51 protein-coding genes and 1 pseudogene are annotated in these 56,768 nt (G+C 67.8%); 28 read left to right on the top strand and 24 right to left on the bottom strand.

The annotated features are described in order from the left end of the window. Window positions 1-313 precede the first annotated feature (313 nt). Window positions 314-1,243, bottom strand: coding sequence for an SDR family NAD(P)-dependent oxidoreductase (locus WI697_RS25080; RefSeq protein WP_345960361.1), 930 nt, complete (start codon window positions 1,241-1,243; stop codon window positions 314-316). Between the two features lie 78 nt (window positions 1,244-1,321). Between WI697_RS25080 and WI697_RS25075 the strand changes: the two genes are divergently transcribed. The 3 genes from WI697_RS25075 to WI697_RS25065 all read left to right on the top strand — a co-directional run bounded on the left by WI697_RS25075 (window position 1,322) and on the right by WI697_RS25065 (window position 4,041). Continuing rightward, on the top strand, window positions 1,322-1,903 hold the full coding sequence (locus tag WI697_RS25075) for a TetR/AcrR family transcriptional regulator (RefSeq protein ID WP_345960360.1): 582 nt from the start codon (window positions 1,322-1,324) through the stop codon (window positions 1,901-1,903). A gap of 583 nt (window positions 1,904-2,486) precedes the next feature. Further along, entirely contained in the window at window positions 2,487-3,062 is a 576-nt protein-coding gene (locus WI697_RS25070) for a TetR/AcrR family transcriptional regulator (protein WP_062767874.1), read from the top strand. Window positions 3,063-3,066: 4 nt separating this feature from the next. After that, window positions 3,067-4,041: an NAD-dependent epimerase/dehydratase family protein gene (locus tag WI697_RS25065; RefSeq protein WP_345960359.1), complete on the top strand. Its 975-nt coding sequence runs from the start codon at window positions 3,067-3,069 to the stop codon at window positions 4,039-4,041. A 43-nt stretch (window positions 4,042-4,084) separates the two neighbouring features. Here the strand turns inward: WI697_RS25065 and WI697_RS25060 are convergent, their stop codons facing one another. From WI697_RS25060 to WI697_RS25025, 8 genes are all read right to left on the bottom strand, one after another. Next, window positions 4,085-5,263 (bottom strand): helix-turn-helix domain-containing protein, encoded by a 1,179-nt coding sequence (locus WI697_RS25060; RefSeq protein ID WP_345960358.1) that lies wholly within the window; start codon window positions 5,261-5,263, stop codon window positions 4,085-4,087. A 72-nt stretch (window positions 5,264-5,335) separates the two neighbouring features. Continuing rightward, window positions 5,336-7,132 carry an autotransporter domain-containing protein gene (locus WI697_RS25055; RefSeq protein WP_345960357.1) on the bottom strand — a complete coding sequence of 599 codons (1,797 nt, stop codon included), beginning with the start codon at window positions 7,130-7,132 and terminating at the stop codon, window positions 5,336-5,338. A gap of 128 nt (window positions 7,133-7,260) precedes the next feature. Then, entirely contained in the window at window positions 7,261-10,128 is a 2,868-nt protein-coding gene (locus WI697_RS25050; protein WP_345960356.1) for an ATP-binding cassette domain-containing protein, read from the bottom strand. A gap of 5 nt (window positions 10,129-10,133) precedes the next feature. Continuing rightward, entirely contained in the window at window positions 10,134-12,284 is a 2,151-nt protein-coding gene (locus tag WI697_RS25045; protein ID WP_345960355.1) for a cysteine peptidase family C39 domain-containing protein, read from the bottom strand. Further along, window positions 12,285-13,574 carry an NHLP bacteriocin system secretion protein gene (locus WI697_RS25040; protein ID WP_345960354.1) on the bottom strand — a complete coding sequence of 430 codons (1,290 nt, stop codon included), beginning with the start codon at window positions 13,572-13,574 and terminating at the stop codon, window positions 12,285-12,287. Between the two features lie 44 nt (window positions 13,575-13,618). Continuing rightward, on the bottom strand, window positions 13,619-14,197 hold the full coding sequence (locus WI697_RS25035; RefSeq protein WP_345960353.1) for a hypothetical protein: 579 nt from the start codon (window positions 14,195-14,197) through the stop codon (window positions 13,619-13,621). Window positions 14,198-14,442: 245 nt separating this feature from the next. Beyond that, entirely contained in the window at window positions 14,443-16,656 is a 2,214-nt protein-coding gene (locus tag WI697_RS25030) for a copper-transporting P-type ATPase (RefSeq protein WP_345960352.1), read from the bottom strand. Window positions 16,657-16,742: 86 nt separating this feature from the next. Further along, a complete protein-coding gene (locus tag WI697_RS25025) occupies window positions 16,743-17,102 on the bottom strand; it encodes a hypothetical protein (RefSeq protein WP_345960351.1) in 360 nt (119 codons plus the stop codon). A gap of 207 nt (window positions 17,103-17,309) precedes the next feature. Between WI697_RS25025 and WI697_RS25020 the strand changes: the two genes are divergently transcribed. Next, entirely contained in the window at window positions 17,310-18,161 is an 852-nt protein-coding gene (locus WI697_RS25020) for an isocitrate lyase/PEP mutase family protein (RefSeq protein WP_062767854.1), read from the top strand. A 13-nt stretch (window positions 18,162-18,174) separates the two neighbouring features. On the opposite strand, the gene WI697_RS25015 is transcribed toward WI697_RS25020, so the two are convergent. Both WI697_RS25015 and WI697_RS25010 read right to left on the bottom strand, forming a co-directional pair. Next, entirely contained in the window at window positions 18,175-18,642 is a 468-nt protein-coding gene (locus tag WI697_RS25015; protein ID WP_345960350.1) for a YbhB/YbcL family Raf kinase inhibitor-like protein, read from the bottom strand. A gap of 105 nt (window positions 18,643-18,747) precedes the next feature. Then, on the bottom strand, window positions 18,748-19,515 hold the full coding sequence (locus WI697_RS25010; RefSeq protein WP_296712073.1) for an AraC family transcriptional regulator: 768 nt from the start codon (window positions 19,513-19,515) through the stop codon (window positions 18,748-18,750). A gap of 121 nt (window positions 19,516-19,636) precedes the next feature. On the opposite strand from WI697_RS25010, the gene WI697_RS25005 reads away from it, so the two are divergent. From WI697_RS25005 to WI697_RS24990, 4 genes are all read left to right on the top strand, one after another. Further along, the gene (locus WI697_RS25005) at window positions 19,637-20,428 is read left to right on the top strand and encodes a sulfite exporter TauE/SafE family protein (RefSeq protein ID WP_345960349.1); all 792 of its coding nucleotides are present in this window, start codon (window positions 19,637-19,639) and stop codon (window positions 20,426-20,428) included. A gap of 107 nt (window positions 20,429-20,535) precedes the next feature. After that, window positions 20,536-21,759 carry a Tm-1-like ATP-binding domain-containing protein gene (locus WI697_RS25000; protein WP_345960348.1) on the top strand — a complete coding sequence of 408 codons (1,224 nt, stop codon included), beginning with the start codon at window positions 20,536-20,538 and terminating at the stop codon, window positions 21,757-21,759. A 2-nt stretch (window positions 21,760-21,761) separates the two neighbouring features. Further along, window positions 21,762-22,592 (top strand): phosphoenolpyruvate hydrolase family protein, encoded by an 831-nt coding sequence (locus WI697_RS24995; RefSeq protein ID WP_062767846.1) that lies wholly within the window; start codon window positions 21,762-21,764, stop codon window positions 22,590-22,592. Between the two features lie 12 nt (window positions 22,593-22,604). Further along, window positions 22,605-23,342 carry a DUF4336 domain-containing protein gene (locus WI697_RS24990; RefSeq protein WP_345960347.1) on the top strand — a complete coding sequence of 246 codons (738 nt, stop codon included), beginning with the start codon at window positions 22,605-22,607 and terminating at the stop codon, window positions 23,340-23,342. An 11-nt stretch (window positions 23,343-23,353) separates the two neighbouring features. Here the strand turns inward: WI697_RS24990 and WI697_RS24985 are convergent, their stop codons facing one another. After that, window positions 23,354-24,049 (bottom strand): TetR/AcrR family transcriptional regulator, encoded by a 696-nt coding sequence (locus WI697_RS24985; protein WP_385997503.1) that lies wholly within the window; start codon window positions 24,047-24,049, stop codon window positions 23,354-23,356. A gap of 132 nt (window positions 24,050-24,181) precedes the next feature. On the opposite strand from WI697_RS24985, the gene WI697_RS24980 reads away from it, so the two are divergent. Beyond that, window positions 24,182-25,414, top strand: a complete 1,233-nt coding sequence (locus WI697_RS24980; RefSeq protein WP_345960346.1) for a glycosyltransferase — start codon at window positions 24,182-24,184, stop codon at window positions 25,412-25,414. Between the two features lie 13 nt (window positions 25,415-25,427). On the opposite strand, the gene WI697_RS24975 is transcribed toward WI697_RS24980, so the two are convergent. After that, complete coding sequence (locus tag WI697_RS24975; RefSeq protein WP_345960345.1) at window positions 25,428-26,162, bottom strand: DUF4396 domain-containing protein; 735 nt, start codon at window positions 26,160-26,162, stop codon at window positions 25,428-25,430. Window positions 26,163-26,648: 486 nt separating this feature from the next. On the opposite strand from WI697_RS24975, the pseudogene WI697_RS27505 reads away from it, so the two are divergent. Next, window positions 26,649-28,750 (top strand): annotated as a pseudogene (locus WI697_RS27505) (membrane-bound PQQ-dependent dehydrogenase, glucose/quinate/shikimate family). On the opposite strand, the gene WI697_RS24960 reads toward WI697_RS27505, so the two are convergent. Further along, window positions 28,717-30,021 (bottom strand): cation:proton antiporter, encoded by a 1,305-nt coding sequence (locus WI697_RS24960; RefSeq protein ID WP_345960343.1) that lies wholly within the window; start codon window positions 30,019-30,021, stop codon window positions 28,717-28,719. The pseudogene WI697_RS27505 and the gene WI697_RS24960 sit on opposite strands and share 34 nt — an antisense overlap. Before the next feature lie 175 nt (window positions 30,022-30,196). Here WI697_RS24960 and WI697_RS24955 point away from each other — a divergent pair, with 175 nt between their 5' ends. Genes WI697_RS24955 through WI697_RS24900 form a run of 12 tightly spaced genes read left to right on the top strand, consistent with a single transcriptional unit; the run spans window position 30,197 to window position 42,245 of the window. Next, entirely contained in the window at window positions 30,197-30,865 is a 669-nt protein-coding gene (locus tag WI697_RS24955) for a cytochrome c3 family protein (RefSeq protein WP_062767832.1), read from the top strand. After that, a complete protein-coding gene (locus WI697_RS24950) occupies window positions 30,849-33,935 on the top strand; it encodes a TAT-variant-translocated molybdopterin oxidoreductase (protein WP_345960342.1) in 3,087 nt (1,028 codons plus the stop codon). The genes WI697_RS24955 and WI697_RS24950 overlap by 17 nt, the downstream gene beginning before the upstream one ends. Further along, entirely contained in the window at window positions 33,932-35,281 is a 1,350-nt protein-coding gene (gene nrfD / locus WI697_RS24945; RefSeq protein ID WP_345960341.1) for an NrfD/PsrC family molybdoenzyme membrane anchor subunit, read from the top strand. The genes WI697_RS24950 and nrfD overlap by 4 nt, the downstream gene beginning before the upstream one ends. Further along, on the top strand, window positions 35,274-35,834 hold the full coding sequence (locus tag WI697_RS24940) for a DUF3341 domain-containing protein (protein WP_345960340.1): 561 nt from the start codon (window positions 35,274-35,276) through the stop codon (window positions 35,832-35,834). Before nrfD ends, WI697_RS24940 begins: the two co-directional genes overlap by 8 nt. Then, the gene (locus tag WI697_RS24935) at window positions 35,831-36,364 is read left to right on the top strand and encodes a c-type cytochrome (RefSeq protein WP_345960339.1); all 534 of its coding nucleotides are present in this window, start codon (window positions 35,831-35,833) and stop codon (window positions 36,362-36,364) included. Before WI697_RS24940 ends, WI697_RS24935 begins: the two co-directional genes overlap by 4 nt. Then, window positions 36,361-37,524, top strand: a complete 1,164-nt coding sequence (locus WI697_RS24930; RefSeq protein ID WP_345960338.1) for a hypothetical protein — start codon at window positions 36,361-36,363, stop codon at window positions 37,522-37,524. The genes WI697_RS24935 and WI697_RS24930 overlap by 4 nt, the downstream gene beginning before the upstream one ends. Further along, complete coding sequence (locus tag WI697_RS24925) at window positions 37,521-37,970, top strand: hypothetical protein (protein WP_345960337.1); 450 nt, start codon at window positions 37,521-37,523, stop codon at window positions 37,968-37,970. The genes WI697_RS24930 and WI697_RS24925 overlap by 4 nt, the downstream gene beginning before the upstream one ends. Beyond that, a complete protein-coding gene (locus WI697_RS24920) occupies window positions 37,967-38,770 on the top strand; it encodes an SCO family protein (protein WP_062767820.1) in 804 nt (267 codons plus the stop codon). The genes WI697_RS24925 and WI697_RS24920 overlap by 4 nt, the downstream gene beginning before the upstream one ends. Then, on the top strand, window positions 38,767-39,717 hold the full coding sequence (gene coxB, locus WI697_RS24915) for a cytochrome c oxidase subunit II (protein WP_062767818.1): 951 nt from the start codon (window positions 38,767-38,769) through the stop codon (window positions 39,715-39,717). Before WI697_RS24920 ends, coxB begins: the two co-directional genes overlap by 4 nt. Then, entirely contained in the window at window positions 39,714-41,339 is a 1,626-nt protein-coding gene (locus tag WI697_RS24910) for a cytochrome c oxidase subunit I (RefSeq protein ID WP_062767816.1), read from the top strand. Before coxB ends, WI697_RS24910 begins: the two co-directional genes overlap by 4 nt. Further along, window positions 41,332-41,967 (top strand): cytochrome c oxidase subunit 3, encoded by a 636-nt coding sequence (locus tag WI697_RS24905; protein ID WP_062767814.1) that lies wholly within the window; start codon window positions 41,332-41,334, stop codon window positions 41,965-41,967. The genes WI697_RS24910 and WI697_RS24905 overlap by 8 nt, the downstream gene beginning before the upstream one ends. A gap of 2 nt (window positions 41,968-41,969) precedes the next feature. Continuing rightward, on the top strand, window positions 41,970-42,245 hold the full coding sequence (locus WI697_RS24900) for a cytochrome C oxidase subunit IV family protein (protein ID WP_345960336.1): 276 nt from the start codon (window positions 41,970-41,972) through the stop codon (window positions 42,243-42,245). A 4-nt stretch (window positions 42,246-42,249) separates the two neighbouring features. Here WI697_RS24900 and WI697_RS24895 read toward each other — a convergent pair whose 3' ends face one another. From WI697_RS24895 to WI697_RS24875, 5 genes are all read right to left on the bottom strand, one after another. Further along, window positions 42,250-43,941, bottom strand: coding sequence for a TIGR01244 family sulfur transferase (locus tag WI697_RS24895; RefSeq protein WP_345960335.1), 1,692 nt, complete (start codon window positions 43,939-43,941; stop codon window positions 42,250-42,252). A 239-nt stretch (window positions 43,942-44,180) separates the two neighbouring features. Beyond that, window positions 44,181-44,966 carry a sulfite exporter TauE/SafE family protein gene (locus tag WI697_RS24890; protein WP_345960334.1) on the bottom strand — a complete coding sequence of 262 codons (786 nt, stop codon included), beginning with the start codon at window positions 44,964-44,966 and terminating at the stop codon, window positions 44,181-44,183. 100 nt (window positions 44,967-45,066) lie between these two features. Continuing rightward, on the bottom strand, window positions 45,067-45,477 hold the full coding sequence (locus tag WI697_RS24885) for an ArsR/SmtB family transcription factor (protein ID WP_345960333.1): 411 nt from the start codon (window positions 45,475-45,477) through the stop codon (window positions 45,067-45,069). Next, window positions 45,474-46,142, bottom strand: coding sequence for a peroxiredoxin (locus WI697_RS24880; RefSeq protein ID WP_062767808.1), 669 nt, complete (start codon window positions 46,140-46,142; stop codon window positions 45,474-45,476). Before WI697_RS24880 ends, WI697_RS24885 begins: the two co-directional genes overlap by 4 nt. Window positions 46,143-46,249: 107 nt before the next feature. After that, window positions 46,250-46,717 (bottom strand): Lrp/AsnC family transcriptional regulator, encoded by a 468-nt coding sequence (locus tag WI697_RS24875; RefSeq protein WP_014745004.1) that lies wholly within the window; start codon window positions 46,715-46,717, stop codon window positions 46,250-46,252. 118 nt (window positions 46,718-46,835) lie between these two features. On the opposite strand from WI697_RS24875, the gene WI697_RS24870 reads away from it, so the two are divergent. The 3 genes from WI697_RS24870 to WI697_RS24860 all read left to right on the top strand — a co-directional run bounded on the left by WI697_RS24870 (window position 46,836) and on the right by WI697_RS24860 (window position 50,108). After that, complete coding sequence (locus tag WI697_RS24870) at window positions 46,836-47,483, top strand: LysE family translocator (RefSeq protein WP_345960332.1); 648 nt, start codon at window positions 46,836-46,838, stop codon at window positions 47,481-47,483. A gap of 112 nt (window positions 47,484-47,595) precedes the next feature. Beyond that, on the top strand, window positions 47,596-48,927 hold the full coding sequence (locus WI697_RS24865; protein WP_345960331.1) for an HdeD family acid-resistance protein: 1,332 nt from the start codon (window positions 47,596-47,598) through the stop codon (window positions 48,925-48,927). After that, complete coding sequence (locus tag WI697_RS24860) at window positions 48,924-50,108, top strand: MFS transporter (RefSeq protein ID WP_345960330.1); 1,185 nt, start codon at window positions 48,924-48,926, stop codon at window positions 50,106-50,108. The genes WI697_RS24865 and WI697_RS24860 overlap by 4 nt, the downstream gene beginning before the upstream one ends. 13 nt (window positions 50,109-50,121) lie before the next feature. Here the strand turns inward: WI697_RS24860 and WI697_RS24855 are convergent, their stop codons facing one another. Then, window positions 50,122-50,502 (bottom strand): ACT domain-containing protein, encoded by a 381-nt coding sequence (locus WI697_RS24855; protein WP_345960329.1) that lies wholly within the window; start codon window positions 50,500-50,502, stop codon window positions 50,122-50,124. A gap of 592 nt (window positions 50,503-51,094) precedes the next feature. Here WI697_RS24855 and WI697_RS24850 point away from each other — a divergent pair. Then, window positions 51,095-51,517: a hypothetical protein gene (locus WI697_RS24850; RefSeq protein WP_345960328.1), complete on the top strand. Its 423-nt coding sequence runs from the start codon at window positions 51,095-51,097 to the stop codon at window positions 51,515-51,517. Further along, complete coding sequence (locus tag WI697_RS24845) at window positions 51,517-53,016, top strand: hypothetical protein (protein WP_345960327.1); 1,500 nt, start codon at window positions 51,517-51,519, stop codon at window positions 53,014-53,016. The genes WI697_RS24850 and WI697_RS24845 overlap by 1 nt, the downstream gene beginning before the upstream one ends. 142 nt (window positions 53,017-53,158) lie before the next feature. Here the strand turns inward: WI697_RS24845 and WI697_RS24840 are convergent, their stop codons facing one another. Genes WI697_RS24840 through WI697_RS24825 form a run of 4 tightly spaced genes read right to left on the bottom strand, consistent with a single transcriptional unit; the run spans window position 53,159 to window position 56,451 of the window. Continuing rightward, window positions 53,159-53,743, bottom strand: a complete 585-nt coding sequence (locus WI697_RS24840; RefSeq protein WP_298644849.1) for a peroxidase-related enzyme — start codon at window positions 53,741-53,743, stop codon at window positions 53,159-53,161. 53 nt (window positions 53,744-53,796) lie between these two features. After that, a complete protein-coding gene (acuI, locus tag WI697_RS24835) occupies window positions 53,797-54,789 on the bottom strand; it encodes an acrylyl-CoA reductase (NADPH) (RefSeq protein WP_345960326.1) in 993 nt (330 codons plus the stop codon). Between the two features lie 28 nt (window positions 54,790-54,817). Beyond that, window positions 54,818-55,498 carry an acrylate utilization transcriptional regulator AcuR gene (acuR, locus tag WI697_RS24830; protein WP_345960325.1) on the bottom strand — a complete coding sequence of 227 codons (681 nt, stop codon included), beginning with the start codon at window positions 55,496-55,498 and terminating at the stop codon, window positions 54,818-54,820. Window positions 55,499-55,539: 41 nt separating this feature from the next. Continuing rightward, the gene (locus WI697_RS24825) at window positions 55,540-56,451 is read right to left on the bottom strand and encodes a LysR family transcriptional regulator (RefSeq protein ID WP_345960324.1); all 912 of its coding nucleotides are present in this window, start codon (window positions 56,449-56,451) and stop codon (window positions 55,540-55,542) included. A gap of 166 nt (window positions 56,452-56,617) precedes the next feature. Between WI697_RS24825 and WI697_RS24820 the strand changes: the two genes are divergently transcribed. Then, the coding region (locus tag WI697_RS24820; RefSeq protein WP_345959914.1) for a transposase family protein at window positions 56,618-56,768 on the top strand (151 nt) is incomplete at its 3' end.

Raw genomic sequence — 56,768 nt, 5'->3', positions numbered from 1 at the left:
GCAGGTCGACGGAAAGAGCTTTCGCCATACAGGCTGGCCTCCTTCTCCAGCCTCTATCTTGAATCACAACTGACGGCTGAGGGGAATCCCCTGATTCCTATGCTGGGTAATTTGCTCTAAATCGTACTGCCTTGCGGGATCGCTCTGCGAGCACTTTGAGGATGAAGCAGCATCCAAGCATCTTACCCTACTCGGCCCTCAAGTTTAGATTATTCCTGAGAGCGGATATGAGGAGTTCTTGGCAGATCCAAGTTCTAAAATCTCCTTTTTACTTTCTTATTTGGTACATAGAGTTGCGCATGCCAAGACATATCTAATCTGTAACTTCTACGGGCAAGCCGGTCATTTTGGCGCTGGTGATCCAAAGTTCGCGGGCCTTGCCCTCATCATAGGAAGCATCTGACGAACGTACGGCCTTCCCGTTGGAGAAATAGCGTCCGCCCGGACTGGCATCGGGTCCGATCGTGATCTCAGCAACGCGCCTGGCCGACGTCTCGGGCAGATGAACGTTGCTGTTCACCAGTCGTAGAAACGGCAGCACATTGCGAGAGACCCATCGAAGCGGCCCGGGCCAGGATCGCGCCAATCCTGTCGCCGGCATCAGGCCGGGATCGATGACGTTGACCTTGATCGAAGACAGGCGAGGATCGTCTGACGCAGCGAGCCGGCGCGAAAGCTCATAGGTACAGTAGATGTTGCAGAGCTTGGAGGTCGTGTAGCGCCGCAAGCCTGCGTTCATGGACTTCTCGAAATCGTGCGCGACCCTTTCCGCGTTCTCATAAACGGGCTCGGGCATTCCGCTCCGTTCCTTGGGATCATGCGTCCCGCTTGAGACCAAGGTGATCCGGCTATCCTGCACCATGTCGGCAAGCAGAAGACGTGTCAGCAGATAGTGCCCGAGATGATTGACCGCGAAGGTCATCTCGTATCCTTCCACGGATTTGGTTGGCGCAGCGACATTTTGCATGCCCGCGTTGCAGACGAGGGATTTGAGGGGTGGGAGGCCCGCATTGTGCCAGGCCTCGACAAATTCCCGGATCGACCGCTGGCTCGCCAGATCGAGCGGCAAGAACGCGGCGTGAGCACCGAGCGCCGTCAAGCGGGCGACGGCTTCCTGTCCAGACTGCGGATTGCGACAGGCGACCACGACCATCACGGTCTCGTCGTTTGCGAAGACCTTGGCGGTCTCGAATCCGAGGCCGGCGTTGCCACCGGTGATAATGATGGAATGTGTGGGTGGCATCGGATACCTCTGCGCAAACTGTCAAGATGTACAACGTATATCTTTGCGCTCCGGCCGTCAAGGTGTACATTGAAAACCATGGCCTATCCCAGCAAAATCGATTCCCAGACCATCATGGACGCAGCGCTCGCACTGCTTGAGAGCGAGGGCGAGGATGCGCTGACCTTGCGGCGCTTGGCCAAGGAGGTCGGGGTTACCGCGAATGCCCTCTACCGATATTTCAGCAGCCGCGATGTGCTGATCGCGGCGGCAGCCGACGCCGTCGCGCAACGGCTCTATCTTGCGATCGAAGATGGGTTAGCCGAACTGCCAGACGATGCGGACGGCGAGACCGGCGTGCGCAAGCTGCTGAGGATCTATTCCAATTTTGCCGAGGCCAATCCGATCCTTTACCGGACCTTTCTAGGCGCCAAACGCGAGGCCGCTTCACAGCTGCCCCATCCGCGATACCATGAGTTGTTGTGGCCGAGGGTTGTTTCGATCATCGAGCCCCTTACCGGCGCCGACCATGCACCGGCCGCCGCCGTTACCCTTTGGGGACTGCTTCACGGAATTTGGTCTTTAAGACAAGCCGACGTGCTTGGCGGTAAAAAGCCATCCGAAATTGATGACTACGCTTTCGATGCGCTCATCATCGGCTTGAAAAGGCAAGCAGTATAATTCCAGAGAAAGGAGCGTTGTAGGATTGTTTTCATGGAATAAGCCTGCTCCAGCAGACCATGCAAGGCAAGAAATCAAGCTCTGCTTCCTACATATCGGCCGTTCGTGTAGGTGCCGGGTCATGCCAACGCTGACGGTACTTTTGGCTGTGATCCGGGTCCGTGGGGCGGAACAGGACCAGCGCGCAAAGAGCCGATAGTAGTCGATAGATGTCTTGCGGAGATTGGCCAAAATTCCTCAACGATATCAGAAATGTAGGCTTCTGACGGATACTGGGTCGGTAGTATTTGAGTAGAAAATATTTCTACAATAATTTCAGATATTTGGTATGGCCCCGAACACTCGAGTGGGAGTGAGGGGCCGCGGCCTCTGCCAGGAATCACGGCCCTCAGAACAACCTGCTCCTGAGTTTCGACCCGTTCCACCAGGGTGTGATCGTCGGCTTCATCGGGCCCACAGGCGAACGACCGTCGTCGCCGCTCTGTGCCAGCAAAGCCGCTCCCAAGGCCGATATAGCACTGCTATAGACTCGATCCTATAGCGGTGCTATAGTCCGAAAACGGTCAGGAGGGCGGCACCCGATATGGATACGAAGACGGCACTGGTGGCGGCGGCCCTGACGCTGATCGAGAAGGAGGGCGCGGCGGCTTTCTCGACGCGGGCGGTCTGCGACATCGCGAAGGTGACGGCGCCCACCCTTTATCATCATTTCCGGAGCGCCGACGGTCTGTTGAGCGCGGCGATCGCCGAAGCGTTCGAACAGTTCCTGTCATCGAAGAGGGCGGCCATCCGGTCGACGGATCCGGTTGCGGCGCTGATCGAAGGCTGGGACAACTATGTCGGATTCGCCGCGGCGCGCCCGCGCCTTTACGCGGCGATGATGGCGCGGTTCCTCTCGGGCGCCGATCTGCCGGCGGCGCGGGAAGGGCAGGCCATGCTGCGCCAGCGTATCGCGCAGATCGAGGCTGCCGGCCGGCTGGCGATCGCGCCCGAGGCGGCCGTTCAGGTCATCTGGGCCTCGGCGAATTCCGCCGCGCTGCTGTTCCTTGGCACCACGCTTCAGCCCGGCGTCGATATGGGCACCCCCGATCCCGTCACCATCGCCCGGCTGCGCGATGGCGCCGTGCAGGCGATCTGCACCCCGGCTCTCCCGGAGTAGACGCATGAAAATCTTTGTGACCGGCGGGTCCGGCTTTCTCGGCGCGCGCCTTATCCCCAGGCTGATGGCGGAAGGCCATGAGGTGCTGGCCATGGCCCGCTCTCCATCGGCCGATGGCAAGCTGCGGGCGCTTGGGGCGGTGCCGGTTCGCGGCGACATGAACAATCCCGGCGACATGGCGATGCCGGCGGTCGATGCGGTCATTCATCTGGCGGCTCACTTCCGCTTCGCCGGTCCGCGCGCGCCATATCTTCGCGTCAATGTGGACGGCACGAAAGCGCTGTTGAAGGCCGCACGGGCAGCGGGGGCGTCATCCTTCATCTATCTGACGGCGGCGGCCGTCATCATGGACGATCATGGCTCGCCGATCCGCAATGCCGACGAGCGGGCGCCGACCTTTCCGAAGAGTTTCTCCCCCTACATCGCCAGCAAGGCGACCAGCGAAGCCGGCGTTCTTGCCGCCAGCGGCTCGGGTCTGCGCACCATCGCCATTCGCCCGCCGGGCATCTGGGGGCCGGGCGACGCCTTCAGCCGAAACATCCCGCACGCGATCAGGTCGGGCCGGTTCGCTTTCATCGCGCGCGGCGACTATCCCTATTCCACCTGCCATGTCGACAATGTCGTCGAAGCGCTGATCTGCGCGCTCGACCGGGGCGAGGGCGGCCGGGCCTATTTCATCCGCGATCCCGAGAACACGACCTTCCGCGCCTTCATCGACGGGTTGGCGAAGCTGCAGGGGCTGTCGATCGACACGCTTCGTTCGGTTCCCTATGGGGCGGCCTTCTTCATGGGGCGCATGATGGAACTGGGCGCCCGCGTCAGGCGCTCGGATCAGGATCCCCCGCTGAGCCGAACGATGGTGCGCCTGATCGGCAGCCCGTTCACGATCGACGACAGCGCCGCGCGGCGGGATCTGGGCTATGTCGGCCGGGTCTCGCGTCTGGAGGGGCTGGCCTCTTACGGGGCGGGCCGGCCGTAGATGCCGATGTGGAAATCCGGCTCCGACGGGCGAACGACTGCGGTCAGCTGCCCGGCGGCGGCGCGTCCGACGGCTGCCTGACGGATGCGCGATAGGCCGATGGGGTCATCCCGGTTTCGCGCTTGAAGGCGGCATTGAAGACGGATTTGGAATTGAAACCGGCTTCGAGAAGCACATCCATCAGGCTGTCCTGCCGCGCCGGATCGCGCAGGATTTCCTGGGCCGCGGCCACGCGCAGGCGCGCGACGTAGTCGTGATAGCCGATGCCGAAGGCGGTGTTCAGGGTCTGGCTGACGTCGTTCGGGCTGGCGCCCACCGCTTCGGCGAGCCGCGAAAGGTTGAGCAGAGGGTCGCGATAGAGCCGGTCCTGCTCCATCACCCGGGTGATGGCGGCGGCGAGTTCCGACCGGTCGGCCTCGGGCAGGGCGGCGCGGCCGTATTTGGGGCGGGTGGGGGCCAGGATCGCCGCCAGCATCTCGCCCGGCGGCGGCAGCATGCGGTCGGGTTGTGCGAGGCCGAGCAGACCGAGGGCGTAGAGGGCCGCAACCTGCACCACCCCGGCCAGGGCGTCGAAGGGGGCGGTGTCGATGCCCGGCATCAGCCCCGCGACCAGGCTGCAGAGATAGGCGAGCCAGGACACACCGATCAGGACGAGCAGGCCGCGCAGCCAGACGAGCCGGCCGGCGAGCGGATCGCCCGGGCGGAGATCCCGGCTGCGGAACCTGACCTCGCGCAGGCTGAGGACCAGGGCGGCCGCGATCAGCATCGCCGACAGAAGATGCACCGTCACAAGCGACAGTGCGGCCGTAACGACCCCCGGATCCGACGCCCCGGCCCGGTCGCTCAGAATGGCGAGCCGGGTGGGGGCGGGCTGGATCAGGAACAGGAGGGCGGTAAGGCCGGCCGTGACGGTGGCTGTGATCCAGGGCCAGTCCCGCTGCTGCAGCCGCCAGGCAGGGTTGAAGATCGCCGCCACATGGCCCCTGAGACAGGGGCCGATGAGTGGAATGAGCAGCAGGCCGGCCCCGGCCAGGGCCGGCGCCTGATCCAGCCAGCCGAACCGCAGGGCGGCATCCTCCAGCCCCGACAGGGTGACGGCGCCGATCAGCGTGGCCAGAAACAGGGTCGATGCGCGGCGCAGATCACGGCGCACCACCAGCAGCCCGGCCAGGAGCAGCCCCTGGCCGAGCCCGATCAGAAGAAGAGCGGCAACGAGATCCAACCAGCGCCTCGACCTCAGGAGAGAGAGGCGGAGCGTTCCAGAAAACCCCCGATGCCGCAAGAGACCACCTCTTCAGAAGCGCCAGGCGACCCGCGCATAGGCGCTCCGGTCCTGGTCGGTGGTTGCACCCGCCGCGAGACGCAGCGTCGCGTTGGGGCCGAGGCCGATATCGACGCCTGCGCGAAGCTCGCCCGTTCCCTCGGGGCGGGCGAGCGGCCTGGCGATGTCTCTGGCCGAATTGTCGACCAGCCGGCCCCGGATATCCCCGTCGAAGCCGGAGAGCCTGTCTTCCCAGGCGAGACTCGCCCAGGGGGTAAGCCAGCCGGTGGCGACATAGCGCAGGTTGAGCCCGGCGCCGCCGAGAAGGCCCGAGGTCGAGACCTCGTCGAAGGCCATTTCAAGCCCTGTGCGGCCGTGTTCGGTGAAGGCGCCGATGCGGCTGTCGGACCAGCGCAGCCAGGCCGCCGGCTGAAGGGTGAGGGCACCTGCGGTGACGACATAGCCGGCCGAGATTTCGGCGAAGCGGCTGTCGATATCGGCCTTGTGATCGGCCCGCATCAGCGCCACCGGCATGGTGCGGAACCCCTTTGCCCGTCCGGTCAGCGTGCCGAGGCTTGCGCCCAGGCGAAACCGCCCGAGACGACGCTCGCCGGAGGCGACCACCGACCAGCCGCCGACATCCGAGGATCCGGGGCTGTCGGCAAGCCTGCCGTCATGGCGGGCGACATCCAGGCGCACGGTCCAGCCAGGACCGTCGGACCAGCCGAGGCCGAGTGCCGCCAGCCCGGCATCGTCGGTGCCCGCACCGCCATCGGCCGAAACGCTGAAGCCCGGGGCGGGTGCCGGGTCGGCCCAGGCGGCAAAGCGCTCGTCACGGGCCCTGGCTGCGATCTGGTCACCGGCGGTGCGGGCGAAGCTCGTCATCGATTGGGGAAGGGCGTGGGCGGTACCGGCCAGCTGGCCCAGAAGTGCCCGATAATAGTCGGCCTGCAGGCGCTGTCCCGCCTCGGTCAGATGCAGGCCGTCGAAGAACAGATAGGTGTTCTGAACCGCGCGATCGGTCGAGCAGAGGCTGCCCGATGCCTCGTCGTAGCACCCCTCGGTGACGTTGGTGAAGCCGAGGGCGGCGGCGTGGGCCAGCACATGGTCGAACAGGCGGCTGACCCTGACCGTGACGATGTCGGGCGCCCCCGGCCGGGCGCTCTGGTCGCTGAGGGCGGCCAGCTGATCGGCGCGGTGGCCGTCCAGCACGCCGTGCATGATCGCGTTGAACCGCTCCTGATCCTCGGGCGGGACCAGCCCGGCGAAGGCCGGGGCCAGATGAAAATCGGGCACGTCCTCGACCAGGATGCGGCGGGCCCCCAGATCGGCGAGCCGGTCGAGACCGGCCCCGATATTGCCGATCACCTCGGCCGAGGTCTCGGTGAGGTCGCGGCTGCCCAGATCGCGGATGAAATCATTGGTGCCGATGGCGACCACGAACAGATCGCCGGGCCGGCCCCGCAGGCCACGCCCGGCAAAGGCGTCGATCTGGGCGCCGAAGCCGGTGCCGGTGACCGGACCTGCAATGTTGTCGTCGCCCGATGTGGCACCGGAAAAGGCGAAGTTCACCTCTCGCGACCCGGCCGCCGCACCGGCCGAGGGCGCGATCCCCGGCACAAGATGCTCGATCCACACCGGACCGTTCGATTCGCGGCTGAAGCCGTCGGGGGCGTAATAGGGCGATCCGGTGCGGTCGAAGCCCGGCAGCACGTAGAGATTGCCCTGTTCGACCGAGCTGTCGCCGAAGACGAAGCTGCCGGCCAGGGCGGGCCCGGCCAGAAAAAGGGAGAGAAGGCCGGCTGCGGCCGGCAGGGATGAGGCAGGCATGGCAGGTTCCCGAGTGGCGCCACCCGATGCGGTGGCTGCCCCTCTTCCTGCCCGAGCCGCCCGGAAACCGTCGTCCGGGCGGGCAAAACCGGACGTCCTGTCTGTCAGACCGGACGTCGCACGCGGCCTCAGCCGCCCATCAGCGCCGCAAACCGCCCCTTGCGCTTCACCAGCTCGTCATGCGTGCCGGCCTCGACGATCCGCCCGCCCTCCAGCACCAGGATCAGCCCGGCCCGGCGGATGGTCGACAGGCGATGGGCGATCACGATGCGGGTGGCGGGCAGGGCCTGGATGGTCTGCATCACCCGCGCCTGGGTGGGGCCGTCGAGGGCGCTGGTCGGTTCGTCCAGCACCAGGACCGGCGGCCGCTGGACCAGGGCACGCGCCAGCGCCAGGCGCTGAAGCTGCCCGCCCGAGAGCATGCGGGTCGCATCAGGCAGCATGGTGTGGAGCCCCATGGGCATGGCCGCGACATCCTGGTCCAGGGCGGCGGCGGCCAGGGCGGCCCGCACCTCGTCGGGGCCGGCGTCGCTGATGCCGCGGACGATGTCGAGGATGGACCCCGGAGGCAGGGCCTCGTCCTGGAGCACCGTGCCGATCTGGCGCCTGAGGGCGGTGGGATGCAGGGTGCAGAGATCGTGGCCGTCGACATAGATCGCCCCCGCCCCGGGGGCCTCCAGCCCCAGCAGCAGCCGGACCAGGGTGGATTTGCCGCTGCCGGAGGGGCCGACGATCGCGACCATCTGCCCGGGGGTAACCCGGAACGAGATGTCGGACAGCACCGGCGGCCCGTTTTCATAGGCAAAACCCACGGCGGCGAAGCTGATCTCGCCCGAAAGCGGCCCCGGATCGGTCAGGCCCGTCGAGGGCGGCGGCACCCGTTCCAGCAGCGGGCGGGCGAACTGCCAGCCGGGCAGCATCATCCAGGCACCCAGCAGCGCCCGCAGGAATTGCGACAGCCCGCCCGCCATCAGGCCGAAGGCGGTGGCGATGGCGGCAATGGCGGCGATGGACAGGGCCGGCGCGCCCTCGGTCGTCTCGGCCAGCCCCTGCATCACCGCGAACAGCGCCGCCGTGGCGAGGATCGGGAAGGCCGCCTGCCAGCTTTCGAACAGATTGCCGATCCGTCGCGCCCGGACCGAGCGGTCGCGCATGGCGGCAAAACGATCGGCCCAGCGCAGCACGGCCCGGTCTTCCGCCGCGGCGCTGCGCAGCTTGACCATGGCGTTGATCATCTGCAGCAGCTGGGCGTCCGCGGTGCCGATCAACTCCTCGCCATTGCGATAGGCACGCGCCTGGGCATGGCCGGCGACAAGGCCGATCAGAAGGTGCACCCCCGCCAGACCGGCGGCGAGCCCGGCCAGAAGCGGGCTGTGCCAGGCGATGACGGCGAGCGACGAGATCAGCATGCCGAGTGTGCTGCCGCTCAGATAGAGCATCTGCCGGAAGCCCGAAATGCTGCCGAGCCCTGCCCCGAGCTGGGCCGCGAGGAAGGCGGCCGGGCGCGATCTCAGGAATGGCAGGGGCAGGGCGATGATCCGCGCCCAGGCACGATCGAACAGCCCGGCATCGCCGCGCATGGCGACCCGTTCCCGCGCCGCCTCGGTGGCGACCTGGATGAGGTAGCCGGCGCCGGCGACCAGCAGCATCAGCAGCCCGATCTGAACCAGCGCCCCGCGCAGCGCCCCCGGCACCAGCAGCCCGAAGACCAGGCCCGTGACGATCGGCAGGATCTGGCCGATCAGGCTGCCGATCAGGGTCGCAGCCAGGAAGACCAGACTGTCGGGCCCGGCCCTGGTCAGGCCGGCGGCCATCATGGCGGCCAGCCCGGTCTGCCGGGGCAGGGGCCGGAAGATCTGGAAGGCCGCGGGCGCGATGTCGGCGGCAGATGCAGCCGTGACCCGTCGTCGGGCGGCGTGGCGGTCGATCATGTCGTAATGCCCGCCCCGCCAGACCAGCCCGACCGGCCGGCCCTGATGGCGGGCCAGCAGCAGGCCCGCCTCCTGCCGCCACCACCTGTCGGGCAGCTCTATCTGGCGGAGCAGCAGGCCCGAGGCGCGGGCGATCTCGTCCAGCCCGGGCAGCCGGTCCATCTGCGCGCGCCGGGCCGTGGCCGGCCGCCGGACCGCCACGCCCAGTTCGCGGCCGAGCAGGCGCAGCACGTCGAGCAGACCGTCGCCACCATCGGCTTCGGCGAGCGGCGGTACCCGGTTGCCGAGCAGCCCGGCGAAGCGCGCCAGGGTCTGGCGATGGTCCTGGGCCGCCGCATGATCGCGGGCGCGGATCCGGTTCAGCTCGTCGGCCTCGGCCAGTCCGCGCAGGACCGGCAGCAATTCCGCCACCGCCGCCCCCCAGGCGGCGAGCGCATCCGGCCAGTCCGGCCGGGCCAGGCCGTCGGCAAAGGGCAGCAGGTCGATATGCGCGGCATCGTCGAGCGTCAGCCAGCTGCCCGCGGGCAGGGGGACGAGCCCCGAAACCGGCTCCAGGCCGCAGAACCGGGCCCAGGCCCCGGCCGGCAGCTGCACCCAGGTGATGCCGGCGGTGGCGCCGATCACCGATCCGGCACCGAGCCGGACAGCCGTCGCCCGCTGGCCGGTGGTGACCAGATCCGGCACCGGTCGGGGCTCGATCATCCGGCCGAGCCCGCCGCCCAGAGCGGTCAGCCAGCCGGCGATGCCGGCGGTGAAGTCGGGCAGGCCGGCACTGTTGCGCCAGAGCGCGTCGGGGATCTGCCAGATCAGCGTGACGGCGTCGCCGACCGCGATCAGATGCTCGGCCCCGAGCAGGGATGGCGCCGCGCCGAACAGCAGGCCGCCGCTTTCGATCCGGCCGACCGCCATGCGGGCCGTCGGGCGTTCCGATGACAGGGCGAAGAGGTCGACCGGCCCGCCCATGACCAGATAGCAGCTGCCCGGCCGGTCCAGCACCAGGGGGCGTTCGGTCACGGGGCGCGGCGGCGGCGGCGGCAGTGGTTGCGTGGCGGCGGGCCGATCCATCCGGCTCACCCCTCGGCCATCAGCTGCAGGAAGGGGCCGGGGCGGGAGAGCAGGGCCTCGGGCGTGCCCTCCTGCACGATGGCGCCCCGGTCCATCACGATCACGCGGTCGCAGTCACGGATGGCGCTGAAGCGGTGGGCGACGATGATCATGGTCGCGCCCAGCCGGCGCAGACCGGCATGCAGCTTCGTCTCGGTTTCGTTGTCGAGAAAGGCTGTGGCCTCGTCGAGGATCAGAATGCGCGGCTCGCGGACCAGGGCACGGGCGATCTCGATCCGGGCACGCTGGCCGCCGGACAGATCGGTGCCGCCCTCGGCGAGATGGCCGCCATAGCCGCCGGGGCGGCGCAGGATGACGTCGTGGATCAGCGCCATGCGGGCAGCCTCGACGATCCGCTCGTCGGGCAGGGACGGGTCCCAGAGCGCGATGTTGTCGCGGATGCTGCCCTCCAGGATCGCGGCACGCTGATCGACATAGGCGAGCGACTGGCGCAGCCGCGCCCGCGGGATCGCGGTCATCGCCGTACCGTCGATCAGGATCTCGCCCGCCGCCGGCGGATGAATGCCGGCGATCAGCGCCGCCAGGGTCGACTTGCCCGAACCGGAGGCCCCGACGATGCCCAGCCGTTCGCCGGGGTTGAGCGAGAGGTTGAGATCCCGGATCAGCGGCGCCGCGGCCGGGCCATAGCCGGCGCTGACATCCCGAAGCTCGATGGCACCGATCAGGCGGCCGGAGGTCGTGTCGGGGCTGTCGGGCGTCGGGGCGAATTCGGGCGCCGTGGGGTGGCGCAATGTGTCGTCCAGAACCTGGATATAGGCCTGACCATCCTGGATCCGGACACCGAGCTGGACCAGCTGGGCCATCGGCGCCAGGAAGCCCGCCATCAGGGCCTGAAAGGCGATCAGCATGCCGAGGGTCAACTCGCCGCGGATCACCATGTCGGCCCCGATCACCAGCACCAGCCCGCCCAGTGCGAGACTGGTGAGGCCGGGCAGGGCGGTCAGCCGCATGCGCCGCCGGGCCAGCCCCTGGCGGAGGTTCAGCACCCGGGCAGACATGGCCGACAGCCGCGCGCGGAACAGATCCTCGAGCCCCGCGGCCTTGTAGGCCTCGATCATGCCGAGCCCCTGCCTGGCGAAGCCGGCCTGCATGGTGCCGGCGACCACCATCCGCCGGTTGTCGTCGGCGAGCGCGCGCGAGGATCGGGTGAGCAGGACGAGGTTGACCGCAGCCCCCGCCGCGACCAGCAGGCCGAGCCCGGGGGCATAGAACATCATGGCGGCCAGATAGGCGGTCGCCGTCAGCAGGTTCAGCAGCACCGCACCGACATCGCCGGCGATCAGCTGGGCCAGCCGGTCGTTCAGCATCACCCGGCTCGCCACCTCGCCCGGATGGCGCTGGGCGAAATAGAGCAGGGGCAGGCGGACGACATGGCCGACGAAACCGGCCGCACCCTGAAGCGCCAGCCGGGTTTCAAGCCGCAGCAGGGCCTCGCGCTGCAGGAAGGTGAGTGCGGCCATCAGCACCGCCGCCAGCCCCATGCCCAGGATCAGCGGCCAGAGCCAGGTTGCGAAACGGTTGACCAGAATCTGGTCGATGAAGATCTGGGCGAAGACCGGCACCAGCAGCCCCGGCACCACCAGGGCGAGCGAGACCATCAGGATGAAGCCGAAGGCATCGCCGGCACCGTGGAGCCGCCGGGTGAGCCCGCGGACAAGCGAGGGGCGGCTGCCCCGGCGTCGGAAGCCGGGGCCGGGCTGCATGAACAGCACGATGCCGGTGAACATGCGGTCGAATTCGGCGACGCCCACCTCCCGCGGGCCGGTGGCGGGGTCGTTCAGCCGGACGCGGTCGCCGCTGAAGCCTTCCACCACCAGGAAGTGGTTCATGCCCCAATGGATGATCGCCGGCAGCTCGCGGGTGCGGAGATCGGCCGGTTCCAGCCGCTCGGCCTGGGCCTCCAGCCCCATCGCGCGGGCGGCGCGCAGGATGGCGAGTGCGGAACTGCCGTCGCGGGAGACATTGCAGGCCAGGCGCAGTTCTTCCAGCGTCACCCAGCAGCCATGATGCCCCAGAATGATGCCGAGCGCCGCCGCCCCGCATTCTGCGGCCTCCATCTGCAACAGGGTGGGGGTACGCCTCCGCCGGCCGGACATTCAGCGGCCGTCGCGCGGCACGTCCGGGCCGGCATACTGGAGCGCAGGGATGGCGAGGGCGAGCAGCGGCCCCGACCGGATGGTGAAGCGCAGCTCGGCCAGCGTTCCGGGCTCGATCCGGGGCGGATGGGCGCGGGGGGACGACCAGAGCGGGCGATCCGGCCGTGCCGGGTCGGGGTCGATCGCCACCGTCACCTCGAAGGGCGCGCCCATGCCGTCCTGGAAGGTCTGCACCAGCCGGTCGTTCTGCAGGGTCTTGAGCATGCCGGCACTGCTGGCGGGCACGTCGCTGACATGCACCACATGGCCGCGCAGAAAGCCGTGTTCCTCGCGCCGTGTGGTGGAGGGCGAAATCTCGACCGGCTGCCCCGCGCGGATCTTCTTGCCGTCGGCCGCGGTGACATAGGCGGTGACATAGGGCAGGGTGCCTCTGCCATCGGCCGGCTCCGCCTGCCGCTCCAGGGTCACCATGGCGGTGCCGGGCTGGACCATCTGGCCGATATTGACCTTGGCTTCGACCACCCGCCCGGCGAAGGGGGAGCGCACCGTGCTGGTGCGGGCCAGCTGCCGATCCAGGGCCGCCAGTTCCCGCTCGGCCTCGGCGAGCCGCCGCTCGGCTTCCAGCCGCGCCTTTTCGCGCTCGGTCGCCTGGAGGGCGGCTTCGGCCTGCATGGCGACCCGCTCGTCGCGGGCATCGGCGATGCTGCTTTCGACCGCCAGCACTTCCTGATCCACCTGCAACAGCCGGTCGCGGGTGACATTGCCGGTCTTGAGCAGGCGGCGAAGATTGGTCTGCTGGTCGCGGAGGGCGGCACCGCGCAGCTCCAGCGCCCGGATCCGCTCTGCCAGAGAGGCTTCGCGGGCGGCGCGCAGCCGGGCGCGATTGGCGTCGTCGGCCGCCTGGAAGCGGATCAGATCGTCGCGGAATCTGAGCGCATCGGCACGTTCGGCACGGGCGATATCGCGCTTCAGCTCCAGATCCGGCTGGGCGATACGGGCGACCACGGCCCCCTCCGCCACCGGCGTGCCCGGGGCGGCATCGAGTGCCAGCACCTGGCCGGCCGCGTCGGCCACCACGTCGATCATGCCGCCCGGGGCGAGCAGGATGCCCTGTCCCGTCACCGAGACCGGTACCCGGAAGAGGGCGCTCCACACCAGCGCCCCCAGGATCAGGGCAACCAGAAACAGGCCGCCCGCCCAGAGGCGCGGTCGCATGACGCCGAGCGCGTCGCGGTACTGATTTGAGGTCGCCGACGAGCTGACGGCAGCCGGGCGGAAGAGCGCGCTCACCCGTCAGGGCCCCCGCAGCGGATCGGCCGGCCGGTCGCGGCGTATCAACGCATATTGCCGATGATGTTGTTGAAATTGTTCTGCATGCTGTTCATGAACTGCTGCATCAGCGCCATCGCTTCGTTGCGCTTGTCGTTCATGGCCTGCAGGGCCGCCATCTCCATGTCCTGGACGGCCGTGACCGTGGTGATGCGGTCCTGCAGCAGGCCGGTGATCGCATCCATGTCCGCAGAATCGATGCTGCCGTCGTCGATCCGCTCCTGATCCAGGCCCAGATCGGCGGCGAGGGCGCCGAGCGTGGTCTCCTGGCCCATATGATGGACGAGCGTGTCGGTCGACAGCGGGCCCTGGTCCTCCAGCACGTCGCCCAAACCGTCCAGTTCCTGCAGAGTGCCGTTCATCTGGGCGAGCTGGGTGTTGCGCTCCTGGATTCCGTCCATCTGCTGCTGCAGGCTGGTGTCCAGCTGACCCTGCCTTTCCTGCTGAACCATGGCCAGGATCTGGTTCACATCCATATTGGACAGATCCATGGAGCTGAAATTCAGGCCGCCCGACGAGCCGCCCGTCACTTTCGCCAGATCCTCGTCCGCGACGATGGTCGACGGCTTGTTCTCTTGCGTCATGTCTGCCTCCCGGTCAGCACCCGATCTCGTCAGCACCCGATCTCGTGCGGTCACTATGCGGGACATGAGATGCGCCAGTCAATCCAGGGTAATGGAGCTGGTCAACGGCGGGTGACCGCGCCGGTGCGCAGACAACGCCGGAAGATATGGCAAGTATTAGTGTATGATTCTGCACCAGTACACATCCGGGTGTGGTTTGTGACCGCCGTCACGTCTCTCGATGTGGCGGCGGCCGAGCCGGGGTCTCAGACCTTCATTGATCTGAGCCGGAGTGCGTTGCCGATGACGCTCACCGACGACAGCGCCATGGCGGCGGCGGCGATGACGGGTGACAGCAGCAGGCCGAACACCGGATAGAGCACGCCCGCCGCCACCGGAATGCCGGCGGCGTTGTAGATGAAGGCGAAGACGAGGTTCTGACGGATATTCGTCATGGTGGCCTGGGACAGGCGGCGCGCCTTCACGATGCCGGTGAGATCGCCCTTGAGCAGGGTGATGCCGGCACTTTCGATCGCAACATCGGTGCCCGACCCCATGGCGATGCCGACATCGGCGGCGGCGAGCGCCGGGGCGTCGTTGACGCCGTCGCCGGCCATCGCCACCACCCGGCCCTCGGCCTTCAGCCGCTGGACAATTTCGGCTTTGCGGTCCGGCAGGACGTCTGCCTCCACCTCGTCGATGCCGATACGCCGGGCGACGGCCTCGGCGGTGGTCCGGTTGTCACCGGTCAGCATGACGATGCGAATGCCGTCTGCATGGAGCGCCGTCAGCGCATCCGGCGTTGTCTGCTTGACGGGATCGGCGATGGCGAAGACACCGGCGGCGCGACCGTCCACACCGACATAGATCGCTGTCGCACCGTCATGGCGCAGGCTATCCGCCTGATCGGACAGGGAGGAGGTGTCGATGCCCTCTTCTCCCAGGAAGGCCGCATTTCCGAGCACGATCCGCCGTCCTTCGACGATCCCGCGGGCCCCCTTGCCGGTGGGCGACAAGAATGCCGTGACCTGGGGTGGCCGGATGTGTCTGGCCTCGGCTGCCGCCACGATCGCCTGTGCCAGCGGATGTTCCGAGGCGGCCTCGACGGCAGCCGCAAGGCGCAGAATATCGGCCTCGTCATGGTCCGGTGCGGCGGCGATATGCGTCACCGCCGGACGGCCTTCGGTCAATGTGCCGGTCTTGTCGACCACCAGGGTGTCAACCTTCTCCATCCGTTCCAGCGCTTCGGCGTTCTTGATCAGCACGCCGGCGGCGGCGCCCTTGCCGACACCCACCATGATGGACATGGGCGTGGCCAGACCAAGGGCACAGGGGCAGGCGATGATCAGAACCGAGACGGCGGCGATCAACCCGTGGGCCAGGCGCGGTGACGGACCCCAAAGCCCCCAGGCGGCGAAGGCGAGCAGCGCCATCACGATGACGATGGGGACGAACCAGCCCGACACCTGATCGGCCATGCGCTGGATGGGGGCCCGGGAGCGCTGGGCATCCGCCACCATCTGCACGATGCGTGCGAGCATCGTATCCCGGCCGACTTTTTCGGCGCGGATGACCAGAGCGCCCGTCTGGTTGAGCGTTCCGCCGACGACCCGGTCACCGGCGCTGCGGCCGACCGGCATCGATTCGCCGGTCACCATGGATTCGTCCACTGAGGAGCGGCCGTCTTCGACGATGCCGTCCACGGGTACGGTTTCACCCGGCCGCACCCGCAGACGGTCGCCGATGGCGACGTCTTCCACCGCAATATCGGCCTCGGCACCATCGGCCCCGATCCGCCGCGCCGTCTTTGGGGTGAGGTTCAGAAGGGCGCGGAGAGCGCCCGAGGTGCGCTCACGGGCGCGCAGTTCCAGCACCTGGCCCAGCAGGACCAGGACGGTGATCACCGCCGCCGCTTCGAAATAGACCGCGACGGTGCCGTCGGCGCCGCGAAACGCCTCGGGAAAAACGCCCGGTGCCAGGGTGGCGACGACGCTGTAGGTCCAGGCCACCCCCGTTCCCATGGCGATCAGGGTGAACATGTTGAGGCTGCGATTGACGATCGAGGACCAGCCACGACGGAAGAACGGCCAGCCCGCCCACAGCACCACCGGGGTGGCCAGGATGAACTGGATCCAGACCGACACCCCGGCCGGGACCAGGCGATGCAGGGCGGGCACGAGATGGGCCCCCATTTCCAGCAGGAAGACCGGGATCGCCAGCAGCAGACCGAACCGGAAACGTCGGGTCATATCGGCCAGTTCGGGGCTGGGGCCGCTTTCGGCGGTGACCATCAGCGGTTCCAGCGCCATCCCGCAGATCGGGCAGCTGCCGGGGCCGTCTTTGCGGATCTCGGGATGCATGGGGCAGGTCCAGACGGTGCCGGGCGGGGCGTCGATCGCCCCGGCCTTTCCGGCCGCGTGCATGTGCCCGTGCAGATGATGGTGGGAATGATCGTGATGCGATTGATGGTGATCGGACATGATGACGATGGCCCCCTTTCGTGTTCCGGGCGCAAAACCGGCGGTATGACGGGATGGACGATGCCCGCAGGGGCGTCGTCTTTCGGTCAGGCCAGAGGTCGCGGCGGACCGGGGGGCGGAGAAAGTGCGATGCCGTCCGGTAAGGGGTCGCTGCGCGCGGGCAGGAGAATGGCCGCAACGGTGCGGATCATGCCGCCGTCGAGGCCCGGCGGCGTCGGGCAGCCCAGGCGACAGGTGCCCAGGCGACAAATGGATGTGAGGCAGGGCTGCGCGTGCGGGGAGGTCTGGCCATCCATGATCGACGGTCTGCCGGAGAGGTGGTCGGGGCCCCCGATGATCGGATGTTCCCCCGCGGCCGGCGGCAGGCCGTGATCGCAGCACGCGGCCAGCGGTCCGGTGATCGAGGCCAGCAGAAACACGAGCACCAGAAGGCTCTGAACCAGCATGCCGGCCCGGGCGTGTCGGCGAGGGCGGTCCGTCACGGGTGCGGTCCCTTCAGATGCAGGACGCCGGCGGATCCGCCGGACATTGCATATGCGTTGACCATTTCGCCCTGAGGCGGCGGTGTCAAGTTGGGGCGGATGATTTGTTCTTGATATGTTCGGATCCGGCTGAGAGGATGAAGGCCCCCGATATGATGATGGAGGTCTCCGATGACCCTCCCGGCAGCTGATCCCGGCCGCGTCTTCCGCAGGCTCCACGAGGCGCCCGGCGCCTTCATCCTGCCCAATCCCTGGGATGCGGGCACCGCGCGGATCCTGGCGGCGATGGGCTTCCCGGCCCTTGCGACCACCAGCGCCGGCATGGCCTTTTCCGCCGGCCAGCCGGAAGGCGTGGCCGGGCGCGCGCAGGTTCTGGCGCATTGCCGGTCGATCGTCGACGCGACGGCGCTGCCGGTCTCGGCCGATCTGGAGAAGGGGTTCGGCGATGATCCGGACAGCGCTGCCGAAACCGTCCGGGCCGCGGCGGCGGCCGGGCTTGCCGGCTGCTCGCTGGAAGATCACACCGGCGACAGGTCGCAGCCGATCTATGACCATGGGCTCGCGGTCGAGCGCATTGCCGCTGCGGCAGAGGCCGCCCGCGGGCTGGATCGGGATTTCGTGCTGACGGCGCGGGCCGAGAATTTCATGTGGGGTCGCCCGGATCCGGACGACACCATCCGCCGCCTTCAGGCCTTCGAAGCGGCCGGTGCCGACGTCCTCTATGCGCCGGGCCTGCCGGATCTGGAGGCGGTGCGCAGGGTCTGTGCCGCCGTGAGCCGGCCGGTCAATGTGGTGATCGGCATCGCGGGCATGGCGGCTTCGGCCGATGAACTGGCCGCGGCAGGCGTGAAGCGGATCAGCCTGGGGTCGACCCTCGCCCGGCTCGCCTTCGGTGCCTTCGTCCGGGCCGCGCGCGAGATGCGCCGCGACGGCAGTTTCGGCTTTGCCGGCCAGGCCATGCCTTTCGCGGAGCTGGAAGGCTTCTTCCGCGATCCGCCCGACGCGTCGGCCCGGCCGGCATAGAGACCGGCCCGGGTCAGCCGCGGCCGCGTTCATACAGCCCGACCAGCCCGGCTTCGGCGAGCATATGCGGCCGGGCGGCGGCCCAGATTTCGCCGACGCGGCGGCCCGGGTCGACCTCCAGATGGTCGATGTCGAGTGCGGCCAGACGGAAGTGATAGTGATGGGGACCATGGCCTTCGGGCGGCTCAGGACCGTCATAGGCCGCTGAACCGAAATCATTGGTGCCGTGGCGGACGCCGCTGCCGGGACGGCCGGCCCCTTCCTCCAGCCCTGTCCGATCGGCGGGCAGGTCGAACACGGCCCAGTGGCGGAAGGTGCCGCCGGGGGCATCGGGGTCTTTGACGATCAGCAGGAAGCTTCGGGTGCCCTCGGGCGGGTCCTGCCAGTCGAGGGGTGGCGACAGATTGTCGCCCGTCCGGGTGAAACGGTCGGGAATGCGTTCGCCGTCGGCGAAAGCGGGGCTCCGGAGTGTGAGCGGCATGGATCCGGTCTCCTGATCGGCGGGCGATGCGCCCATTGCCGTCCGAACCCCTGCCGGGGCGGCGTGTTCCGATCCCGGCCGGCGGCCCCCTCGGACATGGTTGCGTCAGACATTGCCCGCCAGGGCCGAGGGCGGCCGGCCCAGCAGGCGCCGGACCATGGTCGAGAAGGCGGCCGGGCTGTCATAGCCCAGATCCAGCGCCACGGTGGTGACCGGCTGGCCGGCGGCGAGCCTGGAGAGGGCCGCCATCAGACAGGCCTGGCGACGCCAGGCCCCGAAGGAGAGGCCGGTCTGGCTGCGGAAGAAGCGGGTGAAACTGCGCGGGCTCATCGCCAGCCGGCGGGCGATGTCGTCGGGGCGGATGCGGATATCGGGGGCGCGCAGGATCTCGCGGCAGAGCGCGCCGAGGCGCGGATCCGGCGGCAGCGGCGCGAAGACCGGCAGCACCGGGGCGGCGGCAAGCTCGTGCAGGATCAGCCCGATCAACGCCCCGTCGCGGCCCGCCTGATCATAGAGGGCGGGCAGTTCCGCGGCAGAGAGCAGCAGCTGGTGGAGCAGGGGCGAGACGGTCAGCACCTCGCAGATCGCCGCCGGACGCGGCGCTGCCGCCGGTTCGATGTACAGGCTGCGGGTCGCGACCCCCACCATCCGCACCGCATGGCGGGCGCCGGCGGGAACCCAGACCCCGGCATGCGGCGGCACCACCCAGGCACCATCGGCGGTCTCCACCTCCATCAGCCCGGTCATGCCGTAGAGAAACTGCGCGCGGCGATGGGTGTGGGGCGGCAGCTGCGCCCCGTGCGGATAGTCGGTGCCGATCGCCAGCACCGGACGCGGGGTGGCGTCGACCGTGTCGAGGGCGATGTTGCGCAAGGGAGGGCAATCTTCCGGAATGTGGCCTGAACGCGAAGATGATCGGCTGATCTTCGAAAGCCGGCAAGGCCTGCCGACGCCATGATGGCCCGGACGCTGCCCCATCAGGATGCCCCGTGCCATGCATCTTCCGATCGATCTCAATCTTCTGCTTCTGGCCTTCGGCGGGCTCGCCGGGCTCACCACCGTTCTGTTCGGCTTCGGCGGCGGTTTCGTCGCCGTACCCCTGCTCTATGCGATGTTCACGGCCGCCGGTACCGCGCCTGCGCAGGCCATGCATATGGCGGTCGCGACCTCCACGGCGGTGATGATAGTCGGCGCCGGTTTTGCCAGCCTGCGCCATGCCCGTGCCGGCAGCCTGGACATGGGGCAGCTGCGGCCGCTGATCCTGCCGGTCAGCCTGGGGGCCGTGATCGGCGCCCGGGCGGCGATCTCGTTCGGGGGCGAAGGCCTCAGGGCGGCCTTCATCGCCTATCTGGGCCTCACCATTCTCGACTGTCTGTTCCGGCCCGGTTTCATGACCCGTGCGGCGAGGCCGGCCCGGCCGATGCGGCGGCGGGCCGCGGCCCTGATCGGGCTGGGCATCGGCGCGATCGCGGCCTTTCTGGGCGTCGGCGGCAGCGTGATGACCGTGCCGCTGCTGCGTCGGCGCGGCGCCGACATGACCGCCGCCACTGCGATGGCAAGCCCGCTTTCCCTGCCGATGGCGGTGGCGGGGACGATCGGCTATGTGGGGCTGGCCGAGGGATCGACGGGATATGTCGATGCCGGCGCCTTCCTGGCCCTCGCCATCGGATCGACGATCGGCGTCAGGCTGAGCGCGCCGCTGATCGGCCGCCTGCCTGATCGTCTGCATGCCAGGGCATATCTTGTGCTGCTTACCCTGGTGCTGGTGGTGATGGTTCTGCTGTGACCGAGGGCTCGCTTTTTCCGCGGGCAATGGTGTGGAATTTCTCTTGGGGTGAAGGGTTCCGATGCAATAGGGTTCGGTCAAAAGCCGAACCGGGAGGGAACGACCCCATGAGCGATACGACCGATGCCCCCTTCGTCGTCGTCACCGGCACCTGCGATACCAAGAGCGACGAGCTGGTCTATCTGCGGGATCTGATCCGCGCGGCCGGCGTGGCCGTGAAACTGGTCGATGTGGCCCCCCGCGGCAGCTCCGGGGCCGCCGACGTCACCACGCGGGACGTGCTGGCCGCGCTGCCTGGGGCGGCGGAAGAACTGGCTGCAACGGCGGATCGCGGTCAGGCGGTGGCCATTGTGGCGCGGGCCTTCGCGGCCTGGGTGGATGCGCAGGCGCCCCGCATCCTGGGCATGATCGGGGCGGGCGGTTCGGGCAATACCGCACTGATCACCCCGGGGATGGGTCGGCTTCCGGTCGGCACCCCTAAGATCATGATCTCGACCGTCGCCTCGGGCGATGTGGCGCCCTATGTGGGGCCCAACGACATCGCCATGCTCTATTCGGTGGTCGATCTGGCCGGGCTGAATTCAATCTCGCGCAAGGTTCTGGGCAATGCCGCCAACATGATGGCCGGCGCCGTCACCCGGCCGCTGCCCGACGCCGTGGTACCGGAGAAGCCCGCGCTCGGCCTGACCATGTTCGGCGTCACCACCCCCTGCATCGAACAGGTGGTGGCGCGGCTGGAGGCCGATTACGAATGCTTCGTTTTCCACGCCACCGGCACCGGCGGGCGGACGATGGAGAAACTGGCCGATAGCGGCCGCCTTGCCGGCATGATCGACGTGACCACCACCGAAGTCGCCGATCTGCTGATGGGCGGGGTGATGAGCGCGGGCGAGGACCGGCTGGGTGCGGCGATCCGCACGCGGCTGCCCTATGTCGGTTCGTGCGGCGCGCTCGACATGGTGAATTTCGGCGGGCTGGAGACCGTGCCCGCGCGCTATCGCGACCGGCAGCTTCATGTCCACAATGCCCAGGTCACGCTGATGCGGACCACGCCCGAGGAGAACGACCGGATGGGCCGCTGGATCGGCGAGCGGCTGAACCGCATGGAGGGCGAGGTCCGCTTCCTGCTGCCGCTGGGCGGCGTGTCGGTGATCGATGTGCCCGGCGCGCCCTTCCACGACCCCGAGGCCGATGCCGCCCTGTTCGCCGCACTGCGCGAGACGGTCCGCCAGACCGATCGCCGGCGGCTGATCGACCTGCCCCAAGCCGTCAACGACCCCGCTTTTGCCGAGGCGGTGGTGGCGGCCTTCCTCGACATTGCCGGGAGATGATGATGACCCGTTTCGATCGTGGCCAGCTGATGGACCGTTTCCGCCGGATGGTGGCCGACCGGATCCCGATCATCGGCGGCGGGGCCGGGACCGGCCTGTCGGCCAAATGCGAGGAAGCCGGCGGGATCGACCTGATCGTGATCTACAATTCCGGCCGCTATCGCATGGCCGGGCGCGGCTCGCTGTCGGGCCTGCTCGCCTATGGCAATGCCAACGAGATCGTGATGGAAATGGCGCGCGAGGTGCTGCCGGTGGTGAAGCACACCCCGGTCCTGGCCGGCGTCAACGGCACCGACCCGTTCTGCATCTTCGATCACTATCTGGACCAGCTGAAGGCGCTGGGTTTCGCGGGCGTGCAGAACTTCCCGACCGTGGGGCTGATCGACGGCGTGTTCCGCCAGAACCTGGAAGAGACCGGCATGGGCTATGCCCATGAGGTGGAGATGATCCGGCTTGCGGCCGCGAAAGACATGCTGACCACGCCCTATGTCTTCGGCGAGGCGGATGCGGTCGCCATGGCAGAAGCCGGTGCCGACATCATCGTCTGCCATCTGGGGCTGACCACCGGCGGCAGCATCGGGGCCGACACCGCCGTGAAGCTGGAAGACTGCCCGGCGATGGTCGACCGCTGGGCGGCGGCTGCGCAATCGGTCAATCCCGATGTCATCGTGCTGGTCCATGGCGGGCCGGTGTCGATGCCCGAGGATGCCGGTTATGTGCTGAAGACCGCCCGCCACTGCCACGGCTTCTATGGGGCGAGTTCCATGGAGCGCCTGCCGACCGAGGTGGCGTTGACCGAGCAGACCCGGGCGTTCAAGTCGATCTCGTTCTGAGCGGGGTGCAGGATGCGGGCGACCTATGATCCGCTGTTCACGCTGAAGCCCGTGGCGGAGGATGTGTGGATCGTCGACGGGCCGGTGATCCGCTATGGCATGCCCTGGCCGAAAATCCCGTTTCCGACGCGGACCACCATCATCCGCCTGCCGGACGGGCGGTTGTTCGTGCACTCGCCCACCGAGCTGACGCCGGAGCTTCGGGCCGCGATCGACCGGATCGGCCGGCCGGCCTGGATCATCGGCCCCAACCGCATCCATTACTGGTGGATCCCCGACTGGGCGGCCGCCTGGCCCGAGGCCGCGGTGTATCTTGCGCCCCGCATCCCCGAACAGGCGGGCGACCGGATCCGCGGCCCCTTTCGACCGCTGGACGGGCCGGGGCCCTGGCCCTGGGACGGGGTGCTGGACACCATGCCGGTTGCCGGCGATTTCATGACCGAGATCGTGTTCTTTCACCGTCCCAGCCGGACGCTGATCCTGACCGACCTGATCGAGAATTTCGAGCGCGAGCGGCTGGGCTCGCCGCTGCTGTGCATCGCCTGCCGGCTGGGCGGGGTGCTGGCGCCGCATGGCTCCATGCCCAGGGATATGCGGCTGACTTTTCGTCACAACCGCGCCGGGCTTAAATCGGCGGTCGAGACCATGATCGGTCAGGCTCCCGAGCGGGTGATCCTGGCCCATGGCCGCTGGTTCGAAACCGACGGGACGGCGCGGCTCAGACAGTCCTTTTCATGGCTGCTGTCCTGACGCCGCGGCTTTCAGCCGCCCCTTGGAAGGGGGCGGGCCCCCTCCATGAACAGCCGCACCACGACCGCGAATTCATCGCGGAGGGACAGGCCGGGCTCGGTGAGCCAGCGCATGATGGCGCCGAAATAGAGATGGTGCAGCCCATTGGCCAGATGGTCGGCGGAGAGGGTGCCGGTCAGCTCTCCGGCGGCCTGGCCCGCCTCGACCAGTTCGCGCCAGACATGGGTGATGTCGCTCTCGGTGCAGGGGGGGCGTGCAGCGCCGTCCTGAGCAAAAATGGTGAAGCGGTGTCGGATATAGGCCGCCATATAGCCCGGATGGGCCTCGCACCAGGCCGCCGAACTGTCGAGCACCCAGGAGAGGCGCGCGGTCACGCCGTCGCGTCCGGAAAAGCCGGCGCGCAGCATCGCCCGTTCGCGCGCGAATTCCTGGTCCATCCAATGCGCCAGCACCGCTTCCTTGGTGGGGAAATGGTTGTAGAGCGTGCGCTTGGCGACATCGGCTTCGGCGGCGATCTGCTCCATCGTGACGGCATCATAGCCCGCCGCGGCGAACAGGCGCTGTGCGGTCAGGGCCAGATGGTCCAGCATCTGCCGGCGCTTGCGCTCCCGCCGGCCCATTGTCTCGTCCGGGGCCATCGTCTCGTCCGGGCCCGGCGTCTCGTCCGAGGCCGCCGTCCGGTCTGAAAGCGTCGAGACGGCTGTCATCTCCGGGTCCGGGTCATCTCCGGCTCCTGCTCGGTTCCGATCTTTACAAAAGTATACGACGTGCATTTATATACGGCGACGAAGCCCGGGCGTCACCCGGATTCGCCACGCACCCCGCGAAGGCATCCCCCGATGAAGTTCACCATCGTCACCTACGGCACCGAGGGCGACACCCGCCCGCTGGCCGTGCTGGCGCGTGGGCTGATGGATGCCGGTCATCGGGTGCGGCTGCTTGCCGATGCGTCCACCCTGAGCAGCGCCTATGCGCTGGGCGTGCCGGCGACCGGGCTTTCGGGCGACATCCGTCAGGATCTGCAGCCTGGAGAGGTGCTGTCGGACCTGGTCGGCGATCCCGACGGTGTGGACGGCACGGCGCGCGCCGCGGCAAAAGTGGTGAACCCGCTGGTCGAAGGCTGGATGCGGCAGGTTCTGGCGGCTGCGGCCGGCAGCGACGCCATCCTGCCCTCGGCCCTTGCCGCCTTTGTCGGGCTGTCGGTGGCGGAATGCCTGAAAGTGCCGGCCATCGGCCTCGGGACCATTCCGCTGTCGCCGACATCGGCCTTTCCGTCGCCCTTCATCAGGCCCGGGCGGGTGTTCCGGCCGTTCAACCGCCTGAGCCACAGGCTGGTCAACGAGCGGTTCTGGCGGGGCTTCGCCGAGAGCACCAATGCCGCCCGCCGCAGGGTCTGCGGTCTGCCGCCCCGGCTCCACGCCTGGCGGGATCATCCGATGCTCTACGGCATTTCGCCGGGCCTGGTGCCCCGGCCGGGGGACTGGCCGGTCACGGCGCGGGTCTGCGGGCAATGGGTCCGGCCGGCAGCGGCCTGGACGCCGCCGCCGGCGCTCGAGGAATTTCTGTCGGCGGGGCCGCCGCCGGTCTATATCGGCTTCGGCAGCATGGCGGGCATCGATCCGCGGCTGCTGACCCGCGAGCTGTCGCGGCTCGCCCGTCGCCACCGCATCGTCTTCAGCCCGGGCTGGAGCCGCGTCGACCCCCGCGATCTGCCTGACGCCGTGTTCGTGATCGGCGAGGCGCCCCACGACCGGCTGTTTCCGCGGATGTCGGTGGTGATCCATCACGGCGGGGCCGGGACCAGCCATTCGGCGGTGCGGGCCGGCGTGCCCTCGGTGGTGGTGCCGTTTGCGGTCGACAATGCCTTCTGGGCCGATCGTCTGCGCCGGGCCGGCGTGGCGCCACCACCGGTGGATATCGCCCGGCTGGATGCCGACCGCCTGGACGCCGCCATCGCCGCCGCCGGCCGGCCCGAGATGCGCGCGCGCGCCGGGGCGCTGGCCGCAGCCATGACGGCCGAGGACGGCGTCGCCGATGCGGTCGCCGCGATCGAGGCCCTGGTCGCCGCCTGATCGACCCGGCGGCCTACATCCGTTCCTTGATGCCCCGCGACAGCAGCCACCAATTGACCGGATAGGCGGTGGCGAAACCCGCCAGCATGGCGATCTGCATCATGAACCAGAATTCCGGTGTCGCAACCTCAAGTTTCGTGTCCAGCCACTGCCGGAAGATCAGGAACTGGGCCAGGGCCATGAAGCCGTACATGCCGACCTGCCAGGCGGTGAGCGAGGCGGCATCGGCCTTCACCGCCTGGAGCAGCCCCTGAACCACGCCCAGCTGCCGCATCGGCTTGATGGTGAAATACTGGAAGGCCACGCCCAGAACGAAGGCGAACAGGAAGTCGAGGATCCAGACCGCGAACATCTTCTCGGCGAAAAGGCTCTGCCAGCCGAACCAGGTGGCGACCACAGGTGCCGCCACCGCCAGCCATTCGGCGGCGAGATCGCCCAGGGCGCAGCCGCTGCCGCAATGGGCCGCCCCCTTGCCGACCATGGCCGGAAACGGGGTCTCGCGGCGATGGGGCGGGTCTTCATTCCGCTTCATCGCGGCCATGGCGCGGTCACGCGTGGCCAGCCGGCCATAACGGCGATAGGCCCAGAGCGACAGGAAACTGCCGAACAGCGCCGTCACCGGCCAGACGACATTCATGATCCACATGTGCTGGGGGTGGCGCCACTCGTCGACGGCAATGGCGATCGCGACCAGCAGGCCTGTGGCGATCGACAGGATGGCGAGGATATGGAGCCAGGTGGGGATCATCGGACGCTTCCCGTGATGCGGACCAGGTACAGGGGCAACGGAAGGCGGGCCGATGGGTTCCGACACGTCCCGGCCGGAACAGTCGCCGGACGCCCCCGTTGCAGGAATTGAACCTGCCGCAGAAAGAGGGGATCTCCGATGAGACTGCAATCGCTCAGACCGTCCTGGACCGGCGTGACCGGGGTGCTCGTCATCCTGCTGGGCCTTGTGTTCATCGGGCTTGGCGGCTGGCTGATCCTGCTCGGCGGGGTGTGGTACTACGCCATCGCCGGCATCGGCCTGGTGGCGACCGGGGCATTGGTGGCGGCGCGGCGGCGCGAGGCGCTGTGGATCTATGGGCTGACCTTCGCCACCACCCTGGTCTGGGCGCTGACCGAGGTCGGCCTCGACGGCTGGCAACTGGTGCCGCGGCTGATTGCGCCGGCCGTGCTCGGCATCTGGCTGAGCCTGCCATGGATCGCCGGGCGGCTGGACGGCGGCCGGGACATGGGCGGCCGAGACAAGGACGGGGCGCCCCGACCGATCGGGCGCTGGGCATCGGCGGCAGGCTATGCGCTGGTCGTGGTGCTGGTGGTGGCGGCCGGCTATCGCGTGACCGCGACCCGCTATGTGCAGGCCGGCGAGGCCGAGACGGTGGCCCCGGTGCCGGAGCCGGCACCCGCCGTTGCCGCGGGCGACTGGCGATATTACGGCCGCACGGCCGAGGGCCGGCGCTTTTCCCCGCTCGACCAGATCACACCCGAAAACGTCGCCGGGCTGGAACCCGCCTGGCAGTTCCGGAGCGGCGACCTGCCCAAGGCCTTCGAGACCCGCAATGGGCGTGAGTTCAATTTCGAGGCGACACCGATCAAGGTCGGCGACGGGCTCTATTTCTGCACGCCACACCGCCAGGTGATCGCGCTCGACCCCGAGACGGGCCAGGAGCGCTGGCGCTTCGACCCCGAGGCGGATACCTCTGCCAATGAATATCTGGCCTGCCGGGGTGTCGCCTATTACGAAGCACCCGCGGGCACGCCCTGTCGACGGCGCATCGTCACCACCACCGCCGACGCCCGGATGGTGGCGCTGGATGCCGAAACCGGCCGGCCCTGCGCAGGGTTCGGCGAGGGCGGGTTCGTCAGCCTGACCGACCGGCTGGGCGAGGTGCCGCCCGGCTTTCACTTCATCACCTCGCAGCCGATGGTGCTGAGGGACCGGATCGTGCTGGGCGGTTGGGTCTATGACAATCAGGCCCAGGGGGAGCCGTCGGGCGTGATCCGCGCCTATGACGCCACCACCGGCGCGCCGGCCTGGGCCTGGGATCTGGGCCGGCCCGACCCGACCGCGCCGCTTGAACCGAGCGAGAGCTTCACCCGCGGCACGCCCAATGGCTGGGGCAGCTATACCGCCGATGCCCGCCTGGGACTGGTTTATGTGCCGCTGGGCAATGCGACGCCGGATTATTGGGGGGCGAACGCCGGCCGTTCGACGAGACCTATTCAAGCGCGCTGGTCGCACTCGACATCGAGACCGGAAAGGAGCGCTGGCATTTCCAGACCGTCCATCACGACGTCTGGGACTTCGACCTGCCGATCGGGCCGTCGCTGGTCGATCTGCCCACCGCGAACGGCACGGTGCCGGCACTGATCCAGTCGACCAAAATGGGCGAGTTCTTCGTGCTCGACCGGCGCACCGGCGAGCCGCTGACGGGGGTGGAGGAGATGCCGGTGCCCGGCGACGGGTTGCCCGGCGACACGCTGTCGGCCACCCAGCCGGTCTCTTCCGGCATGCCGTCGCTGGCGCCGCCGGATCTGAAGGCGATCGACATGTGGGGGGCGACACCGATCGATCAGTTGCTCTGCCGGATCGATTTCCGCCGGCTGCGCTATGACGGGCGGTTCACCCCGCCGACCCTGGGTGGCGACATTTCCTATCCCGCCTTCGACGGCGTGGTGGACTGGCAGGGGGCGACGATCGACCCCACCCGTCAGGTACTGATCGCCAATGCCAGCTACATCCCCTTCACCGTGCGTCCGATGCCGCAGGATCAGGCCATCGCCGAGGGGCTGATGGAACCCTGGGCCGGATGGGACAGCGGCCAGCCCTATCCGAAGCCGGCGGCATTCGCGGTCGGGCCGCAATACGGCACGCCCTATGCGGCGGTGGTGAAACCCTGGCTCGGCCTGTTCCAGGCGCCCTGTCATGCGCCGCCCTGGGGCAAGCTGGTGGCGATCGACCTTCGCAGCCGTCAGATCCTGTGGCAGCGGCCGCTGGGGACCACGCGCGATACCGGGCCCTTCGGCACGCATGTCAACCTGCCGCTGCCGACCGGCGTGTTCAATATCGGCGGCAATACGGCAACCGCCAGCGGGCTGATCTTCATCGGGGCCACCACCGATCAGTATCTGCGCGCCTTCGACGAGCGGACCGGCGAAAAACTGTGGGAGGCGCGGCTGCCGGCCGGCGGTCAGGCGACCCCGATGACCTATATGGGCGATGATGGCCGCCAGTATGTGGTGATCGCGGCCGGTGGCCATGGCGGGCTGCGAACCCGGCTCGGCGACTATCTGATGGCCTATGCCTTGCCGGATGCCGGGGGGGCGGGCTGATCCGGCCCCGGGGCCGTCGCGTCGTCCGGCAAGGCGGTGCGGCGGACCACCCGGTCCAGGCTGAGCCCCTGGACGACGATGGTGAACAGCACCACCGCATAGGCCGCGACCAGGATCACCGGCCGGTCGGGCGAGGCGGGGAGCGAGAGGGCGAGGGCGACCGAAATCCCGCCCCGCACCCCGCCCCAGGTCAGCACCGGGACGGTACCGCGGGCGAAGCTTTTCCAATGCGCCAGCACCGCGACCGGCAGGCCGACCGAGGCGAAGCGGGCCAGCAGGGCCAGCGGGATCGCCACCAGCCCGATCCAGGCGAGGTCCGGATCGAAGCCCAGCACCAGAACTTCCAGCCCGATCAGCAGGAACAGCACCGCGTTGAGCGTGTCGTCGACCAGCGTCCAGAAACCGAAGACATAGCGGCGGGTCTGGGCACTCATCGCGTCGGCGGCGCCGTGATTGCCGATCAGCACGCCGGCCACCACCACCGAAATCGGGCCGCTCATCTGCAGCATGTCGGCAAGGGCGTAGGTACCGGTGACGAGCGCCAGCGAGATCATCACCTCAATCGAATAGTCGTCGATGGCCCTGAGCGCCCGAAAGGCCAGGAAACCGGTGGCGAGACCGAGTGCTGCCCCGCCACCCGCTTCCACCACCAGCAGCCGGAGGATGTGGGAGACGCCGAACCCCTCCGACGGGCCGGTCGCGGCTTCGAGTGTGATGGTGAACAGCACCACGGCGATGCCGTCGTTGAACAGGGCCTCGCCGGTCATGTCGGTCTCGAGCGTTTCGGGCACGTCGACGGCTTTGAGGGTGGAGAGCACCGCCACCGGGTCGGTCGGGGCGATCAGCGCACCGAAGACCAGGGCCCAGGCGAAGGCGATATCGATGCCGAGCGCCGCCGCCCCGGCCCACAACCCGCCCGCGATGATCAGCGTCGAGATGCCGACGCCGACCGTCGCCAGCACCCCGACCACCGGCGCCCGCCGGCGCAGCCGGCCGAGGTCGACATGCAGCGCACCTGCAAACAGCAGGAAGGCCAGCATGCCGTGCATCACCGCTTCATAGAAATCGATCTGACGGAGCCCCTGCGTCAGCGCGCCGTAGAGATGGGTTTCCGGGAAGAGCAGCTCGATCGCGATCAGCAGCAGCGAGGCGCCCAGCCCCATCACCAGCAGGCCGATATTCGCGGGCAGGCGGAAAATGCGGTGGTTCAGCCAGGCGAAGACGGCGGTGACGGTCAACAGGCTGGCGAGAAGCTGGAAGAGCGAGAGCACGTCGGCGGCTCCGATGGTTTGGTTGGGGCAGACGCATCGGCAACCGGCCGTCCGCTTTCCTGTTCCGGGACAGATTGATGCGGAACCGATCGGCAGCTCGGGGCTTTCGAGACTGCAACCACTTGTTCGGCAGCAGGGGGCAAGGCTGCCGCCGGACGAAGAGGGCAGGGGCGCAATGCCGCAGATTTTCACCAAATCGGCCGATACACGGCTCAGGGCCGCGCTGCTTCTGGTCGCCCTTGCCGCCGTCGGCGCCGTTCTGTTCATCGGGGGATACATGGAGTCGAGCTATGCGACGCTGATCGGCTGGGTCCGGGACCAGCCGGTACCGTTCAGCCACGAACATCATGTCGGCGGGCTGGGGATCGACTGTCGCTATTGCCACACGGCCGTGGAGACCAGCGAACATGCCGATCTGCCGCCGACCCATGTCTGCATGACCTGCCATTCCCAACTCTGGACCGGTGCGCCGGTGCTGGCGCCGGTGCGCGACAGCCTGGCCACGGGCCGGCCGATCGCCTGGCAGCGCGTCGCACGGCTGCCCGATTACGTCTATTTCAACCACGCGATCCATATCGACCGGGGAGTGCCCTGCGTCACCTGCCATGGCCGGGTCGACCGGATGCCGCTGACCGCACGGGCCGAGCCCTTCCAGATGCGCTGGTGCCTGGACTGTCATCGCGATCCCGCCCCGCGGTTGAGACCGCCCGATCAGGTGACCCGGATGGACTGGTCCGAATGGGACGCCCACCCCGAACGCCATGCCCTGTATGGCGAGATGATGATCAAGGTCTATGGCATCGAGCCTGCGAAGCTCGACGATTGCGATGTCTGCCACCGGTGACACCCCGAAGACGGATGCGACGGATGCGGCGGCCCGGCTGAGGGGGCAGCTGCACGGCAAGACCGGCCGTGTGTTCTGGCGCAGCCTGGACGAGTTGACCGCAGCCCCCGGTTTCCGCGAGGCGGTGGCGACCGAGTTTCCCGGTTTCGCCAGGCTGATGCCCGAGGTGGACCGCCGATCGGTTCTGAAGGCCATGGCCGCCTCGCTGGCCCTTGCCGGCTTCACCGGCTGCGAGGGCGAGAGCGACGAGGCGGCGCTGCCCTATGTGAATGCGCCCGAATTCATGGTGCCGGGTGAGCCGCGCTGGTACGCGACGGCGGTGACGCTGTGCGGTTATGCCCAGCCGGTGCTGGGCAAGACCCATGTCGGCCGGCCGGTGAAGCTGGAGGGCAATCCCGACCATCCGGCGACCCGGGGCGGCACCGATCCGTTTCTGCAGGCCGCCCTGCTCGACCTCTATGACCCCGACCGGTCGGCCGCGCCGTTGCGGGACGGGCGGCCGGTGACCTGGGCAGAGGTCGACCGCGCGCTGGCGCGCCTCGCTTCACTGCTGGATGGGACCGGCGGGGAGGGCTTCCGCCTGCTGACCGGGACCGTCACGTCCCCGACACTGGCCCGGCAGATCGGGGCGATGCACGCGCGCTGGCCGGGCGCGCGCTGGCATGTGTTCGAGCCGCTGGCCGAGGATGGCCCGCGCCGGGCGGCGGCGCTTGCCTTCGGCCGGCCGCTCGACCGCCAGCCGGCGCTGGAGGCGGCAGAGGTGGTCGTGGCGCTGGATGACGACCTGCTGGGGCCCGGGCCGCATCAGATCGTGACGGCGCGGCGCTGGGCGGAGCGGCGGCGGGACTTTCAGGCGGGGGCAGGCGACAGCCGGCTGATGGTGGCAGAGCCCGTGCCCTCGCTGACCGGCACCCGGGCCGATGCCCGGCTGGTGACGCCGGCGCGGCGGATCGGCAGTCTGGCGGTGACCATCGCCGCAGAACTGGGTGTGGGCGAGGTGCCGGCGACCGGGCCCGCGCTGACGGCCCGGGAAAGGGACTGGGCGATGCGTGCGGCCCGGGCGCTTGCCGCCGCGGGCCCGCGCGGGCTGTTCACGGTGGGGCCCCGCCATCCCGCGGAGGTGCAGGCCCTGGCCTTTCTGGTCAATGCCCGGACCGGCGCCCTGGGGCAGACGCTGCGCTTCACCGAACCGGTCGCGGCCCTGCCGCCCGCCGGGTCCACCTCCTTCGACCAGCCCACCTCCTTCGACCAACTGGTCGACGACATGGCGGCCGGGCGGGTGACGACATTGGCGGTACTGGGCGCCAATCCGGCCTATGCCGCCCCGGCCGGCAGCGGCTTCGGCGAGGCGGCGGCGCAGGTGGGCACCATCATCCATGCCGGGCTGCATGTCGACGAGACCGCCGCCATCGCCGGCTGGCATCTGCCGCTGGCCCACGAGCTGGAAAGCTGGAGCGATGCCCGGGCGGTGGATGGCACCGTCAGCATCATCCAGCCGCTGGTGCGGCCCTTCCACGATGTACGTGGCCGGCACCGGGTGCTCGCCGGGTTGACCGGCATCCTGCCCGGCGGTGCCGAGCCGCCGGAGCGCGCCTGGGTGATGGAGACCTGGCGGCAGCGCTGGGGCGCGGCCTTCGAAGACCGCTGGCGGGCAGCCTTGCTCGCCGGTCTGGTCGAGGGCACGGCAGCACCGGAGGTGAGGCCCGATGCCGTGATCGACCCGCCGGCCGTGGCGGATGAACCGGTGGTCGACGGGTTGAGCGTGGTCTTCGGCCCCGACCCCACCATCTGGGACGGCCGCTTCGCCGACAATGCCTGGCTGCAGGAGACGCCGAAGCCCGCGAACAAGGTGACCTGGACCAATGTGATCGGGATCAGCCCGGCACTTGCCGCGGCACGCGGGCTGAAGGGCGGCGATATGGTGACGCTGTCCGCCACGGGCCGCAGCCTGCAGGGCCCTGTCTGGATCACGCCCGGGCAGGAGGCCGATACGGTGTCGGTCACCTTCGGCTATGGCCGGCGCAAGGCCGGCCGGGTGGGGCAGGGGATCGGCTATGACGCCTTTGCCATCCGCCCGCATGGCGAAAGCTGGCATGTGGAAGAGGCCCGGCTTCAGGCGACGGGCGCCAGCCGACGGATCGCGACCACCCAGGCCCATCAGGCGATGGACGGGTTCGATTTCGTCCGCACCGTGCCGCCCGATGCGCAGGACATTTCCCACCACCGCGCAACACCGGGACCGAAGGCGGCCGAAGCGGAACGGGCCCGGGCGCCGACCTTCTACCCTGTGCGGGAGAGCGGCGACGGCCCGTCCTGGGCGATGGCGATCGATCTGGATCTGTGCATCGGCTGCAATGCCTGCGTGGTCGCCTGTGTCGCCGAAAACAATGTCGCCATGGTGGGCGAGGATCTCGTCGCCGAAGGCCGGGAGATGCATTGGCTGCGGGTCGACCACTACCACGAGGGCGACCCCGCGGAACCACGCGCCTATTTCCAGCCCGTCCCCTGCATGCATTGCGAACAGGCGCCCTGCGAGATGGGCTGCCCGGTCAATGCCACGGTGCACAGTTCCGAGGGGCTGAACGTCCAGATCTACAACCGCTGCATCGGCACCCGCACCTGCTCGTCCTTCTGTCCCTACAAGGTCAGGCGGTTCAACTGGTTCGACTATACCGGTGACGATCCGGAAGAGCTGAGGGCGATGCGCAATCCCGACGTCACGGTGCGCGACCGTGGCGTGATGGAGAAGTGCACCTATTGCGTCCAGCGGATCAGCGATGCCCGGATCAAGGCCAAGATCGACGGCCGGCCGATCGGCGATGGCGAGGTGGTGACCGCCTGCCAGCAGGCCTGCCCCACCCGGGCGATCACCTTCGGCAACATCGCCGACCCCGATGCCGAGGTGACCCGGCAGAAGACCGGACCCCGCAACTACGCCCTGCTGGAAGAAGCCAATACCTGGCCCCGCACCACCTATCTGGCCCGGATCGAGGAGCCTGATGAGACGGGACCGGGTGAGACGGGGCCGGGTGAGAGCAGGGAGGGCAGCGAGGGGGAGGGTGCAGGATGAGCGACGCGACCGGCGGCGCCCGCAGCCCCTATGCGGCGGTGACGGCAGAGGTCACCGGCATCCCGCTGCACTATCCGGCGCCGCGGGCCTGGTGGATCTGTTTCGGCGTGGCGCTGCTGCTCTTCGCCACCTTCCTGGTGGCGGCGGGGGTGCTGTTTCTGTACGGCGTGGGGGTCTGGGGCAACAACATCCCGGTCAACTGGGGCCTCGCCATCGCCAATTACGTCTGGTTCCTGGGCATCGGCCATGCCGGCACCCTGATCTCGGCCCTGCTGCTGCTGCTCAACGCCCATTGGCGCAATTCGCTGAACCGCTTTGCCGAGGCGATGACCCTGTTCGCGGTGATCTGCGCCGGGCTTTACCCGATCCTGCATCTGGGCCGGCCCTGGCGGTTCTACTGGGTCTTTCCCTATCCCAACACCATGGAGGTCTGGCCGCAGTTCAAAAGCCCGCTGGCCTGGGATTTCTTCGCGGTGCTGACCTATCTGACGGTTTCGGTCGCCTTCTGGTATATCGGCATCGTGCCCGATCTGGCCGCCACCCGCGACCGGGCGCGCAAGCGTCGCCAGCAGGTGTTCTACGGCCTGCTGGCGCTGGGCTGGCGGGGCTCCGCCCGGCATTGGACACGCTGGCGGCAGGCCTATCGGCTGACCGCCGCCATCGCCGTGCCGCTGGTGGTGTCGGTCCATTCCGAAATCTCGCTGCTCTTTGCCGCAGGGCCGATCCCCGGCTGGGCCTCCACGGTCTTCCCGCCCTATTTCGTGCTGGGCGCGGCCTTTTCGGGCTTTGCCGTGGTCTCGATGATCGCCGTGGTGCTGCGCCATGCGCTCGGGCTCGGCAATCTGGTCCGGCCGCGGCATCTGGACCTGCTGGGCAAACTGCTGCTCGCAACCGGCATGATGACCGCCTATGGCTACTGTGCCGAAGTGTTCGACGTGCTCTATTCCGGCCGCGAACACGAAATCCGCACCCTGACCGATCGGCTGACCGGCGCCTATGCCTGGAGCTATTGGGGCGCCGTGATCGGCAATTTCGTGCCGCTGCAGCTGCTCTGGTTCCGCCGCCTGCGCAGCAGCCCGACCGCGCTGTTCCTGATCGGCCTGTCGGTCGCGATCGGCATGTGGTTCGAGCGCTACATGCTGCTGGTCAGCTCGCTCTATCGCGATTGGCTGGTCTCGTCCTGGGGCGAATACCACGCGAGTTTCTGGGAATGGGCCCTGTTCGCCGGCATGCTCGGCGTCTTTCTGGTGCCCTTCCTGCTGTTCGTCCGCGCCCTGCCGGTGATTTCGGCCTTCGAGGTGAACGAGGCCGCGCTGGAAGAAAAGGAGGCGCGCCGGAATGCGTGAACCCGCCCCCGCCGGCAATGTCTTCGGCATGATCGCGCAGTTCGACGATCCCGACCGGCTGAAGGACGGCATCCGCCGCCTGCGCGACCAGGGCTATCGGCGGATGGAGGCCCATACCCCGTTCCCGATCGAGGGGCTGGCCGAGATGCTGGACTTCCGGGACAACCGCATCGCCTGGGCCACCTTTGCCGGCGGCGTGCTGGGGGCCGCCACGGGCTATGGCATGCAGGTCTATACCAATCTCGACTATGTGATCGATATCGGCGGCCGGCCGCTGATCTCGAACCCGGCCTTCATGCTGATCACCTTCGAGCTGATGGTGCTGTTTGCGGTGCTGGCGGGGATCGGCGCCATGCTGCTGCTCAACCGCCTGCCGCGGCTGCATCATCCGCTGTTCGACGTGCCCGCCTTCCACATGGCCAGCACCGACCGGTTCTTTCTGGTGGTCTATGCCGATGACGACCGCTTCGACCCGGCAGCCACCCGGGCTGCGCTGGAGGCGCTGACGCCGATCGGCATCGAGGATGTGCTGCAGGGGGAGGCGCCGGAATGAAACGCCTGGTCCTGCTGGCGGCCGCGCTTGCCCTTCTGCCCTCGTGCGACGAGATGAGCTACCAGCCGCGCTATGATTCCTACGAGCCGAGCGGGTTGTTCGCCGACGGCAAATCCCGCCAGGCGCCGCCGGCCGGCACCATGGCGCGGGGCGACGAGGTGCCGCTTGCGGCCCTGAACACCCGGCCGGAGATGAGCATGGAGCTGCTCGTCCGTGGCCGGGAGCGGTACGAAATCTACTGCACACCCTGCCACGACCAGGCCGGCTATGGCCGGGGCATCGTGCCGGCGCGCGGCTTCCCGGAGCCGCCGAGCTTTCATATCGCACGGCTGCGAGGGGCGCCCGACAGCCATGTGGTCGACGTCATCACCCGCGGCCATGGGGTGATGTTTTCCTATGCCGACCGGGTCGCCCCGGCCGATCGCTGGGCGATCGCGGCCTATATCCGGGCGCTGCAACTCAGCCAGGATGCGCCGGCCGGACTGCTGGACGACCAGGATCTGGCCCGTCTGGCGGAGGGGGCGCCATGACACCCACCCCCAACACGACCCCCGCCCCCAACACGACCCCCGCCCCCAACACGACCCCCGCCTCCAACACGACCCCCGCCCCCAACACGACCCGCGCGGCCAGAGGCCGGATCCGCGGCTCCTGGATACTGGCCCTGGCCCTGATCCTCGTCTCCCTCGGCTGGATGATCGCAGAGCCGGCGGTGCTGGCCGGCTGGCTCGCCGCCTTGGCCTTCTGGTCGGGGCTGCCGCTGGGCGCGCTGGTGCTGGTCATGATGATCCGGATCATCCCCGGCAGCTGGCGCCAGGAATTGAGCGGGCCGGGAGAGGCGATGCTGCTGCTGTTGCCGCTGATGGTGCTTGCCGCCCTGCCGCTGCTGATCATGCCCGGTGCGGTCGATCCCTGGGTGTCGGGGCCCGAGCGGACCGGTTTCCGCACCCTCTATCTCACCCCCTGGTTCTTCGCCCTGCGGACGGTGATCTTTCTGGCGGTGGTGACCGGCTTTGCGGCCCTGCTGCTGCTTGCCCGGCGCCGGCCGGTCGCCATACCGGCCGGCGGGCTGATCCTCGTCACCCTGCTGCACACCATGTTCGCGGTCGACTGGCTGATGTCGCTGGAGCCGGGATTTCATTCCTCGGGTTTCGGGCTCTATGTGCTGTCGATCCAGGCCGCCTCGGCACTGGCGGTGGCGATTCTCATCAGGTTGCGCAGGGGCGGCGGCGCGGCGCAGCCGGGTATTCTGGGCGGGCTGCTGCTCTCGGCCCTGCTGCTCTGGATCTATTTCGCCTTCATGCAGTACTTCATCAGCTGGTCCGATGATCTGCCCGACAGCGTGCTCTGGTATCAGCATCGCGCGGACGGGATCTGGACGGTGGTGATCTGGATGGTCGCGGCGTTGAGCTTCGTGCCCGCCCTTCTGCTTCTGTTTCCGCCGGTCCGCCACCATCGGCGCTGGCTGACCGGGCTTGCGATCGCGGTGCTGGCCGGCCGGATGCTGGAGATGGCCTGGCTGGTGCTGCCGGTCACGGCGGGACGGGCGGGGGCGCCCTCGGGCGCGATCTTCGTGGTGGCGGGGCTCAGCTTTGCGGGCATCGGGCTGCTGGCGGGGCTGGTTCTGCCGGCGCTGCTTGCGCGCGCCGCCCGGCTGAGGGCGCGCCGCGACGCGGAGGACCGGCCATGACCGCCACCCCGCAGAACCATCAGGACCGGACGGGCCGCGACGACAGGGGCGTCGGGCCGGGTTTCGAACCGCGGGACGTGCCCGCACGCGGTGTGGTGCGTGCCGTGATCGGGCTCTTCGCCGGGATTGCACTCTCGGCGGCGCTGGTGGCCGGACTGGTGCTGCTGCTGACCCCCAGGCTGGGGCCGGAACAGACGCAGGCGATCGGCGATACCCGGCCGGGCCCCGCGGGACCGCGCCTTCAGGTCGATCCGCGCCGCGAACGTGCGGCGGTGGAAGCCGCGGCCGCGGCAAAGCTTCAGGGCTATCGCTGGATCGACGGCCCCGGCCGGCGGGCGCATATCCCGATCGACCGGGCGATGCAGATTCTGGCGACCCGCGGCTGGCCCGCCCATCCCGCTCACCCCGCGCCAGACCGGGGGCAGGGGGAAAGGACGACGCCATGATCCGCCTTGCCGCCATTCTGCTGACCCTGATCCTCGCCGCCCTGCCGGCCGGCGCCCAGGCCCCCTTCGACCCCTTCGACCGGGCGGGTATCGATCCGAAGCCCGGGGCGCGTGTGCCGCTGGATCTGGCCTTCCGCGACCAGACCGGCGCGCGCGTCACCCTGGGCGAGCTGGGCGGGGGCCGGCCGATCCTGCTGGCGCCGGTGCTGCACGACTGTCCGAACATCTGCGGCGTGACCATGGCCGGCCTGGCCCGTGCCATTCAGGCGCAGGACTACACGGCCGGCCGGGACTTCGCGGTGGTCGCCTTCGGCATCGACCCGCATGAGGGGCCGGAGACCGCCCGGGCCAGCCTGGACGAGCTGACGCAGGGCTTCCCGGATCTCGGCCATGGCGCCATGGCGGCCCTGACCGGCCAGGCCGCGCAGATCCGCGCCGTGACCGATGCGCTGGGCTTCCGCTATGCCTGGGACGAGAGTATCGGGCAATACGCCCATGTCGCCGCCGTGGCGGTGCTGACGGCCGATGGCCGCCTGGCCCGCTGGCTTTATGGTGTGGCGCCGGAGCCGACCGATCTGTCGCTGGCCCTGACCGAGGCCGGGGAGGGGCGGCTCGGCGACTGGGGCGATCAGCTGCTGCTGCTCTGCTATCACTACGATCCGAAGACCGGCCGCTATGGCTCGCTGGTGTCGTGGGCGCTCAGGATCGGCGGCAGCGCCACGGTTCTGGCGGGGGCGGGGCTGATCGGCCTTGCGGTGCTGCGCGAACGGCGCCGACGGAGCGGAGGGCCGCGCTCATGACCGCCTCGCTTGCCCCCTGGATCACCGAGGCCTCGGCCCATGCGGCCGAAATCGACCGGCTGGCCCTGGCCTTCAGCCTGTTGATCGCGGCCCTGTCGGTGCCGGTCTTCCTGTTGCTGGTGGTGTTCGCCATCCGCTATCGCCGCGGCCGCAAGGTCGACCGCCGCCATGCCCCCGACCGGAATGTCTGGCTGGAGACCTCGTGGGCGCTGATCCCCTTCCTTCTGATCCTGATCTTCTACGTCTGGTCGACCAGCAGCTATATCGACCTCTACGAGCCGCCCGACGACGCGCTGGAAATCAACCTGGTGGCCAAGCAGTGGATGTGGAAGGTCCAGCATCCGGGCGGTCAGCGAGAGATCGACGAGCTGCACGTGCCGGCGGGGACGCCGGTGCGGCTGAATATGGCCTCGCAGGACGTGATCCACAGCCTTTATGTGCCGGCGCTGCGCCTGAAGCGCGATGTGGTGCCGGGGCGCTATACCAGCCTGTGGTTCACCGCCGACCGCCCGGGAACCTATCGGCTGACCTGCGCCGAATTCTGCGGCACCGATCATTCCACCATGGGCGGCCGGCTGGTGGTGATGCGCCCGGCCGATTATGCCCGCTGGCTGGCGCAGTCGGATCTGGACCCCTCCCTTGCCGAACAGGGGGCGCAGCTGTTCCGCACGCTGGGCTGCAGCGGCTGCCACGGGCCGGGTTCGACGGTTCATGCGCCGCCGCTCGACGGGCTCTATGGCAGCCCCGTACCGCTGGATGACGGCCGGGTGATCACCGCCGACGACCGCTATATCCGCGACTCGATCCTGCTGCCGCAATCCGAGATCGCCGCCGGCTATCCGCGGATCATGCCGACCTTCCGCAACCTGCTGGACGAAGAGCAGGTGATGAAGCTGGTGGCCTATATCAAGTCGCTGCGGCGCCAGGGCTGGAAGGACGGACCATGACCGCGACCACCGCGACCGAACGGGCAAGCTATCTGGGGGCGGGGCACACGCTGCGCTCGTGGCTGTTCACCACCGATCACAAGCGGATCGCGATCCTCTACATGATCTCGGTCACCCTGTTCTTTTTCGTGGGCGGGGCGGCCGCGGCTCTGGTGCGGGCGGATCTGCTGACGCCCGAGGGCGATCTTCTGAGCAATGAGGGCTATAACCGGGCCTTCACGTTGCACGGCGTGATCATGGTCTGGTTCTTCCTGATCCCGTCCATTCCCAACACCTTCGGCAATTTCCTGCTGCCGCTGATGATCGGGGCGCGCGACCTGGCTTTCCCGCGGCTGAACCTGATCAGCTGGTACATCTACATGCTGGGCGGGCTGTTCACGCTGGTGGTGCTGATCACCGGCGGGGTCGATACCGGCTGGACCTTCTACACGCCGCTGTCGTCGATGTTCGCCAACGGCAATGTCGTGCTGGTGGCGGTGGCGGTGTTCATCGTCGGCTTTTCCTCGATTCTGACCGGGCTCAATTTCATCGTCACCGTCCATAAGCTGCGGGCGCCGGGCATGACCTGGGGGCGGCTCAGGCTGTTCGTCTGGTCGCATTATGCGACCTCGATCATTCTGGTGCTGGCGACGCCGGTGCTGTCGATCGCCCTGGTGCTGATCGCAGCCGAACGGCTGTTCGGGTTGGGCGTGTTCGATCCGGCGCTGGGGGGCGACCCGCTGCTGTTCCAGCACCTGTTCTGGTTCTACAGCCACCCGGCGGTCTACATCATGGTTCTGCCGGCCATGGGGGTGGTGAGCGAGCTGGTCGCCGCCACCGCGCGCAAGCCGGTCTTCGGCTACTGGTTCGTCGCCGGATCGTCCATGGCGATCGCGATCATCGGCTTTCTGGTCTGGGGCCATCATATGTTCGTGGCCGGCCAGTCGATGTATGCAAGCGCGGTGTTTTCCTTCCTCAGCATCGTGGTCGCGGTGCCGTCGGCGATCAAGGTCTACAACTGGACGGCGACGCTCTACAAAGGCCATATCGCGCTCGACCCGCCCTTCTTCTTTGCGGCCGGCTTCATCGGCCTGTTCGTTCTGGGCGGGTTGACCGGGCTGATCCTGGCCATGCTGGCGATCGACGTGCATCTCCACGACACTTATTTCGTGGTGGCGCATTTCCACTACATCATGGTCGGCGGCACGGTCTCGGCCTATTTCGGTGCGCTGCATTTCTGGTGGCCCAAGATCACCGGCCGGATCTATCCCCGGCTCTGGGGCACGCTGTCGGCCGTGTTCATCTTCCTGGGCTTCAACCTCACCTTCTTCCCGCAATTCATCCTGGGCTATCTGGGCATGCCGCGGCGCTACCACAGCTATGACCCGGCCTTTCAGGTGCTGCACATCATGTCGACCACCGGCGCCTCGATCCTGGCGGTCGCCTATGTCATGCCCTTCGCTTATCTGTTCTGGTCGCTGCGCCATGGCCGGCCGGCGGGCCCGAACCCCTGGGGCGTCACCGGGCTGGAATGGACGGTGGCCTCGCCGCCGCCCAAGCACAATTTCTACCCGCCGCCCGTGGTCTCGGAAGGCCCCTATGACGGCTATGAGGTGGAGATGAAGGGGCCGAAACATGGCTGAAAACGTCCGGTTGCACGACCCCTATGCCCGGCCCGCCCAGCAGCGTACCGCCGATCTGATGGGCATGTTCGTCTTCCTGGGCACCGAGATCATGCTGTTCGGCGGGCTGTTTGCGGCGATCTATGTGGTCCGCGGCCTGCACCCGCACGAGGTGGTCGCGGCCTCGAGGCGCCTGCATCTGTTCATCGGGGCCGCCAATACCGCCATTCTGCTGACCTCCAGCCTGGCGGTCGCCGTGGCGGTGCGGGCGGCACGGGCCGGGCGGGTGCGGCTCGGCTGGATGCTGCTTCTGGGCGCGGCTTTGACCGGGCTTCTGTTCCTGGGCGTCAAGGGTATGGAATGGGGGATGGAGGCAGAGGAAGGGCTGCTGCCGTTCAGGGGGATGTCGGACGGCCTGTCGGGCCCGGTCGACCGGCTGTTCATGAACCTCTACATGATCGCGACCGGGCTGCATGCGATCCATGTCAGCATCGGCGTGGTGCTGCTTGCGGGCCTTGCCCTCAGGATCGGCCTCGGCCGCCTGCAGCTGCCGGAACGGGCGGTGGTGGTGGAGGTCGCGGGCCTCTACTGGCATCTGGTCGACGTGATCTGGGTCTTCCTCTATCCCGCGCTCTATCTGATACGGTGAGAATGATGACCGGTATCGGACGGCTGATCCTGATATGGGCGGCGCTGCTGGTGCTGCTGGCGGCCACGGTGGCGGCAAGTGCCGTTCTGCACGGCGCGGCCAGCCTGGCCGCCAGCCTGCTGATCGCCGCGATCAAGGCGGGGCTGATCTTCTGGTTCTTCATGCATCTGGGCGAAGAGGCGGGGCTCGTCAGGGTGATGGCGCTGGGCGCCATTGCCTGGCTCGGCATCCTCTTCGCGCTGTCGGGCGCCGACTACGCCACCCGCGGCTGGTGGTGAGCGATCATCCCGCCGAGGCGGGCATGGCGGGCTTGGGCCTGGCCAGCCATTCGCGGCCGCGCAGCATCGCCTTCCAGTACATCCAGGGCAGCATCCGTTCTTTCAGCAGCCAGGCGAGGTGGCTGGGCCGGCGGCCGTCGATCAGCCAGTTCGGGAAGCTCGGCAGCAATTTGCCGCCATAGCCGAATTCGGCGAGCACGATCCGGCCGCGCTCCACGGTCAGCGGGCAGGATCCGTAGCCGTCATAAACCGCGTCGACCCCCGAAATCAGGCCCAGATCGCGCAGCAGATTATGGGCCACCACCGGCGCCTGCTTGCGGGCGGCGGCCGCGGTCTTGGCATTGGGTGCGTTGCAGGCGTCACCCAGGCCGTAGACGCCGTCATACTGCCGGTGCCGCAGGCTCGACGGGTCGACATCGACCCAGCCGTCCGCATCGGCAAGCGGCGAGACCTTCACGAAATCGGGCGCGCATTGCGGCGGCACGACATGGATCATGTCGAAACCGCGCTCCACCGTGCTGGTCTGCCCCGCGGCATCGGTGCGGGTGAACCAGGCGGTGCGGGCGGGGCCGTCGATGCGGGTCAGCCTTTCCTGGAAGCGGAGATGAATGCCGTAGCGCTCCACATAGGACATCAGCGCCGGCACATAGTCTTTCACGCCGAACAGCACCGCCCCGGCGGTGCAGAAATTGATGTCGATCCCGGAGAGCACACCCTGCCGGCGCCAGTGGTCGGCGGACAGATACATCGCCTTCTGGGGGGCGCCCGCGCATTTGATCGGCATCGGCGGCTGGGTGAAGATCGCCCGACCGCTCTTCATGCCCTGGACCAGTTCCCAGGTGTAAGGGGCCAGGTCATAACGGTAATTCGATGTGACGCCGTTGCGGCCCAGCGTCTCGTCCAGGCCCGGAATGGCGGTCCAGTCCAGCTTGAGGCCGGGGGCGACGACCAGCGCCCGCCAGGTGATCACCCGGCAGCCATCCAGGATGACGGCCCTGGCATCGGGTTCAAAGGCCGCCACCGCCGCCTTGATCCAGGTGACGCCCGGCGGGATCAGCGAGGCCATCGTCCGGGCGGTGGTGCGGGCATCGAACACGCCGCCGCCGACCATGGTCCAGCCCGGCTGATAGTAGTGGATATCGGCCGGATCGATGATCGCGATGTCGAGATCGGGCTTGCGGGCCTTCAGGCTGGATGCGGCGGCGATACCCGCGGCGCCACCGCCGACGATGACCACGTCATGGTGGAGGCTGGTGCCATCCACCGGCGTGCGGCCGCCATTGGCGATCCGGCGGGCGACGCCGGTCATGTCGTAGCCGGCCGCTTTTGCGGCGGCGATGATCTCGGGCAGCGGCCGGCCGCGTGCGGCTTCGGCCAGCGACCAGAGCGTGGCCGAGCGCGTGCCCGAGCGGCAATAGGCGAGCACCGGCCGCGGCAGGCGGTCGATCAGCCCGGCAAAGGCGCCGGCCTGGTCATCCGTCACCTTGCCCGAGGCGACGGGCAGAAAGGCGGCCTCGATGCCGGCAGCCTGTGCGGCCTGGCGGATTTCCTCGAAAACCGGCTGATCGGGGCCTTCGCCGTCGGGCCGGTTGCAGATGACCGCGCGAAAGCCGGCGGCGGCCAGATCGGCCATGTCTTCCGGATGGATCTGGGGCGCGACCGAGACTGTCGGCGACAGGGCGTGCGTGCGGGGCATGGGATGGCTACTCCCGTCGGGGCCGGTCCGGTGTGGTCGCGTGCGGGCATGCGCCCTCGCGCGCGGCACGGGATCGTCAGGATCGGCCGGTGATATGTAACCTGTAATTGAAAATTTAGTCGGACCACCGCGCGGCGAGGCCTGCGCGGATCGGCCCTTGCGTGCCGGCTCAGCCGGTGGCCGGGGACGGGACCATGGGGTTTCCTCCTGTTCTTGATGTGTCTGAGCCTGGCCCCGCCTCAGACGGCGAGGCCGAACGCGGCAGCGTTGCGATAGAGCATGTAGAGGGCGACCACGAAGACGAGGCCCGCGAAGATGCGGTTCAGCACGGCTTTACGGGTGGCCAGGCGGCAGGCGAGCTGCATGCCGAGATAGCCGCCGGCCAGGCCGCCGACGATGTATTCGGCCGCAATCGGCCAGTCGACCAGGCCCGAGGCTGCGTAACTGGCGGCGGTGGTAAGGCCGAGCGCACCCACCGCCAGCAGGGACGAGCCCACTGCATAGAGCATCGGCATGCCGGTCGAGAAGATCAGGCCGGGCACGATCAGAAAACCGCCGCCGATCCCGAAGAAGCCCGACAACAGCCCGACACAGGCGGCGGCCAGGATGACCAGCGGCAGGCGCCGGGGTTCGTGGGCGCCACCTGCGCCACCGCCGCCGCCGCCGCGACGGAGCATCAGCACGCCCACCGCCATCATCAGCAGGGCGAAAAGGAACAGCAGACGCTGGCCGTCGACATCCTTGCCGATCCACGACCCGATGGCGGCACCGCCGACACCGATGGCGGCAAACAGCCCGGCATCGCGCCAGCGGACATTGCCGGCCCGGGCGTGACCTGCAAAATTGGCGAAGGCGTTGAACGAGACCGCGAGCGCGCCGGTGCCGATCGCCGCATGGGGCGGCAGGCCCACGACATAGAGCAGCAGCGGCGTCGCCATGATCGAGCCGCCGCCGCCGATCAGGCCCAGCGTGAAGCCGACGAGACCGCCGGAGGCGACGGCGAGGACCGATTGCAGCACCATCATGAGTCGGGTTCCCCTTATACCTGTATGGTCTGACCCGGATGGTCGCGGGGGCGCCTGTCTGCCCGGCGGCCGTGATTGGATGTCGGTTGTGGTGGGCTCTCTACCGCTCTTCCACCACGGCAAAGGTCGCGGCAGGCGTCAGGCGCCGTGTAAGACCGGTGGGTTTCGCGGGGGAAGGTGCCGCCATGGGCGCCTGGGCCTGGGCCTGGGCCGGGGGCGCCCCGGCGCCGCCGAAGCCCTGCCGCAGCAGGCCCAGAAGCTGCTCGGCATGGCCGGGCGTGATACGATAGAAGATCGTCCGCCCCTCTCGCCGGCCGGTGATCAGCCCGGCCTCGCGCAGCTCCCCCAGATACTGCGACAGGCTGGGCTGGCGGATGCCCAGGGCTTCCTCTATTCCGCCGACCGCACATTCGCCCTCCATCAGAAAGAAGGCGACACGCAGCCGGGCCGGATGGGCCAGCACCCGCAGCCGGGCGGCGCCTTCGGTGACGGCTTCGGGATCCAGGCTCATCCACGGTCTCCGGTCGGGCTGTCGGGCAGGGGGCCGGTGCGGAAATACCAGTCGGTTCCGGGGGCCTGGCGGTCGAAAAGGGTGTCGGGCGAGATGTCGACAGGCAGGATCACGTCGTCGCCGGGCATCCAGCCCTCGGGGGTGGCGACATCATGGGCGTCGGCGGCCCGGAGGGCGGCGACCAGGCGCAGCAGCTCTGCGACATTGCGGCCGGTGGTCATCGGATACCAGCTGATGGCGCGGATGATGCCCATCGGATCGATCACAAAGGCCGCACGCACCATCGAGGCATCGGGTGCGTTGGGGGCGATCATCCCATAGGCGCGGGCGATGGCCATCGACGGGTCTTCGACGATCGGGAAGGGGATCTTCACCCCGAACTGGTCGTGGATGCTGCGGATCCAGGCGACATGCGAGAACAGGCTGTCGACCGACAGCGCCAGCAGATCGCAGTCCAGTGCCGCAAAACTGTCGGCTGCCCGGGCGAAGGCAATGAACTCGCTGGTGCAGACGGGGGTGAAGTCGGCGGGGTGGGAGAACAGCAGCAGCCAGCGCCCCCGATAATCGGCGATCGCCCGGTCGCCCATCGTCGTCCGCGCCCGGAATTCGGGGGCCGGATCGTGAAGCAGGGGCGGTCCCTGGCGGATGATGGGCTGGTCGGTCATCCCGTCTCCTCGCAGCTCGGCGTTTCATATTCTATGAAATGGCATATCGATAGAATATGAAAAGGCCAAGTATGAGTCCAGGCAGGATTTTTCCGGCCGGTGCCGGGTCAACGCAGGGGTAGGGCGACGCTCTGCTTCACCGTCTGGCTGGGGACATCGGTCTTGATGTTGCGCACGCCCTTCACCCGGCTGAGGTGATTGGCCTGGAAGCGGCGGTAATCGTCCAGATCGGCGGCGACAACCCGCAGCAGGGCGTCGCAATCGCCCAGCATGATGTAGCACTCGACCACTTCGGGAAATTCGCGCACCGCGGCGATGAAGCGGTCGATGGTTTCGGCGTCCTGCGCCTCCAGCCAGATCCGGGCGAAGAGCGACAGCGGCAGGCCGATCTTCGCCGGGTCGACCACGGCGGCGTAGCGACGGATGATGCCGGCCTCTTCCAGCAGCCGCACCCGGCGCAGGCAGGGAGAGGGCGATAGCCCCACCTCGCGCGCCAGTTCCACATTCTGCATCCGGCCGTCGCGCTGCAGGGCACGCAGGATCCGCTTGTCGATCTCATCCAGTTTTATCGGCATGTGACCGGCTTTCGGCACCAAAAATTGGCATCTGATGCCAAGTATCGGCTGCTGGCTGGCATCTTCGCAACCCGATTGCCGGGCAGCGCGGCTATCGTCTGACGATGAACCTCCGCTGGTGGAGGCGGGGCAGGTGGGGGTGCGGATGGGCTGGGAATGGATGGCCTCGGTGGTGGTCTTCGCGATCGCGATGTCGGCGACGCCCGGACCGAACAACACCATGCTGACCGCATCGGGGGCCAATTGGGGCTTCCTGCGCAGCCTGCCGCATATGGCCGGGATCAGCCTGGGGGTGACCGTCATCCTGGCGGCCGTCGGCGCCTTCGGCTCGCCGCTGGTTGCCGCACCCGGGGTGCATGACGTGCTGAAATGGGTGGGCATCTGCTATCTGCTGTGGCTGGCCTGGAAGATCGCGACGGCCCGGCCCGCGCCGGAGGGCGCGCCCGCAGGCAGCGGCGGGCGCGGCCGGCCGCTCAACAGTCTGGAAGCCGCCGCCTTCCAGCTGGTGAACCCGAAATTCTGGGTGATCGCGGCCAGCGCCATGGTCACCTATGTGGGCGAGGGCGAAGGGGCGGGCGGCACGCTGCTGCCGGCGATCACCCTGGCTCTGGTCTTCGGCATCGTCACCTTTCCCTGCTCGGTGCTGTGGACCCTGGTCGGCGTGGGGGCCGGCCGGCTGCTGCGCACGGCCCGGGCACTTCGGGCCTTCAACATCGTCATGGCGGCCCTGCTGGTCGCCTCGCTGATCCCGATCGTTCTGGAGTAGGGCAGGGCCGGTCGACGGCGGTTTGCAGGACAGCGGGGCAGGATTGACGCCGGTCGCGGATCGTGGATGAAATCCGCAGTCTGAACCAAGCCGTCCGCTGTCCGGTGTCCCCTTGCTCAAGCTCGCCTTCCTTCTTATCGGTCCCGATGCATTCCGCGCGCGATGGTATGCTCTCGCCGGTGCCGGCGCCTTCCTGCTCGCCATCGCTGCCGCGTTGATGGCGGGCCTGTCTCCCACGCTGACCATTGCCACCTATCTGGCGCTTGGCCTCGCATTTCTGGGCTCGGGCCTGCTGATGGCGGTGGTCGCCGTCGCCTCGTCGGGGCCGCGCCGCTGGCTGGCCCTGGCCCGGCCGATGATGGCGATTCTGGCCGGGCTGCTGATCCTGGGCACGGCCTTCGAAACCGGCTGGCTGCTGTCGACGGCTTTTGCGATCGCCTTCATCCTGGATGGGGCGTTCCGCATCCTGATGACCCTGCTCACCCGCTTTACCGGCTGGGTGACCTCGATCGCCTGCGGCATCGCCGAACTGATCCTGGCGGTGATGATGCTGGCGGGCTGGCCGTTTTCCGGAGCGTGGAACGTGCCGTTCTGCATCGGCCTGTTCATCGGCCTGTCGGGCTGGCTGCTGATCCGGCTGGGCCTGCTGCTGCGCGGGCTGGAAGACGAGGCCGCGATCCTGCTGCTCCCGGTCTTCTCGGGGCGCGGCTGGTATGATCATGCCCCGGTATTGATCGGCGAGGCGCCGCCGCGCGGCCCCGACGATCCGCCGATGGTGGTGCGGATCTGGATGCCGGCGGGGCCGGAGCGGACCCGGGCGGGCCGGCCGGTGATCGATCGCTATCTTGGGGCGCAGGACGACGAGGGGGTATTCTCGGGCGGTCATGCCTCTCTGGAGCTGGCACCCGATCTTTATATCAGCCACTGGCCTGCGACCGATTTCGACCTGAACGGCCGGGGCCTGATGACCGTGTTCAGTTCGCGTGCCGACAATGACATGGCCGGAAGTTTTCAGCGCAGTTACGAGGAGGAGGCCGCCGACTGGCGACCGGCCGATCTCAGGATCGAAGTCCACCGTTTCAACCCGCGGCGGCTGAAGGCCTTCTGGGCCGGCTATAAGCAGGATGCCACCTACAACATCACCAACCGCAACTGTTCGGTGGTGGTGGCGGCCGGGCTGGATGCGGCACTGGAAGGCGTGCTGGCCGGGCGTCACCCCTGGCTGCGCCTGCTGGGGCTGATGATCGACCCTGATCTCTGGGTGGCGGCGATGATCCGCACCCGGGCTTCTTCGATGACCTGGACGCCGGGGCTGGTGCTGGACTATGTCCGCATCCTGGTCCGGATCGTGGAGCGGCGGGATGTGTCCTGGGGGCGGCGGTTCCGCGGCTTCCTGGGGCGGGTCGATGGTGAGATCACCGACAGGGGAGCGCCGGCGGCATGACCGGAACCGAGGCGACCGCGCCCGAAGACGGCGCAACCGAAGATGAGGGCAGCCCGCGGGGTAATCTGCTGTCGCGGGCGGCGGTCATCGCCACCGCGACCATGTTCGGCCTGACCTATTCACTGAGCGCGGCGCTGATCGCGCTCGACCTCGACCGGCGGGATCTGGACCCGGCCGCGATCGGGGCGAATGCGGCGATGCATGCGCTGGGCGTGCTGGCCATGGCTTTCCTGCTGCCGCGGGTGGTGCCGCGCCTCGGCATCCGCCGCATGGTGATCCTGTCGCTGGTGCTGGCGGCGGTGGTGCTGGTGCTGTTCCCGGCGACGCCGGTCTGGGTGTGGTTCGTGCTTCGCCTGCTGCTCGGGGCCTCGTCCGAAACCCTGTTCGTGCTCTCGGAAACCTGGACCAATGCGCTCGCCACCGAACGCACCCGTGCGCAGGCCATGGCGATCTACACCGCGGCACTCTCGGTCGGCTTTGCGGCCGGCCCGGCCATCCTGGCGGCGATCGGCTCGGAAGGCGCGACCGCCTATGTCGTCGGTGCGGCGATCGCGGCCGGTGCGGCGCTGTTCGTCGCGGCCCCCAAAGTGAGGGCGCCGGCCTTCGAACACCCGGTGAAGAAAAGCCCGCTCTACTTCATGCGGCTTGCCCCGGTGGCGATCGCGGCGATCATGCTGAATGCGGCGCTCGAAACCTCGGGCCTGTCGTTCCTTGCCCTCTATGCCGGCAATCTGGGCTGGAGCGAGAGCGGCGCCACGGGGCTTATGTCGGTGATGATGGTGGGCGCCATCCTGCTGCAGCTGCCGATCGGCTGGATCGGCGACCGCATGGACCGGATGATGCTGGTCCGGATTCTGGCGGTCATCGCGGGGCTGGGCGCCCTGGTCTGGCCGCTGGCGCTGGGCCACCAGATCGTGACCTGGGTGCTGCTGTTCGTCTGGGGCGGTGCCTTCGTCGGCGTCTATACCATCATGCTCGCCGTGGTCGGCAGCCGCTTCAAGGGCGGCGACCTGGTCGGCATCTATGCGGCGATGGGGCTGATGTGGGGCGTGGGCGCGCTGCTTGGGCCGGTGCTTGCCGGGGCGGCCATGGATGCCACCCGCCACGGCCTCGCCTTCTTCGCGGCGGCCGCCTGCTTCGCCTTCGTGGCGGCAAGCCTGATCAGGCCGCGGGTGGCCTGATCAGGGAGGGGGCTCACCCGATCCGGTGGCCAGCGGCCCCGAGTGCGGCAATCACCCGCTCCCGGTCGGCCGCCTGGACCAGCAGATAATCGGTGTCGAAGGTCGAGACCAGGAAGATGCCGATCCCGTCGGCCGCCAGCGGCTGCAGAACCGCGACGGCGATGCCGGTCTCGTCGAAGGCGAAGGGGCCCTGGAATTTGAAGCAGGACCAGGCTCGGTCTGCCCTGACATCACCGGGCACCCGCTCGGCCAGGCACACCACCGACAGCTCGTCGGCGGTGCGCGAGATCGAGACGAAACCCGGCCCGTCGGCCCAGCCCGGAATGGGGGCAAGGGGATCGAGCCGGGCGACGGCGTAGGTTCCGGGCAGAGGAATAAGGGCAATCTGCTTCATGATCGGGAACTTTCTGCAGGGTGGCCACGCCTGACGGCCCGGCCGCAAGGATATCAGGCGAGTAGGTCTTCTCGCCCGTCATAACCCCTGAAGTCACCTTCCGATCATGAAAGCCACCGGATGACAGGCCGGCTCTTTGGGGCATGTCGGCTGTCTCTGCCGTGTCGCCCGGCCATCAGAAAACTGAACGATCGTATCCCCTGACGTTTCGGGCGATTTTCATCGTATAGCCGTATGCATCAACTTACTGATTGAAATATGTCAAAAAAGCATAACTTTGTGTTGCGTTTTGCTTCGAGTGGAGCCAATAATTTAAAACGTCACCACGTGAAAACGTGATGAATTTACACACCAATTTTCGGACGTTGTCCGGCTTTGCCTCCGAAATCCAGTGGCATGCAGGTCAGGCAGAATCTCTTATCTGCCAATGGTTTATGCCATATGGGTGCCTGACGACACGATAGAGGCGCTGTACTGCGTGTGTAAAAATCGCCGCAACGCCACCTTTGTTCCGTACTCAAGGTGAATCAACACCAACAGCCTCACGCAGAGCATACCCCGGCGAAAGGTGAGGCAAACCCAAAGGTGAATAATGTCATCCAATGTCTATGTCTCAGCCGACATCGCGGTGCCGATCGATCTGCAATTAACCAATTGCGGGCCCGATGAATTCCCGGCGCACCTCATGTTCCATAAGATAAAATCGCGGGTGACAAAGGCAAAAATTATGGAGATTGAACGCCATACCCACAGATACGCTGTGCTGGACGTTGCCTTTTTTCTAAGTGGAATCTATGCGGCGTCGTTTGGAGTAATGGTGCGCGGGCATCAAATTGGAAGTAGTATCTGGTGGCGCTCCAGAACCGCAAGCACCACTCTCAATTGGGTCGGAGGTCATCATAGCCACGATTTCCGGGTCCAGATCGGGGCCAACGCGTTCAATTTTTCGATGGTTGAAGATCAACACTGGGGGAGATTCAGCGATTATATGATTAAAATCAGGAGCAGTAAGTGATGGGCAGCAACCTGTATATCACAAATCACTCCTCGCTGGGTTTGAGTGTTGAGCTCGTCAGGCAAGGGCCGGTCCACAGCTTCGATCGTAAAGTGGAACTGGCCACACATTTTGTCAATGCCGGCCGGAAACGCGCCAATGTGGTTCATATCGACCGCGGTCTGATTCTCGTCGGCGGCGATGCGATTGAGACCTTCGAGATTCAGATGCGCATTCACGGGAGGTTCGTCGGCGCTGTGGTCATCATGCTCGACGGCCGCAGCCAACCCTGGAAGAATGAGATGTTCTGGGCGCTGCGAAGCGCCGGCGCAACGCTCACCAGATTCCTCAATGACAAATCAACTCAAACGTTATCTTATCAAGCCTTTGGTTTCGATGTGACCGCCACAATTGCGGGAGAGCCGCATGGTCTCGGCTTCTATGACATCGTTGTGACGTTCGAGGCAGTCGCGATGAAGGCTCGCGACATCGATATCGATCTCTCGCTGAAATCACTTACCGGCACTGAGCAAGACTATCAGCTGTCAATGACAAGAGGGCATTTTGCTCTGGAGTCGGTGAACGGGCAACTCTCTGAGATTCAAACGAGTATGATCGTTCAGGATGGCGCACCTGTACGCTTGAAAGCGCAAACCCTTCCCGGCGCGCTATTAACCATAGCCACCAGCAGCGGCATCCTGAGCGAAATCCCAGTCGATCAGGTCGGCGAGGAGCTGCTGACTTTGACGGTTCATGCCGCCCCTTTGGCAGGTATAAATACCCACGCAAGGCCGACCATCACGCCGATAACTCTTGTCTCGGATCCTGTATCCACGCGGCCGCCTGGTGGAACCTCGCCGATTCCAGCCGATTACACTTATGAGCAATGGATTGACCTGTCGAAGCCTGATCATCGGCAATGGGCGATAGATGCGTTCGGCGGTATGTTGGCTTATGTTGCCGAAAATAGACAATACCTTTGGAATGGTTTCGCCATCTTTGACCCCAACACCGGGGGCATCAATCCGCGTGTGGTCACTGCCCGGGTCGTGAGTGCCCAAGGCGTGCCGCGTGTCGTCTTCGCCGGGTATCACAGAAATTTCAACACGGTGTTCAATCGCGGCTTTTTTGGCACCGGCAAAAATAAGTTCATCGCCCTGTTCAATGGCTATGGAACGCTTGCAGGCGCGAAGAAGGCGATCTCCGCAGGTGTTGTCCCGGAAGTACCGTCAATGATCCTGTTCGGGGTATCCGTTGCCCATAAGATCTATTCATCCCTCAGTGAAGAGGACGTATCCGCTGGGCAATTGCTCTCGATTCCGATTGGCGAATATCTTCAGAATCAGGTGACCAATGGTATCGCCGTCGCGCTGACGTCAGGCGTCATGTACATGCTCTGGGGCAACCCAAGGCAGGCACGAGGCCCTCGTGTCCCGGTCGTTGTTCTCGTCGCAATCAACTATGCCTCCAACCTCTTGGCGACGTACATCGTCGATTATGTGACCGACTGGGAGGACTGAATTCATCACGGCTGGCGTCAGGGGCGGAGGCGTGATGGTGAGCCGCTGAGAGCGGGCGCGTCGGCGCATGAACGGCTGATGAAGAAGGCCGGCATCTTTTGATGCCGGCCTTCTTCATCGCCTGAAACGGAAGCCGCAGCCCTCAACGGCCGAGGGTGTAGAACTCGTCATTCGGCCGCATGCGGGTGACATTGGCCATGCGGTTGGACAGGCCGAAGAACGAGGCGATGCCGGCGATGTCCCAGGCATCTTCTTCGGTGAAGCCATGGGCGGCGAGGGTGGCGAAATCCGCTTCTTCCACCGCATAGGCTTCGAACGACACCTTCATCGCGAAATCGAGCATGGCGCGCTGACGTTCGGTGATGTCGGCCTTGCGATAGTTGATCGCCACCTGATCCGCGATCAGCGGGTTCTTGGCCCGGATGCGCAGGATGGCGCCATGGGCGACGACGCAATACTGGCACTGATTGAGATTGCTGGTGGCGACCACGATCATCTCGCGCTCGGCCTTGGTCAGGTTGCCGGGCTTGTCCATCAGCGCGTCGTGATAGGCGAAGAAGGCGCGGAATTCATCCGGCCGGCGCGCCAGTACCACGAAGACATTGGGGATGAAGCCCGATTTCTCCTGCACCTTGAGCAGGCGGTCGCGGATGTCTTCCGGCATCTCGTCGAGCGAGGGCACCGGGAAGCGGCTGATCGGCAGGGCGGCGGGTGCGGTGTCGGTCATGGCGGGGCGTTTCCGTTGGGGAGGGATTCTTAAGGGGCGGGCAGAGGCGAGCGTCAGCCGAGCTCGGGGTTCACAGGCACGACCACGCGGCCGCGGACCTTGCCTTCAAGAATGCGGGCGGCGGTGGGAACCACCTCGTCGAAGCCGATTTCGGTGGTCAGCTCGTCGAGAAGCGCCGGGTCGAGGTCGCGGCCGAGGCGCTGCCAGGCTTCCAGCCGGTCGGGCCTGGGGCACATCACACTGTCGACGCCGGCAAGTGTCACGCCGCGCAGGATGAAGGGGGCGACGGTCGCGGGCAGCGACATGCCGCCGGCCAGTCCGCAGGCGGCGACCGTGCCGCGATACTTCATCTGGGCACAGATATTGGCGAGGGTCTGGCCGCCGACCACGTCGACCGCACCGGCCCAGCGTTCTTTCGCAAGCGGCTTGCCCGGCTCGGCAAAGGGCGCGCGGTCCATGATTTCGGCGGCGCCGAGCCGCGTCAGATAATCGGCCTCTTCGGGCCGGCCGGTCAGGGCCACGACCCTGTAGCCGAGCTTCGCCAGCACGGCGACGGCCACAGAGCCGACACCGCCCGCCGCACCGGTGACCAGCACCTCGCCCTTGTCGGGGGTGACGCCGTGACGCTCCAGCGCCAGCACGCAGAGCATGGCCGTGTAGCCGGCCGTGCCGATGGCGGCCGCCTGACGCAGGGTGAAGGGGCTGGCGAGCGGCACCAGCCAGTCGCCCTTCAGCCGGGCCTTGCCGGCAAGCCCGCCCCAATGCACCTCGCCCACGCCCCAGCCGTTCAGCACCACCCGGTCGCCGGGCTTCCAGTCGGCATGTTCCGAGCTTTCGACCACACCGGCCAGGTCGATGCCGGGCACCATGGGGAAGCTGCGCACCACCGGGCTCTTGCCGGTGATGGCGAGGCCGTCCTTGTAGTTCAGCGTCGACCAGCCGACCTTGACCGTGACATCGCCGGCGGGCAGCCGGTCGTCGTCGAGATCGGTCTGCCGGGCATGGTAGCCGCTGTCGTCCTTGTCGATCAGGATCGCCTTGAACATCGGGGAGGGACTCCGTTCGGGTGATGGGTCAGTTGGATGACGTGGCCGGCACCGGCGGCGGCGCATGGCCGAGCAGGGCGTAGAAGCCGGCAGCGAACAGCCGGAGCGGCGCCGGGTCGCGGTCGAGCTTGGTGCGCAGAACCGCCCCTTCCCAGCCGATCCAGAAGAAGGCGGCCAGGCGATCGCAGTCATGGGCCGCGTCGATTTCGCCGGTGGCCTGTGCCGCCCGCAGGCAGGCGGCGGTGCGGGCCTGCCAGTCCTGGAACACCGCGGCGATCTGCGCGCGGAAGCCTTCGGGCAGGGTGCCCATCTCCTGGCCCAGATTGCCCACCAGGCAGCCGCGTCGCCAGCCATGGCGGGCCATGCCCGCCTCGGCATCGGCGATGAAGCGGCCAAGCCGGGTCATCGGCGTCAGGCTGTCGTCCAGGAACCAGCGGTCGAGCTTGCGGGCGAAATAGGCCGCATAGGCGTCGATCAGCTCGGCGCCGAAGGCCTCCTTGCCGTCGAAGTAATGGTAGAAGGATCCCTTCGGAATGCCGGCCGATTTCAGGATCTCGTCCAGCCCGACGGCCGAGAAGCCCTTCTCGGTCAGGATGGCGACGCCCGAACGCACCAGCCGGTCCCGCGCATCGACCAGCCCGGCCTTGGGCGGGCGGCCCCGGCGGCGGGCAGGCGTGGCGGGGGCGGCAGAGATGGTGGCATCGGTCATGCAGTGAATTTAGACCGATCGTCTCTAAAATAACAAGACCTCTATTCAGGGGTGATCCCGGCGGCGACCTCCACGACCTGCTGACGCAGCCAGCGACAGGCCGGATGGTCGTCGGCGCGCCGGTGCCAGAGCAGATGGAAGGGAACCGACGGCAGAGGCAGGGGTGGTGGTGCCGCGACCAGATCCGGCCGGCCGTCTGCGACCACGCCGGCCATGACGGTGGCGACGAGATCGGTCTCGGAGACGATTGCGGGCACGGCGTACATCTGCGGCAGCATCAGGCCGATCCGGCGGCGGAGCCCGCGGGCCTGAAGCGCCTGGTCCACCAGGCCGAAGCCGTCGCCTTCGGGCGAGACCAGCAGATGGCGGGCCTCCAGAAAGGCCGTCAGATCGGCGAGGGCGGCTTCGGCCGGCCCGCCTTTGCGGGCGATGCAGACGAAGGGCTCGACGAAGAGCGGCCTGGACAGGATCCGCGCCTCGGGGCCCGGGGGCACGCCGACGGCAAGATCGGCCACCGCGTCGTCCAGCAGGCGGATCGCCTCATCCCGGCCCTGGAAGCCCAGCACCCGCAGGTCGATCCCGGGGGCCGCCGTCGCCAGCCGCCGGCCCAGCCCCGGCAGCAGCCGGTGGGCCGGATGCTCCGACAGCGCAAGCGTGACCCTGGCCGTGGCCGCGCCCGGGTCGAAGCCGGGCGCGATGTCGAGCGCCGCATCGATCGTCTCCAGGACCTGGCGAAAGGCGTGGGTCAGATCCAGCGCCCGCGGGGTCGGCGCCAGACCCCTGGGGCTGCGGACGAACAATTCGTCGCCGGTGGCACGGCGCAGCCGGGCGAGCGCCGCGCTCATCGCCGGCTGGGTCAGCCCGATGCGCCGGGCAGCGCGGGTGACGTTGCGCTCTGCCATCAGGGCCTGGAAGGCGGTGATCAGGTTGAGATCGAAGCCATTATGATCCATGTGATCTATGCCTTCATATGATTGCCATTGATTTCAATGATGACATAGGCGGCCCTACCTTCTCCATCGTCACCTGATGATGGAGGCCCAGGGGAATCGCATTTGAAAATCCCGGGTAGCGGAATGGTCAGAGATGGCTTCTTTATTCGGTTCCAAGGAGGAACCGATGCCATCTCTGATCACCATCCTGCGCCAGGTGCCCGACCCGCGCACGGGTAACGCGAGACGCCATGAGCTTCTGGACCTCCTGGTGATCGCGTTGACGGCTTCGATCTGCGGCTGCGAGAGCTGCGTCGATTTTGCCGACTTCGCAGAGG

Source organism: Tistrella mobilis (genome assembly GCF_039634785.1).
Classification (GTDB): domain Bacteria; phylum Pseudomonadota; class Alphaproteobacteria; order Tistrellales; family Tistrellaceae; genus Tistrella; species Tistrella mobilis.
Note: the sequence above shows the minus strand (reverse complement) of the source record. Positions and strands in the feature narration are given on the sequence as shown.

Excerpts from the sequence above, each read along its gene's own strand:
- WI697_RS25050 (WP_345960356.1), bottom strand. The coding sequence starts at position 10,128 with ATGGATCGGCCCGCCGCCACGCAACCACTGCCGCCGCCGCCGCCGCGC.
- WI697_RS24875 (WP_014745004.1), bottom strand. The coding sequence starts at position 46,717 with ATGCCGATAAAACTGGATGAGATCGACAAGCGGATCCTGCGTGCCCTG.
- WI697_RS25020 (WP_062767854.1), top strand. The coding sequence starts at position 17,310 with ATGACCCTCCCGGCAGCTGATCCCGGCCGCGTCTTCCGCAGGCTCCAC.
- WI697_RS24890 (WP_345960334.1), bottom strand. The coding sequence starts at position 44,966 with ATGATGGTGCTGCAATCGGTCCTCGCCGTCGCCTCCGGCGGTCTCGTC.
- WI697_RS24840 (WP_298644849.1), bottom strand. The coding sequence starts at position 53,743 with ATGACCGACACCGCACCCGCCGCCCTGCCGATCAGCCGCTTCCCGGTG.
- WI697_RS24880 (WP_062767808.1), bottom strand. The coding sequence starts at position 46,142 with ATGACCGACCAGCCCATCATCCGCCAGGGACCGCCCCTGCTTCACGAT.
- WI697_RS24850 (WP_345960328.1), top strand. The coding sequence starts at position 51,095 with ATGTCATCCAATGTCTATGTCTCAGCCGACATCGCGGTGCCGATCGAT.
- acuR (WP_345960325.1), bottom strand. The coding sequence starts at position 55,498 with ATGACCGATGCCACCATCTCTGCCGCCCCCGCCACGCCTGCCCGCCGC.
- WI697_RS24895 (WP_345960335.1), bottom strand. The coding sequence starts at position 43,941 with ATGCCCCGCACGCACGCCCTGTCGCCGACAGTCTCGGTCGCGCCCCAG.
- WI697_RS24905 (WP_062767814.1), top strand. The coding sequence starts at position 41,332 with ATGGCTGAAAACGTCCGGTTGCACGACCCCTATGCCCGGCCCGCCCAG.
- WI697_RS24995 (WP_062767846.1), top strand. The coding sequence starts at position 21,762 with ATGACCCGTTTCGATCGTGGCCAGCTGATGGACCGTTTCCGCCGGATG.
- WI697_RS25000 (WP_345960348.1), top strand. The coding sequence starts at position 20,536 with ATGAGCGATACGACCGATGCCCCCTTCGTCGTCGTCACCGGCACCTGC.
- WI697_RS24935 (WP_345960339.1), top strand. The coding sequence starts at position 35,831 with ATGAAACGCCTGGTCCTGCTGGCGGCCGCGCTTGCCCTTCTGCCCTCG.
- WI697_RS25035 (WP_345960353.1), bottom strand. The coding sequence starts at position 14,197 with ATGACGCAAGAGAACAAGCCGTCGACCATCGTCGCGGACGAGGATCTG.
- WI697_RS24950 (WP_345960342.1), top strand. The coding sequence starts at position 30,849 with ATGTCTGCCACCGGTGACACCCCGAAGACGGATGCGACGGATGCGGCG.
- WI697_RS25070 (WP_062767874.1), top strand. The coding sequence starts at position 2,487 with ATGGATACGAAGACGGCACTGGTGGCGGCGGCCCTGACGCTGATCGAG.
- WI697_RS24845 (WP_345960327.1), top strand. The coding sequence starts at position 51,517 with ATGGGCAGCAACCTGTATATCACAAATCACTCCTCGCTGGGTTTGAGT.
- coxB (WP_062767818.1), top strand. The coding sequence starts at position 38,767 with ATGACCGCCTCGCTTGCCCCCTGGATCACCGAGGCCTCGGCCCATGCG.
- WI697_RS24855 (WP_345960329.1), bottom strand. The coding sequence starts at position 50,502 with ATGAAGCAGATTGCCCTTATTCCTCTGCCCGGAACCTACGCCGTCGCC.
- WI697_RS24975 (WP_345960345.1), bottom strand. The coding sequence starts at position 26,162 with ATGATCCCCACCTGGCTCCATATCCTCGCCATCCTGTCGATCGCCACA.
- WI697_RS25045 (WP_345960355.1), bottom strand. The coding sequence starts at position 12,284 with ATGTCCGGCCGGCGGAGGCGTACCCCCACCCTGTTGCAGATGGAGGCC.
- WI697_RS25005 (WP_345960349.1), top strand. The coding sequence starts at position 19,637 with ATGCATCTTCCGATCGATCTCAATCTTCTGCTTCTGGCCTTCGGCGGG.
- WI697_RS24920 (WP_062767820.1), top strand. The coding sequence starts at position 37,967 with ATGATCCGCCTTGCCGCCATTCTGCTGACCCTGATCCTCGCCGCCCTG.
- WI697_RS24860 (WP_345960330.1), top strand. The coding sequence starts at position 48,924 with ATGACCGGAACCGAGGCGACCGCGCCCGAAGACGGCGCAACCGAAGAT.
- WI697_RS24990 (WP_345960347.1), top strand. The coding sequence starts at position 22,605 with ATGCGGGCGACCTATGATCCGCTGTTCACGCTGAAGCCCGTGGCGGAG.
- WI697_RS24940 (WP_345960340.1), top strand. The coding sequence starts at position 35,274 with ATGCGTGAACCCGCCCCCGCCGGCAATGTCTTCGGCATGATCGCGCAG.
- WI697_RS24925 (WP_345960337.1), top strand. The coding sequence starts at position 37,521 with ATGACCGCCACCCCGCAGAACCATCAGGACCGGACGGGCCGCGACGAC.
- WI697_RS24980 (WP_345960346.1), top strand. The coding sequence starts at position 24,182 with ATGAAGTTCACCATCGTCACCTACGGCACCGAGGGCGACACCCGCCCG.
- WI697_RS24955 (WP_062767832.1), top strand. The coding sequence starts at position 30,197 with ATGCCGCAGATTTTCACCAAATCGGCCGATACACGGCTCAGGGCCGCG.
- WI697_RS25080 (WP_345960361.1), bottom strand. The coding sequence starts at position 1,243 with ATGCCACCCACACATTCCATCATTATCACCGGTGGCAACGCCGGCCTC.
- WI697_RS24910 (WP_062767816.1), top strand. The coding sequence starts at position 39,714 with ATGACCGCGACCACCGCGACCGAACGGGCAAGCTATCTGGGGGCGGGG.
- WI697_RS25025 (WP_345960351.1), bottom strand. The coding sequence starts at position 17,102 with ATGCTGGTTCAGAGCCTTCTGGTGCTCGTGTTTCTGCTGGCCTCGATC.
- WI697_RS24930 (WP_345960338.1), top strand. The coding sequence starts at position 36,361 with ATGACACCCACCCCCAACACGACCCCCGCCCCCAACACGACCCCCGCC.
- WI697_RS24825 (WP_345960324.1), bottom strand. The coding sequence starts at position 56,451 with ATGGATCATAATGGCTTCGATCTCAACCTGATCACCGCCTTCCAGGCC.
- WI697_RS24985 (WP_385997503.1), bottom strand. The coding sequence starts at position 24,049 with ATGACAGCCGTCTCGACGCTTTCAGACCGGACGGCGGCCTCGGACGAG.
- WI697_RS25065 (WP_345960359.1), top strand. The coding sequence starts at position 3,067 with ATGAAAATCTTTGTGACCGGCGGGTCCGGCTTTCTCGGCGCGCGCCTT.
- WI697_RS25075 (WP_345960360.1), top strand. The coding sequence starts at position 1,322 with ATGGCCTATCCCAGCAAAATCGATTCCCAGACCATCATGGACGCAGCG.
- WI697_RS24900 (WP_345960336.1), top strand. The coding sequence starts at position 41,970 with ATGATGACCGGTATCGGACGGCTGATCCTGATATGGGCGGCGCTGCTG.
- WI697_RS25015 (WP_345960350.1), bottom strand. The coding sequence starts at position 18,642 with ATGCCGCTCACACTCCGGAGCCCCGCTTTCGCCGACGGCGAACGCATT.
- WI697_RS24885 (WP_345960333.1), bottom strand. The coding sequence starts at position 45,477 with ATGAGCCTGGATCCCGAAGCCGTCACCGAAGGCGCCGCCCGGCTGCGG.
- WI697_RS25055 (WP_345960357.1), bottom strand. The coding sequence starts at position 7,132 with ATGCCTGCCTCATCCCTGCCGGCCGCAGCCGGCCTTCTCTCCCTTTTT.
- acuI (WP_345960326.1), bottom strand. The coding sequence starts at position 54,789 with ATGTTCAAGGCGATCCTGATCGACAAGGACGACAGCGGCTACCATGCC.
- nrfD (WP_345960341.1), top strand. The coding sequence starts at position 33,932 with ATGAGCGACGCGACCGGCGGCGCCCGCAGCCCCTATGCGGCGGTGACG.
- WI697_RS25030 (WP_345960352.1), bottom strand. The coding sequence starts at position 16,656 with ATGTCCGATCACCATCAATCGCATCACGATCATTCCCACCATCATCTG.